Genomic DNA, 57,671 nt, shown 5'->3' on the forward strand with positions numbered 1-57,671 from the left:
ACTAGCTCTTTTTCATATTAGTTTTCTCTTTTTTTCACTTTACCGTTCCATGCTTCGAAGCCATGTTTTAAAATGAAAATATTTGTATATCCATTTTTCTTTAGACGGTAAGCACAACGACCAGCAATTGACACGCCTTCTTCATATAAATAGATTGGTTGGTCTTTACGTAATTCCATGTAACGTTCTTTAAATTGAGAATAAGGAATGTTACGCGCTCCTAAAATATGAGCTGCTTTGAATTCATCTTTTTCACGTACATCGATTAATTGTCCGTGACGTAAATCCTTTCCGAATTCTTCAGCGCTAACCACTTTAGCAGATGATTGACGCATCCAGATTAATACAAATAAGTAAATTCCGTAGGCCAATAATAGACCCATAATAATACTCCACATGAGACTAAACTCCTTCAAAAATAATTTTAATCAGACAAGAGATATTGTATCATGTTTCTTCTAATCTTTCAAAAGCACTAAAGAAGCTGCTCCAATGACTCCTGCATCGTTCCCAAGTTCTGCTAAACGTAAGTGTGTTGTTTCGCGAACTTGTGGGAATACTAATTGTTCATATTCTTTACGAACGCCTTCTAACAAGAATTCTCCTGCAGCGCTCACTCCACCACCGATAACGATGAAGGATGGATTTAACATATTCGCAACGTGTGAACATGCAATTCCTAAGTATTTTGAGAAATGACGAATCACGATTAATGCGAGTGGATCGTTTTGTTTTGCTAAATCAAATACATCTTTTGCACTCACGTCTTGTCCATCGTCAATTCTTGCTTTCAACTCTGAATCCCCAGCATATTCGTCAGCATAACGACGTGCTAAGTTCACAATACCAGTGGCACTTGCTACCGTTTCAAGACAGCCTTTTTTACCGCAAGTACATGCAAAAGGTCGTTCACTGAAATCAACGGCGATGTGTCCAAGCTCCCCGCCAGCGCCCGCTACACCATGAATCAGACGGTTTTCAGCGATAATTCCACCGCCAACACCTGTTCCAAGTGTAAAGAAGGTTACGTCTGGTTGGTCTCCACCAGCACCCATCCATTTTTCACCAAGTGCTGCTACGTTAGCATCATTGTCGATGAAGAACGGAATGTCAAGTGCTCCTTCAATTTTTTCTTTCAAAGGTTGTAATGTTTTCCAGTTTAAGTTGTAGGCACCAATAACTGTACCCTTCTCTCTGTCAACAACACCTGGAGAACCCATCCCTATACCAGCAAAGTTTTCATTTGTTAGTCCTAATAAGTCTAATCGATGACGAATTGAATCGATAATATCGTCCACAATGTGGCTTCCTTCGTCTAAAATGTTGGTAGGAATCGACCATTTTTGTTGAACTTCACCTGCTAGTGAAATAATCGCAAATTTGATGGAAGTCCCACCTAAATCAATACCAATAATTTTCTTTTCCATTGTATTCACTCCATGAAACTTGTATATGCTTACATTATAACAGCATTATCTTTTCATTCCTAGTGCAAAAAGTAAAATTGCGATGACAAAATACGCAACGATTCCCGCAATGCGTGAAGCAGGTTTCGTCAGGCGGTCCCCTCTGAAGCTAATCGCCATCATCACTAAGTACCCACCAACGAGTCCTCCTAAGTGTCCATAGTTATCGACGGCTGAATTAATAAATCCAAGGACAATATTGATAATGATCAGTCCTGCGTATTGCACGCCCATTTGCCTAAAAGAACGAATGTAGCCGTGTTTTCTTGATAAATAAACAACAGCTCCCATGAGTCCAAAGAGCGCCGTACTTGCCCCAGCTGAAATGCTAGATGAGAATGCAAAACTTGCAAGGTTCCCCATAATTCCTGATAACAGATACACCGCAAGGAATCTCCAGTGCCCAATTTCGTACTCCATCTGACGACCAATCATATATAAGAACACGCTATTAAATAAAATATGTTCCAGTCCAATATGTAAGAAAATTGGCGTTAAGAATCGATAATATTCATGTTGATGAATGATATATGGATTGAATTTCGCCCCGAAATTAACAAGAACTTGTCCATTCGTGCTACCACCTGCAAGCGTCATTACGATAAACAGCGCTGCTTGAATCGCTAAAAATAAATAAGTAAAGCTGAAACTCTCATTAAAGTTGCGCTTCATGCGTTCTAATTTCCAAGGGTTAATCTTAAACATCTCGAACCACTCCTTCACTTGTTATAATCGTTGGAATATGAATATCCGTTTCAAATACCGGCCAGTCGGCAACAGGCGTCACCTGTGTCGTATAGGCTAATGAGATGATGCGATAATCGTCTACCTTCTGTAAGGTTCTATCATAGTAGCCTCCACCAAAGCCAATACGGTCTCCTTTCGTACTATAAAGTAGTCCAGGAACAATGATTAAATCAAGGTCTTTAGCTTCAAATAGCGGATGCGTACTATCGATGACTGGTTCTAGTACCCCATATGAAGTACGTTTAAAGGTTGTTTGTTCATTCCATTCGACAAATACCAACGTCTTATCTGGCATCGTCACAGGAACAAATATTGTTTTTCCAGCGCTTCTAGCCTCTTGAACGATTAAATCTAATTGGAATTCCATTCGCATCGGCATCGTTAAGCCGACCGTCTTGGCCTCAATCCATTGCGGCATTCCTTTTAGCCATTCTACCACTCGTTTTTCTTCCGCGCGGCGTTTTCCTGGCGTCATCGCCTCTAGTTCTCTCTTTTGCTGAGCGCGTTTCAAGTTCTTCACGTCTTTTTGATACGTCTCGAAGAGTTCGGTAAATAACTTCAAGAATTCGAGTTCGACCGCTCGCATGCTTCTTTCTTGGAGAATTGGACTGCTGAGTAATGGCGCTTTTTCCATTATCGGTTCATCCGTTAAAATGATTGGCAATTCATTAGAGAGCATTTCATGATCAATTGCCCACACTTTCGCCCATTCTTTTTCTTCTAAATGTTGCAGGAAGAATTTCTCTTTAATCACTTCGAACAGATTATTTTCCATGATTTCGTACTCTGGCAATTGATTTTTCACAGGACGAATTAAGTCAGCGATATACGCTTCAGTCGCATCATGTAGTAAACATGCAAGGACGGTTCCTGTTTGGTAACCTCTGGCAATCGCTTCTTGGGCACAATTAATGCTATGTAATCCTACTGAATAAAAGAAACGAAGATGTCCGTTTCCTCGACACATCATACTTAAGGCATGAGCAATATCTTCAATGGCTACGTTGTCTGGAACCATTTCAAGCGGATTAAACACGAGCCCTGTATATGTATTCATAAATAATTTTTTGTCTTCCATATGTTCCTCCACGGTTGATGTCAGTTTATTTTATCATTGAATTCACGCGATTTAAAAGGATTTAGGTATTTCTTAATGATTCTGTTTCTTATGAATGTCTATTCTCAACAAAAAGAAAGATTCCTTCGAATCCTTACGGATATCTTCATAATAGCTGTAACGTTGCACCGGTTCGAGCCTAAGTCTCTCACCTTTAAAGCCTCAAAGGAGGTGTACGAAATGAATTCCTACACCTCCTAATTCGCATTTAATGCGTCGCACGTTACTGCTATTATAGAATCCGTAATCTTCTACGGAATCTTTTCTTTCTAAGAAGGAAAGTCAATAAAAAACACAGATCAGCAGAGATGCCAATCTGTGTTCTTATAAATCACTTTTGTTCGTATCGTTCACGATAAAGCTCAATCAACTCTTGAGCTAACAATTGAACGATTTCGGTTGAAGCCATTTGGTCCTCGGCATGCATGAACAGCAATGAAAATTCTGTTTTTTCTCCGCTGGCCTCTTTTTGAATGAGCTCTGCGTGAATTTTATGCGCCTCAACGAAGGCTTCTTCTGCTTCCACAAGTTTTGCTTTAGCATCTTCAAACAATCCTTTTTTAGCCGCTTGAATCGCTTCTACAAAACAAGATTTGGCTGCACCACTATTGGCAATCAACTGGAAACAGATGAGTTCCATTTCTTCTGTCATATTATTCTCCTATCAATGCCAAAGCTTGATCTAATACTTTAGGACCGTTCATCATTCCGTAGTCACGCATATCAATGGCATCTACTGGAATATCTCCTGCGATTTCTTTTACTGCAGGCAACTCGTAACGAATTTGTGGTCCAATGAGAATAACATCTGCTTCATGGATATTCTTTTTCGCTTCTGTAATGGATTTTGCTTCGATAGAAACTTCAATCCCACGTTCAGTCGCACTTTGTTGCATCTTTTTAACAAGCATACTCGTCGACATTCCCGCGTTACATACTAATAAAATTTGTTTCATAATCTTATCCCTTCATTTCTTGTTCAACTACTTTATCATTTACTTTGATAAATGGAATGTATAGAAGAACTCCAAGTGCAAAGATGACTAATTGAACTAGAATTGCTCTGAAGTCCCCTGCTGTTGCTAGCCATGCATTTAAGAAGACTGGTGTTGTCCAAGGAACTTGTACAAATGCTGGACTCATGAAGCCTGCAGCTGTTGCTAAGTAGCTGATTAAAATACCAAGAGCTGGAACAGCGATAAATGGAATCGCTAATGAAATGTTATAAACGATTGGATAACCGAATAATACTGGTTCATTGATATTGAAGAGTCCAGGTCCAAATGATAATTTAGCCACGTTTTTAGAAGCAGCGTTGCGGCTCACTAAGAATGTTGCCACTAATAAACATAATGTAGATCCACTACCACCCATTAACGCAAATGTTTGAACTTGAGATAAGTTGATGATGTGTGGAATCGCTTGTCCATTGTTTGCAGCAGCGATGTTTTCAGTGATGTTAATTAATAGTAATGGTTCTAGAATTGCACTGTAAATAACTGCTTGGTGAATACCAAATAGCCATAACATATTTCCTAGAGAGTAAATAATGATTACCCCAATTAAGCTTGTACCAATATGACGAATTGGTTCTTGGATGAAGACTGTAATAATTGAGATTAAGTTTGTTCCAAACATGTTGAATAATAATGCTGAAACTACCCCGAATAATGAAATAACTGTCATTACTGGAAGTAATACGCTGAATGATTTACCAACTGCTGGTGGAATGTTGTCCCCAAGATTAATTTGCAATGCTTTGACACTTGATAATTTGATGAATAGTTCTGTTGCAATAATCGCTACGATAACCCCTGCGAACATTGCGCCTGTCCCTGTGTTGTTAAATGAAAGAACACCTGAAATATTCACGGCATCTTTTGCGCCATCAGGAACAGCAGAAACTGTATTTGGCATCATAACAATTAAAGAAACTAATGATAGCATTGATGCTGCCAATGGGTTTTCAAAATCTCTGTTTTTCGCTAAGAAATAACCAACCATTACGGCAATAATAATACCTGAAATACTTAAAGTACCGTTTGCAATTGTAATTCCCCAATATTGGAATTTTGTTAATGTATCCCCTTGGAAAATCCACTTAAAGACTGTGTTGTTCAAAAGAACGATTAACCCTGCCAAAATATATAATGGCATTACTGTTGCGAATGCATCTCTGAGGGTTTTTAAATGAATTTGGTTCCCCAGTCTACCAGCAAATGCGGCAAATTTGTCAATAAATTTTGAGTTTTTCATCTGAATATCTCCTCTCTTTATTCCTCTACTTCTACTTCAAATCCGTTATTGTCACTAACGTTACGGTACCATCTTCCACTACTCTTGATAGTTCTCTTTTGCGTTTCTAAATCTACAGAAATAAATCCGTAGCGATTCTTGTAGGCATTATTCCAAGACCAGCAATCAAAAGCAGTCCATGTATGATATCCAAAACAGTTGCTACCTTCTTCAATCGCTTTATGTAGCCAAGTGAGATGTTCTTCGTAAAATTCAATACGATACACATCATCGATGACTCCATCTTCTCCAATGAAGCGACCTTCGTTTTCCACACCCATACCGTTCTCACTAATGAACCATGGGATATTGCCATATTCTTCCTTCACAATCATGGCGATATCATAAATGGCTTTCGGGAAGATTTCCCATCCACGATATGGATTCATGCGACGTTCAGGCCATTCATACTCTTTAAAGTATTGATCTGGCATCCAAGGTGTTTTGTACTCCTCTGGATTTGGCTGCGCCTGAACACGTTTTGGATGATAGTAATTCACTCCAAGAAAATCGACTGTATTTTCTTGAATGAGCTGCAATTCCTCTTCAGTATGACTCCATAACACGCCGTCCTCCTCTAGTCTTTTCACCAAGGTTTCAGGGAATGTTCCCTTCACCGCTGGATTCAAGAAGACTCTGTTAAAGAAATCATCTGTAAATTGACTTGCTGCTAAATCTTCTGGAGCATCACTTCTTGGGTAAGCAGGTGTTAAGTTTAAAATAATCCCAATCTTGCCATCCAAGCCTAATGAGTGATAGAGTTGAATCACTTTGGCACTTGCAAGATTTAGATTATAAATCACTTGAACAGCTTCTTTCCCTTTCCCTTTTAGGTTTGGATAATGGAATGCATATAAGTATCCTGCTTCCGGAATGACCATTGGCTCATTGAAAGTTGTCCAGTAATGAATCTTATCACCAAAACATTCAAATGCAGTCTTTGCAAACTTCACGAATAAGTCCACGACATGTTTACTTTCCCAGCCGCCGTATTGTTGAAGCAATTCAACTGGCAAATCGAAATGATGTAAATTCAATACAAGTTCAATATCGTTTTTCTTCGCTTCTTCAATAACAGCGTTGTAAAATTCCACAGCCTTTGGATCAGCTTCACCCGTTTCGAAGTCTTTAATCAAACGGCTCCATTGAATCGATGTACGGAATGAATTAAATCCAATCTCCTTCATCAAACGAAAATCTTCAGAATACGTATGATAAAAATCACTCGCCACATCCGGACCGACGCCATTAAAGAAAGCTTCTGGATCAGTTCTAAACCAGTAATCCATCACATTTTCATGTGCCTTATCGAATTGTCCTTCTGTCTGCGGTCCACTTGAAGCAGCACCCCACCAGAACCCTTGAGGGAAACGCAATTGTTTCTTCATAATTAACCTCCTTTCTGTAAACTCTTTCACATATAGTATATCACATTTTATTTATTTGTCTAGACAATAATTATAAATAGTATTCAAATTGTCGATTTTGCCTATTCATTCTACATTTGTTATAATATAGCTAGTTTAGAGAAAGGATGACATTCGATGAGCGTAAAGTATTTACAGATTTACCATGCGATTCGTGAAAAGATTTTAAGTAACGAATACGCCATTAACCAACAATTACCCGATGAAATCACATTAACGAAAGAATTTAATAGCAGTCGAATGACGGTCAAGAAAGCATTAGACTTACTCGTTTCCGAAGGGCTTATCTTTAGAAAACGCGGCCAAGGTACCTTTGTCCTCTCTCGCGGCACGTCTAAGCGAAAACTTATCGTTCCAGAACGCGATATTAAAGGACTCACGAAAATTTCTGAGGATACACACTCTACTGTTGAATCAAAAATCATTCATTTTAAATTAGAATTTGCTTCTGAATTCCTTGCAGAAAAATTACAAGTACCGGTGCAAAGTCCTGTTTATAATATTCACCGACTTCGCATCATCGACGGTAAACCGTATGTATTAGAGCAAACCTATATGAGTACGAGCGTCATTCCAGGAATTACTGAAGAAGTTCTATTAGACTCTATTTATCAATATATCGAAGGCAAACTAGGCTTACGAATCGCGAGTGCCACAAAAATCTTGCGTGCAGCGCCAAGTTCTGAAGATGAACAAAAATACTTACAGTTACTTCCGACAGAACCCGTCTTCGAAGTAGAACAAGTAGCCTACTTAGATAATGGCACTCCATTTGAGTACTCGATTAGCCGACACAGATACGATCTATTTGAATTCAATTCATTTGCACTAAGACATTCTTCATAGGAGGCACAACGATGACAACACCAATCTTTTTAAATGCCGTACTTCAAGAGAAAATCTGGGGTGGAACGAAATTGCATACGCTCTTTAACTTCACTCTACCTTCTGATAAGACAGGTGAAGCATGGATTATTAGCGCACATCCCAATGGGATTTCAACGATAAAAAGCCCTGCAAAATATGCAGGACTAGGGTTAGATGAACTCTATAAAGCTCATCCTGAACTCTTCAATGGGCAACAGTTAGCAAGCTTTCCTCTTCTCATTAAGTTGCTCGATGCGTCCGATGACTTATCGATTCAAGTGCATCCAGATGACGAGTATGCGCTAGAACATGAAGGCGAATATGGAAAGAATGAATGTTGGTATGTGGTTCAAGCTGAGCCAGGCGCAAAAATTGTCTATGGACATACGGCGATGACTCCTGAAGAATTTGCAGAGAAAATCGACAATGAAGCTTGGAGCGAGCTATTTACCGAAGTTCCTGTTAAAGCTGGCGACTTCTTCGATGTTCCAAGTGGTACGATTCACGCCATTGGTGGCGGTATTGTGATTCTTGAGACGCAACAAAATTCAGACACGACTTACCGCGTCTATGACTACAACCGTACCGACGATGCTGGAAATCCTCGTCCACTGCATATCCAACAAACAAAAGATGTCACAACCATTCCGCACAGTGTCCCAACAACTAACCAACACGTGATGACGACTGACAATGGAACAAGAACGACTTTTGTGGAGAACAAATTCTTTACGGTTTGGAAATACGATATCAACGGCGACTACAGCGATGCCCTCTCTTCTACTTATCACCTTGTGACGGTGTTAGACGGAAAAGGAACACTCACAGTCGACGGAATCGAGTATCCAATCCAAAAAGCAGATTCCTTTATTCTGCCTTCTGGAACACCTGAACTAGCCATTAACGGATCTGTTCAACTGATTGTGTCACAGTCAAACCAATAACCAAAAGCGAAAAAAGGTCAGTAAGGAAAACTCCTTGCTGACCTTTATTTTTATGCATTCAATTGTTTTGTAATTTCTACGATTTCGTCGATTAATCCACCGATTGTAGCAATCGTATCTTTCAGCGGTGCATCTGTAGAGACATCGACGCCTGCTGCTTTCGCAAGCTCTTCTGCGCTCTTCGTTCCGCCCATCTTCAATACTTCTACCCAAGTATTTGCGACACTTGAATCTTTTTGAATCATTTTCGCCACTTGTGTACCGATTGTTAACCCAGCTGAGTAAGTGTATGAGTAAAGTCCCATGTAATAGTGCGGTTGACGCATCCATGTTAACTCTGCACCTTCTGTAAGAACCACTTCTGGTCCCCAGAATTTCGCCAATGTTTCTTTGAATAAATGATTCAATGTATCCGCGTCTAAGCTCTTACCTGCGTCTACTAAGCGGTATACTTCGCGTTGGAAGTACGCTTCTAATAAGTGAGTCACAAAGTTATGGTAGTAAGTTTTAGCGACCATTTGAGATGAAATCCAACGCTTCATACGTAAATCATCTCCTGCTTTGTTCTTCAAGTAGAACTCAACCAATAATTCGTTTGTAGTTGATGGAGCTTCCACAAAGTACATGCTTGGACGACCATCTAGAATATTTTGGTTTTTGTACGCTAGTTGGAAGTGTCCTGCGTGTCCTAATTCATGCGCTAGTGTCATACAATCATTCATATCTTCTGTAAAGAACATTAAGATAAATGAGTTTGCCCCGTATGGTGATGAACAGAACGCACCAGTGCGTTTACCAATTGTTTCAGCGTAGTCAATCCAACGGTTATCGAAGGCTTCCTTCATAATTTTGAGGTAACCTTCGCCTAGAGGTGCTAATCCTTCTAAGATATATTGTTTAGCTTCATCATACGTTACTTTGGCTGCATAAGTTGGATCTACTTCCAGTTTCAAGTCTTCATAGCGTATTTCGTCTAATTGATAGATTTCTTTGATGAGACGTGCGAATTTACGCATATGTGGCGCTAATTCTTCCATGATGACATCGATTTGACGGTCATATAGTTCACGAGAAACTTTTTGACGGTCTAGTAAGTAGTCAAATACTGAATCAAACCCACGCAATGTTGCCATTGTTTTTTCTTTTTGAATTTGTGTGTTATACGCTGAAGCGGTGCTATGTTGATATTTGCGTAATGTGTCGCTAAATACTTTGAACGCTTCACGACGAATTGCTGTATTTGGTTCTGATTGCATACGGCCTTCAAAGCTGTTGTATGTCATCGGAATCACTTGTCCGTCTGCTTCTACGTCTGGGAAATGAATATCTTTGAATTTAATATCGTTGTACGCTTGGTAGCCAGCATCTAATGTATTTCCTAAAGCTGCTAGAGTTGCTTCCACGTCTTTTGATAATAAATGTTTTTTATCTTCTAAGAGACGTTCGATATATAAAGCATCTTCTTTATTCGCGCGTGCTTCTTCTAATACTGCATCATCCAATTGACTTAATTCAGATTCAAAGAAACTTAATTTGGCATCTAATCCCGCTAACACTGTACGTGTTTGAGCAGCACGTGTTTGCGCTTCTTTATCTCTTGTATTCGCGCTCACAGCAAGGTTGCAATACGCAGAAATTTGACCACGTTGTTCTAATAAGGCACGGTAAGTTGCTAAACCAGCATTTACTTGAGGTGCTGTTGTAATTTGCCCTTCGTATTCTTTTTGGAAAGCCTCTACTTTTCCTTTAAGGTCTTCTAACGCTTCGTTAAAAGCTTCTTCTGTTTCAAACAAATGAGTTAAGTCCCATGTTTGATTTACATCTACTTGACTTCTTTCAATCATATTCTCACTCCACTTTCTAAAGTCGTACTCCCATTGTACCACAGTTTTCATCTAATTTTCAGAAAACTTTAATTTAAATCAAAAAAAGTGTTACAGCCTTTCGACTGTAACACTGATTCATGTCTATTATTGTAACGCTCCGATTGCACGAGCGATTTCTTCATTAGAACTTCCTGGTTTAATTTCGAAAGTACCAGTCCAGATCTTATCAGCAATGTTATTTGTTGTTAAGTAATCTACGAACTCTTTAGCACTCTTAACTAATCCTGCTTTTTCTAATTTATCGGCAACATCATTTGATGATTCTCCTTCTTCAACTGTAATAGATACAGGTTTTGAAGATTGTGTAGTTGCTGCTTCAGTTGTTGAAGCTTGTGAAGTAGCTTTAGCACTTGATGTAGACGCTTTGCTACCAGATTCTTTTTCAGCTAATAAAGACTCGTAAGCGGCTTTATAGCTTGCTTCATTTGCTCCTTCAGAAACGATTGGCAAATTCACTGCATCTAATTGGCTCTTTAATGATTGTGGTACAAAAGGCCAAATCACAGTAACCAATGCTAAAATTAACGCTGCTAATAAGAAGCCCATTCCTAAAGAACGAAATTTCGTTTTACTCATGTTCTTCCTCCTTAATTTGCATCTGCTTCAAAATAATTATCGATTACCAATTGTACTGTTGAAACAGGTACGTTTAATTGTTCAGAAATTGATTCTACTGAATTACCGTGGCTGAATAATGTAATGATTTGTTGTTTCGTTACATTGTGTAAGCGACCAGATTCTTCTGCAGTTGCTTCTTCCACTGCTTCTGTTTCTTCAGCTACTGGTTCTGGTTTTTCAGCTACACGAACTTCTGCTGTTTTTGCAGCGCGAACTTCTTCATAAGTTGGTTCAACTGATGGTCCTTTGTATACAGTTGTTCCTTCTAATTCTTGAATTTTTTTCTTTAATGAATATACTTCACGGTTTAATTCTAATAAACCTTCTGCTAATTCATCGATTTCTTCTTCATTGTGGTTATCCTTTAAGAATAGTGAAATGAATAAGAAAAATACTGCTAATGCTAATAACGCGAGAACTACGACCCATACGTGCATTTTTTCACCTCATTAAATATTATTTTTTTCCTTTCATCCTATTTTAAATAATGTTAGCCAAAATATCAAGGTTCACGGCGAAGTTTATCATTTTGTTAACGAATTGAAACATTACACAAACCTCTTGAAACACAAAAAAATCTTTACCCTCCAGTCCTTATTCAGGAATAAAAGGTAAAGATTTCTATCATTATTAACCTCGCATTTCTTCCTTCACTCGTTTTTCTTTTTGACTTAAAACGAGTAAGTTTTCGCGGAGTTCTTGTTCCATTTGCGTCAATTCGTATTCGGCTTTTCTACGTTTTTGACGGCCTTCTTGTTGAATGAGAATCGTTTCTTCTAATGTTTCAATCAAGTCTTGTTGTGTCTTTTGAAGGGTTTCAAGATCGATAATACCGCGTTCATTTTCACGAGCTGTTTCAATCGTAGAAATCTTCAACATTTCAGAGTTCTTTTGAATCAATTGATTTGTCGTTTCAGACACTTGACGTTGCGCTGTCACGGCATCCTTTTGGCGAAGCAATGTCATCGCAATGGCAATTTGGTTCTTCCATAAAGGAATCGTTGTCGTAATGGAAGATTGAATTTTTTCCGCCAAGGTTTGATTCGTATTTTGAATCAAGCGAATTTGTGGTGCTTGCTGGATGGTCATTTGACGCGTCAATTTCAAGTCATGATTTCTCTTTTCAAGACGATCTAAGAATTGATGTAAGTCGTTGACGACTTGCACATCCATTTGGGCTCCGGACTCTTGCGCCTTTTGCATCGCTTCAGGAATCAGTTTTTGTTGCAACTCTTCAATCTTCAATTCCCCAGCAGCGATATAAATACTTAACGCCTCGAAGAATTCCTTATTACGTTGGTACAATTGTTCCAGTGACAAGTTGTCGTTTAATAATCCATTCTTTTCATGGTCTAATCGCACTGCAATCTTATCCACTTGAGAACCGACTTCTTGGTATTTTAATTGCATTTCGTAAATCGACTTCTTCACGCGCCCAAAGATTTTACGGAAGATGTTCGAATCTTGTGCCACAAGGTCGTTTGGGTTTGTCTCGTTGAGTCGCATCATCAACTCATTGAGCGTATCGCCGATTTCTCCTGTATCTTTATTTTGCACATGAGCCAGCATCGAATGAGAGAATTCACCAAGTTGCTTTTGCGCGCCAGCACCATAACTAATGATGGCCTGCATGTTCTTTTCATCGATTTGTTTTGCAAGAGCACGTGCTTGTTCTTGTTGTTTTTCTGGCAAAGTATCTACCAGCGCACGTTTAGCATCTAGTTGTTCTTGTGGAAAATCACTTGCCACATCTTGCAATGTCGTATTTTTTACTACGTCTTCTCCAAATGGGTTTTGAATGAGTGCATCTACCATTGATTTTTGTTCAGTCATTTTTTCTACTCCTTTATCGTACGATTCACGTAATCCATCTCTGCTTCAGATTTTTTGATTTTATCCTCTTGGAAATGTAAGTAATCCTCTTCCAGCGTTGCGCAGACGAGATCGATTTTTTCTCCTAATTCTTGTAGTGTTTGATACGTTTCGCTTCCTTTTACCGGTTGCTCACTCAATTCTTTATAGACTTTCGTCATTTCGTTTAATGACGGTACGCATGTATGAACGAACAAGTTGGCTTCTGGAAGCTTCTCAGGGTGTGCCACTAATTCTTTGAAATAATCTTTCATCGTTACTGTAGTGTTATATCGATTACTAATAATTCTTAGCTTTGTAAGACTTTGAATTGTCTCATCAATCTCTTGAATTTGTGTCTTCACCACTGACATTTTTTGTCTAAAATAATCGATTTCCTGCTTAGATAATCCGGATTGTTCATATCGTTTTTGCACCTTACTAGAGGTTTTATCTAACGGTCTCTTTGTTTTGCCAAAGATCGATTTCACTTCCATTTCTTCTGGAAATAGCATGAAGAAAAAGATACTTGCTAGTACGAGAAGTGAAAATAACAGCCTTACAGATGACCCGTAAATATGACTCATAAAGTAACGCGTTATGAATACAAACAATACTAATTTGAGAAGTCTATTCCACTGTTTCATGGTACTCCCTCCTTATAGACTTATTGTATCATTTGGCTATTTTGGGACATGGTACTTAAGGCCGATTTCTATGGGACTTGAGGCTGAATCAAATAACGCAAAAAAAGGAATTAAACAGCCTTCACTGCTTAATTCCCTTCTTGTTCATTAAAAGTTTTATTTTTTACTTTTAGCAAATATGAATGCTCCACCTGTTAAGAACACTGCTGATAGAATCAAATATAAAGTTCCCATCGAAGTACCTGTATTTGGTAATTCATCTTCTCCCGCTTTTGCTGGTGCTGCTTGTGCAACAGGCGCTGGAGATGGTTCTTTAGCTTCTTTTGCTGGTTCTTGTTCTGCTTTAGCAGCAAGAGGTGTTGCTAACACACGTGTCTCAGATGCTTCGGCATTTGTTTCAGGTGTTACAACTTTGTCTTCAACAACATTTGATTCTGCTGTTGCTACTTTGTCTTCAACGGCATTTGTTAAAACAGCTACTGGTGCAGGAACTTCACTTGTTGCTACAACTTCTGCAACTGTAGCTCGAACCTCTGCCTCGGGAGTTGGTGTTGGTTGTTCCGTTGTATCTAGAAGTGCTCTTCTTCTACGAACACGACTTCTTGGTGCTTCTGTTGAAGTTGTTGGAGCCTCTGTCACAGTTGTTGCTGTAGTCGTTGTTGGAGCCTCTGTCGTCGTTGTTGTCGTTGTCGGTTCTTCTGTCACTACTGGTGCTTCTGTTACTACAGGTGCAGAAGTTGTCACTACCGGAGCCTCTGTAACCACTGGTGCAGATGTTGTTACTACTGGTGCTTCTGTGACCACTGGTGCAGATGTTGTTACTACTGGTGCTTCTGTGACCACTGGTGCTGAAGTCGTTACTACTGGAGCCTCTGTGACTACTGGTGCTGAAGTCGTTACTACTGGAGCCTCTGTGACTACTGGTGCTGAAGTCGTTACTACTGGAGCCTCTGTGACTACTGGTGCTGAAGTTGTTACTACCGGTGCCTCTGTGACCACTGGTGCTGAAGTCGTTACTACCGGAGCTTCTGTTGTCGCTACTGTTGTCGTAGGAGCTTCAGTCGTTGTAGTTGCTACTGTAGTAGTCGGCGCTTCTGTTGTCGTAGGAGCTACTGTAGTTGTTGGTGCCTCCGTTGTCGTTGGTGCTTCAGTCGTTGTAGGAGCTACTGTAGTTGTTGGTGCCTCCGTTGTCGTTGGTGCTTCAGTCGTTGTAGGAGCTACTGTAGTTGTTGGTGCCTCCGTTGTCGTTGGAGCTTCAGTCGTTGTAGGAGCTACTGTAGTTGTTGGTGCCTCCGTTGTCGTTGGTGCTTCAGTCGTTGTAGGAGCTACTGTAGTTGTTGGTGCCTCCGTTGTCGTAGGAGCTTCAGTCGTTGTAGGAGCTACTGTAGTCGTTGGAGCTTCCGTTGTCGTTGTTGTTGTCGTTGTTGTTGTCGTCGGAGCAACGGTTGTTGTTGTCGTCGTTGTTGGCGCAACAGTTGTAGTTGTTGTAGTCGTCGTTGGCGCTTCTGTTGTTACAGGTTTTGCATTTGGTTGCCATACGCGAACATAATCGATTTGCATGTCTGAACGACTACCATCCTTATAACTATCTTTGTAAGGAATCGCGTCTGTATAGTTACGAGTACCGTTTTTCTCCCAGTCTTTCACGAATGAACCACCTACGATATGCGTTAATCGTAAAATAAATCCATTATCCTTATTGACGAATGGTGTGTTCTTTAGCAATTCACTATATTTAATAGTTTTTACGGCCTGTCCGTCATAGAAGAAAGTTGCCTTATCTCCTTCTTTTAAGACCCCATATGTGTGGAAATCTGTTTGCGTATCCCCATTATTAGGAATTTTATACGGATGTTGTTCACTATACTGACCAGTCTTACCTGGTGTCGGTTCTGTATGAACATTTGCTTGAATGAATTTCGGATCATAGCCTTTAGACTCGAAGACATCAATCTCCCCACTCTTTGGAGATCCTCCGCCTTTTGTACCAGTCATCCAGAAGGAAGCCCATGAAGATTCACTAAATGGTAGCTTGATACGTGATTCGGCATAGAAGTCACCTACAAATTCAGTCAGGACTTTCCCGTGACGGTCACGTGTTTGAATCGCACCAGAGGTAAATGGTGCTTTATAAGTAATCATTTGGCCCGTCTTTGGATCTTTATAAGTATTCTCACGGTCTACCCATTCATTCTTTTTAGTAACTGGATTCCACTTCAATTGCTTCGGCGTATAGAGTGCCGTTAAATGAAGGATTCCATCTTTTAAAGAAACATTGGCCGGGTCGTCTGTGAAATGCATTTGCGTTCTTGCTTTAGGATCGAAACTTGAAAGAGAATAATCCCATTTTGCTCTGTCGAGTTTGTTCCCATCAAACTCATCAAACCATGTTAAGTCATAGTTTGTCGGAACATCCGTTGGCAGTGTTACATTAGGAACTCTTCCTTCACCTGTTTCTGCATAGACTGTGGCGAATGGCGCTAACAGACTTGTGCTTAGGATTAGGCTTGCTCCTAATACTCTTGCTCCTGCAATCATACCTTTTTGTTTATTACGTACTTTTTGCATATTTGTTCTCCTATTTCTTCTTTAATTTTAAGAAAGGAAATTCTGAAATCCCTTTCCTACATTAGACATTATCTAAACTGGGTAAGAAAAATTCCTGACAGACTTATGAAATTAATCTATTAAAAGTATAGTTAAAATGCTAAATAAATATGATTTCGATTTAATTATAAAGAAAATATGGAGAGCAAAATTTCCTTTTATTTACAGAAACCCCTTCTTTTTAGTGGCAAAAACATTGATAGAACGCTAAAAAAAGAGGTTAACTAGAATTAGTCTAATTCACCTCTCTAATAGATCTACTTTTTGAACACAATTTGAAAAAAACTGAGCCGAATTTCTTCGACTCAGTTAAATTTTTATTATTCTGCTTCAGGAACTAATGCTTCTGGGAAGTGTTCACGCACAATTGCTGCACAACGATTACATAAAGTCGGAGCATCTTCTAATGTTCCTACTTCAATCTTCACAGCACGGCAACGTTCACAAGTTTCACCTTTGGCATGTTCAACAACGACTTTCACGCCTTCGCCTTCAACTGCATTTGCAGGAGCTTCAACGCCTTCTTGAGCCACTTCTAATTCACTGACGATGAATAATTGAGCTACATTTGTGTTTAAGCCTTCTAACAAAGTACGAACTTCATTAGATGGATATAGCGTTACTTTCGCTTCGAAGTTCTTACCGATTAATTTCTCATTACGAGCTTCTTCTAAAGCTTTCAAAGCAGTGTTACGAACTTTGAAGAATTCAGCCCATTGTGCTAATACTTCTTCTGTATTTTCGTAGCTTTCTACTGTTGGGAATTCGGCTAATTGAACATAAGCTTCTTCTTCCTTCAAGTATTTCCAAACTTCTTCACTCGTATGAACTAAGATTGGGCTTAGTAATTTCGTTAATTTCACTAGGATATCGTAAATAACTGTTTGCATTGCACGACGTTCATAGTTATCTTCATATTCGATATACACAACGTCTTTTGCAAAGTCTAAGTAGAATTGTGATAAATCAACTGTACAGAAGTTCATCACTGTTTGATAAATTGTTGAGAATTCATAGTTTTCATATGCTTCTTCAATTGTCTTCACAACATCATTGAAACGAATCATCATATATTGGTCAACACTTCTTAGGTCTTTAAATGCTACGGCATGTTTAGATGGTTCGAAGTCTGTAGTATTCGCTAACATAAAGCGCATTGTGTTACGGATCTTACGGTATGCTTCAGATACTTGGTTTAAGATTTCAGTACTGATACGTACGTCTGATTCGTAGTCCACAGAAGATACCCATAGACGGATAATATCTGCCCCTTTTGTTTGCATTTCTTTTGCAGGTGAGATGACGTTTCCTAGGGATTTACTCATCTTCTTGCCTTCTCCGTCCATTACGAACCCTTGAGAAAGAACTGCTTTATAAGGCGCTTGTTTATGAACCGCTACACTTGTTGTTAAACTTGAGTTGAACCATCCACGGTATTGGTCTGATCCTTCTAAGTATAAATCAGCTGGGAATGTTAATTCTGGACGAATACTTAATACACCAGCATGTGAGCTACCTGAGTCGAACCATACGTCCATGATGTCCATTTCTTTTGTAAATGTGCCAGTTGGACTGCTTGGATGTGTGAATCCTTCTGGTAATAGGTCTTTTGCTTCACGCTCGAACCATACATCAGAACCGAATTCTTCCACTAATTTCGCAACGTGCTCAATTGTTTCTGGAGTGATAATTGGTTCTCCGTTTTCACCGTAGAATACAGGAAGTGGAACACCCCATACACGTTGACGAGAGATGACCCAGTCGCCACGGTCACGAACCATATTGTAAATACGTACTTGACCTGATGGGTGGTACCATTTCACATCATTTTCAATCACATCTAAGATATCTTGACGGAAAGCATCAATAGACGCAAACCATTGTGGAGTTGCACGGAAGATAACAGGTTTCTTCGTTCTCCAGTCATGTGGGTAACTATGCACGAAATAGCTTAAGTGTAATAAAGCACCTTTTTCAGTTAATAAGTCTGTAATCACTTTATTTGCTTTTGCATAGAACATTCCTTCAAAACCAGGAGCTTCTGCAGTGTAATGCCCTTGGTTATCTACTGGTGATAATACATCTAAGTTGTATTTACGTGAATAGTAGAAGTCGTCTTCCCCGTGTCCAGGAGCTGAGTGAACTAAACCAGTACCGGCATCAAGAGTTACATAGTCTCCAAGCATTACTAGAGATTCACGTTCGTAGAATGGATGCCATGCTGTCGCATATTCCAATTCAGTTCCACGGAATTCTTTTAAGACTTCAACAGATTCCCAACCTAGTGTTTCAGCAAGTGAGTTCACTAATTCTTTAGCTACGACGAAGTTTCCTTTATCAGTTTTCACTTCTACATATTCATAGTCAGGATGCACGAAGATCCCTAAGTTTGCTGGAAGTGTCCAAGGAGTAGTTGTCCAGATGACAAATGAAGCATCCTCTGATACAACACCTTTTCCGTCTTTCACTCTGAACGCCACATAGATTGATGGGCTTTCTACGTCTTTATATTCAATTTCAGCTTCCGCCAGTGAAGATTCACTTGATGGAGACCAGTAAATTGGTTTTAATCCTTTGTAAATATAGCCATTTTCAGCCATTTTACCGAATACACGAATTTGTTCTGCTTCGAATTTTGGTTGAAGTGTTAAGTATGGTTTGTCCCATGTACCTGTAACTCCTAAACGTTTGAATTCAGCACGTTGGTTGTCCACTTGACGTAATGCGTATTCCGCACATAATTTACGGAATTCAGCGATTGATAATTTCTTACGGTCAACCCCTTCAGCGTTTGCTAAAGCTTGTTCGATTGGAAGTCCGTGTGTATCCCATCCTGGTACGAATGGTGCACGGAATCCGCTCATTGATTTACTACGAACGATAAAGTCCTTCGAAATCTTGTTTAAGGCATGCCCCATGTGAACCGCACCGTTTGCATATGGCGGGCCATCGTGAAGCACGAATGTTGGTTTGCCTTCATTCTTTTTCTGACGTTGTCCATAAACGTCTGCTTCTTCCCATTCTTTTTGGTAATCCAGTTCTTTTGTTGGTAAGTTCCCACGCATTGGGAATTCTGTTTTCCCAATTTGCAATGTTTCCTTCATCTTCATTGAATTTCCTCCTTTGTTTGACTGTTTTTTTCATCTTTTGACCGTTGCGCATAAAAAAAGCCCCTGCCAAGTTGCAGGGGCGAAATCATATCCGCGGTACCACCCAAATTTACAAACAAATATTTTGTTTGCCTTGGTAAATTGTTAACGCCATTTAAGCGACTCTTCTTAATCTATCGTGTATTTCAGAAAAGTTTCTAAGAGATGATTCTTGCTATAAACAGGGACTGCCAATCTTCCACCAATAATTGGCTCTCTACAAAGTATATTTATACAATTTGTTCTCTTCATCGAATAGATAAATTTTACGCTATTTGAAACGATTTTGCAAGATTTAAATTAGTTTATAAATTAAAAGAAGTAATGTTTTATTTAACAAACACCTGAAATAACTTGACAGAACCAAAAGATCCTCGGTATTTCTACCGAGGATCTTTATCGAAGACAATATAAAATTGATATTCTCTAACGCTCATCAGAGCAATTATTTTCTGATTACATGCTAATACACTTTTCAAACAAAGTCAAGAACTTTGTCTAAAAATAATATTTGATTTAGAAAAAACTAACATATTCCAGTCTTGTTTTTTCGGATTCCCCATTTTATTTAAAAGTTTATTATTTAATGTATTGTTTTTATTTTTATATCTTTTATTATTTCTATATAAGATTCCATTAATAACTTTCTTTAACGGCTTTGTAGATTCGAAGAAATTTACAATCTTCAATATATCATATAATGAGAGTACAGATTGAGGCGAACCTGTTTCACTTGGTGTTAATCCAAATCTATTAACAAGAAATGTACTAATCTTAATCTTTTTTGGTGATGTATATCTATAAATCAAATAACCATGCGCACAAGCGTTTCTAATATCCTTAATAAAATCTAACATATTTAAAAAAGCATTTCTATAGAACAAATCTAAATCAAAATCACTCATTACATTTCTTAAATCATCATCTTTTAAATAATGTAGTAAATAAATGATTTGACCAAACGTCATAGTTTCAATTGCAACCCAGAACGGAACGGCCACATGGGGATTGCCATTAAACCTAGTTACTCCAGGTTTTGGTATATATCGATTATCGCTATAAAAAGAAGCATCGATATGATCATTATTATTAATTAATTTTCTTAAATAATGGCTATCAAAGAGTTTAAAATCATCAAAATTTGAAAATATCTTATGATTTTGATATAGCTGAAACGGATAATTCTGAGAATACCGACTCGATTGAGGATCTATGTAATTATCTTTAATAGTATAATCCATCGTATCCTCAATTCTCCTGCAATTATTTTGAGTAAAATGATAAGCAATTGAATTTTTTAATTTTGATTCTATTTTATCAGTAATTTCTAATATGGTCTTAGCTAGTTTCTTATTAAACTCATAAATTGCCAAAAAATCATCTAATGATGCATTTTCATATTTTTTAGGTGAAACACTAGATAAAAACAATCCCTCAATACCATTAAACAGATTAAAATAATTGATTCTTCTTAAAGCATCATCTAAATGTTTTTCATCAAAAGAAAGGCCCCTATTTCGTAATTTATTTTTTAACTCTTCTCGACTCTCACTAATTTTAATCCCCATAAAACACACCACCACTTTTTTGTTTCATCTAAATTATACCATAATCGCAGCACTTAAAAAAATATAATTTTAATTTTTATTTGTTATTAATAGTCACTTTATCAAATAATATTAACCAAATTTTATCTAAAAGAGAAAACCGGCTCACATTGTGAACCGGTTTGAGGGCAGACTACTTTTTCAAATGGTTTGGACCGGTTAGGAGTGTCCAATGCATTCGATATTTTCGTTCATTCCTAGTCTCTTTTACCTTTTTTAGGAACAGCTAGGCCTAATCCACCAAGAGCTGCAAGAATTCCTCCAATGATTCCTGGAGTTACATCTTCTACCCCTGTATTTGGTAATGTTTCTTTTGCTTCACCTGCTGCAGGCGCTGGTGCTGGTTTATTTTCTCCTTGGGCTGCACTTGGAGCTGCTGCTACTTGTGTAGTAGGTGCTGCTGGAGTTGCAGGTGTTGTTGGTGTTGCAGGTGTTGCTGGAGTAGTTGGCGTTACTGGTGTTTCACTAGCAACAACTTTGAATGTAACTGCGTATAAACTGAAGTGTTTAACGTTAAGTGTAACGACTTTGTTTTCTCCGTTAGAGAATTCAACTTTTTCTTTCACTTCTTTTGTATCGCTTGTTACGAAGTATGCACCATCTACTTCTTTATCAACTGGGAATGTTACTTTAGCATCCCCTTCAACACGAACTGCTTTACCATCTTTGTCAACGAAAGTAATTTCATAACCTTGATATTCTTTTCCTTCAAGACCTTTAATTGTTTCGTCCACTTTTTCAACTTTAAGCATCTTGATGTTCTTATCAAGAAGTTTAGTTGGTACTTCAACGACTACTGGAGTATCTCCATTTTCGTCTTCAAATCTCGCAATACCTTTTTCCTTATCAACCGTTACCTTCACACCATCTGTTTCGTATAGAGGTAATTCTACAGCTGGTTGGTCTGGTGTTGGTTTCTCTGGATCTGGAGTTGGTTTCTCTGGATCTGGAGTTGGCTTCTCTGGATCTGGAGTTGGTTTCTCTGGATCTGGAGTTGGTTTCTCTGGGTCTGGAGTTGGTTTCTCTGGATTTGGAGTTGGCTTCTCTGGATCTGGAGTTGGCTTCTCTGGATCTGGAGTTGGTTTCTCTGGATCTGGAGTTGGCTTCTCTGGATCTGGAGTTGGTTTCTCTGGATCTGGAGTTGGTTTCTCTGGATCTGGAGTTGGTTTCTCTGGATCTGGTGTTGGTTTCTCTGGATCTGGAGTTGGCTTCTCTGGATCTGGAGTTGGTTTCTCTGGATCTGGAGTTGGTTTCTCTGGATCTGGAGTTGGATCTGGATCCGGTTGAACTTCAGTTTCCTTAATTTCTTTCAAGCCTTCTACCAATTTACTAATTGCATTTGGTGTTAATAAGTTGCTTTCTGCAAGACCATTCTTGTATGCTTCAACCGCTGCTAAGTATTCTTTAGCATCTTTACGGTCAATCTTACGAACACGTTCTACTTCAGCGTTATATGCTGCTTCGTCTAATGGTTTATCATCTTCTACTGGAAGAACGAAGCGTAATTCTGCTGCTGAAATATGACCATAGTCACCGTATGTTTCATTACCTGTGAAAATAGCTTTCTTCACTTTGATTGGAGCATCGAAGTTAATGACTTTTGTCTTCGCGTTATTTGCCCAACCAGTAAAGTTGAAGTGATGTTCTTGGTCGTTTTCATCAAATACTGTTAGGCTACCGCTCATGACACGTCCGTTTGGTCCTGAAGGACGAGGAACATATTCAAAGCGAGTTGCTTCCATTGGTTTATGGAATCGAACAGTTAATGGTTTACCTAAGCTGTCTACTCCATAAGGTGTATGCCATAGTGAGTTTGTGCTGCCATCAAATGCATACCAAGGATTATCTTGTTCTTCAAATGAAGCTTCAACATCTTGAATATCATCCCAGTCTGGAGCGCTACGTTTCACTTCAAGAGCTTCTTTTGCTGCGTTCACACGTTCTACAAGAGCTTTGGCATCATCTACACTAATGTTTTCGTCTGCTTCTAATAAAGCTGCTACAGCGTCTTTATATGCATTCAACGAATCTTGTTTGTAGTTGCCGTTTACAATTGGAGTGTTCTTATCGAACGCTTCATCCACAAGCATCTTACCTGTTAACTTGATTTCTTCAATTTCAAGATTATCTAACATGAAGTCTTTATAACCTTTGAAGTTAATTTCGTTATTGTTTGAATCTCCTTTAGTATCTGCACCACGCGCATTTGAGTAAATACCGATCCAAGTATTTCCACCTTTTTCACCAGTAACATAGTAGCTTACTTTCTTAGGAGTTGATGAATTTTCCCAAGTGTTTTCTAAGTCGTATTTCGTTAATTTACTACGACGAGTATTTTCGCCATTACCGATTACGAATGAGTATGCTCCATTTGAACCTGCTTCATAATCAAAGGTTACTTTATAAGTCTTGCCTTCTTCGAAGCGGAAGTTTTGTGGAATTGTTTGGTAAACGAGTTTGTCATATCCTGATAAACCGTTTGTCTTCAATGACCAGTTGCCTTCGATTACGTCGTTGACTTTCTTACCGTTCCAGCCACGTTGTGTATACGGTTTGTGTTTTTCAGATAAGTGAGTACGGTTATCTTGTACGCCTTCAACATCCCCTACTACGAATGGGAAGATACCTTGAGGCACTTCTTCAAAGTCTTGTTTGAATTTACCATTTTCTGTGTCGTGTTTTTTGTTGTACATTACAGATTGGTTTTCAAATACACGAATTTCATCGAAGTAAGTTGCTGCTGTATCTGCATCACGTCCAAGTTCTAATGTCACGTTAGAAACATCTTCGCCTGTTGTGAAGTATACATACATGTTTTGGAAGTAACTTGTATTATCCACTGTCGCATTCTTCTTAAGTGTGTTATGCGCATGTGCTTGTACATAGTTCTTCGCAATTGATTTGTTTGTGTAGTTAGAAATTACTTTGTCGCCTACACGGATTGTGATATCTGCACGTGCATCGCTTCGGTTATCCACGCCCACATAAACAGCATATCTTGTATTTGGTTTCAAGTCTGTTAATCGTTGTTTCAATGTCACACGTTCAGTGTTTCCTTGAATACGTAACATTTCGTTAGCTCCTTGAGATTTCACGATTTCAGCATGAGCGCTGTCACCAGTTTTTTCCCAATGATCTAATGTTCCACTGTTGAAACCTTGGTCATAGATATGTAGCCCTTCACTCCATACCATTGTCTTCTTGCCTTGAGCAGCTTTGTAAAGTACATATGGTTGGTTCGCATCGCCAGTAATTTGAATCTTACGGTCTGCGCCGACTGTTAATTCTACAACATCTTTCTTACCTTGGTCTGTTAGACGGTAAAGGTATACTTTATCTCCAGTCCAATCTTCTGGAAGAGTCCATTCAGTTGTTCCACCTTCAGTCGTGTAGAAGTACATCTTTTCTTTGTCACCTGTTAAAGCTTTACCGTTTTCATCCCAGTTCCATGGTACTAAGTAGCTTCCGCCATTTTCGATCACACGGCCGTTTAATGTTGTGACACGTTTGCGGTAGTCTGGGCTGTTAGGGTCGTTTGATTGACGAACAATTTTTACTTCGTCCCCATTGTCATTTGTTAAATCAACTTCCATTTCTGGAGTCCACTTGTAGTTTTGACCATTATCGCTCATTGCGACTGGGTTTCCGTTCACCCATTTAGATACTTTGTAGTGTTGGAAGTACTTCGTCATAATGTTGTTTTCGAAGAGGTTACGAATATATCCTTCGTAGTCGCTTCGACCTTGCCATCCTTCGAAGTCTTTCATGTTATATCCACCTAGTAATGGATAGTTAGCAGCACCACCGTAGCTTGGATAGTCACCCACCCATGAGTCTTTTTGGTGGTTACGGATGAATCGAGTGATATTTGAGTTAATCCCTTTCAATGTATATCCACCGTAAGTTAAGTCAGCAGCCCAGTGTTGGAATGTTGAGTCATATTCCGCACCGAAGCCCCACTCGATAGCCATACGCCAACCTTGAGCGTTTAATTCTTTAGCTAGTACGTGAGTTGGCCAAGCAGTGTTGTCCCCTGATTGTCCGTTACCCCAAACGTCCACATAGATGAAGTCTAAGTCGCCGCCAAGTTTTTCTCTTAATTCTTTCCAACGATCTAAACGTCCATGTGATAAGTCATATTCTGCATCAATGTTGATACCTTGGTCTAACCAGTTCCAACCGTACATATATGTTCCGTCAGAGTTTCTACGTAAAATCGCTTCGCTGAAGTATTTAGATTCAGGATATGTTTCAGAAGCATTGACGTGAATACCGATTTTAGCACCATATTCTTTTGCTCTAGCTAATAATTTCTTGAAGTCTTCAACGCCACCGATTCTCTTACCGATATCTGCATAGTTTAAGTGACCTGAGTCGTGACCTTCACTACCATATCCTTTAAGTAGGATTGATTGTCCTAATCCGTCTGTGTGTAAGTTAATCTTCTTAATACCATCTAATGTCATTAAGAATGGGTTTTGCGCTTGAGATGCGAAGTTCATCGCAATACGATACGCTACTAAATCTGGAACAGATTCTGCTCCTTTTGGATTGTTCATGATATTACGATATGCGATCGCACCATCTTGCCAGTCCACAACATTATCTTTGTTTAAGTCTTTTGTAATGACTACTTTAGAACTTGGTAAGTCTAATGTGTATTCAGGGAATACTAAGTTCTTATAAGCACGTTGGTACCAGTAAGGTGAGCTTTGGATACCAATGTAGTTGACTCCATCAACTCTTTGTAGTGCAGTAGTTATACGTGCAAAGTCATTTCCTTGGTAAGTAAATTGCGAGTTACTCCAAACGGATGCTGCTAATTCATTTGAAGAAACAAATCCATACATGAAGCCATATGCGTAATCATTCATCTTGCCTGTCTTCAAGTCTAAATGATAGTCTCCTGCTCTATGTGTGTTTGTAGACATTTGAGCCCCGTCGAATTTCGCATTTTGTTTATTAGAACCAACAGAAACAAGTGTGTTTCCTGGGAATTCAATTGTTTGGATTAATTTGCGAACATTGTCGATTGGTTTACCCATTTCAACATTGTTTTTGTTCACTACTTTTGTCACATCGAAATGCATTTCGTTGCCGACTAATTGTAATTTCACAGTGATTTCAGCGTTGATGAATTCATCATCGTTTCTCACTGTCATTACATATTCTGCAGTAGTGTCATCAATTTTACGGTATTGAACTTCTGGAGTGACTAACACACCGTTGATTGACATTTTATCTAATTTTTGAACTTGACCTGTTAACGTTTTTCCATCTAATTCATATTCTTTAACACGTGGAAACGCCGTGTCGATGATTGCTTTTAATTGTTCAGATTGTAAAGTTTCGTAATGAACATCTTGATCATTACGACGGAAACCATCATCTACAGCAGGAGTTTCTTCTTCTGGCTTAATGTTTTCTTGGTTATCCGCTTTGATCGATACAGATGTTAATTCTTTATAATATGATCCCGCTTTAAGGTAAACTTTATTAACATCAGCTAAAGCGTTCTTGACAGCTTCTGGAACGACTTCTGTACTAAATAAAGCTTGTCCATTATTTGTAGCGTTTAATTGACCATCTTTCTTGTAAACGATAGATAGATGATTTTCTTCACCAATATTAGGTGCTTCTACACGAGTCTTACTATACCAAGTGTTTACATTTGGTCCTTTATATTGCCAGAACCAACCGCCCTTGTCATACCCAACAAAGATATTGTTGTCATTATCTTTATATTTTAGATATACCCCAAAGCGAGTTTCTGCAGGAGCTGAATTTGCTTTGAACGTTAAGTCAACGCTTACATTTCCTTCCGCATCCGCTTGTAATCCAGCTTTTTCGAATAAAGCTTCGTTTGCTCCATTGTCGTTAGCTGTTGTTGAAGTTAATTTGTTGTAGCGTACTCCGCCTTCTTCAACGACTTCAACATTCCCTTTCACACGGCTTACTGAGTCCCACTCTTTTTTCACTTCGGCTGTTGCTTCACGAGTTTCACCAGTCGCTTCACGAGTTTCACCTGTTGCTGCTTCTGCTGGTTTTTCCTCAGCTGGTTTAGCTTCAGCAGGTTTAGCTTCAGCAGGTTTAGCTTCAGCTGGTTTAGCTTCAGCTGGTTTAGCCTCTTCTTTTTCGGTTGCTGCTTCAGTAGCTTTTTCTTCTACTTTATCAGTTGCCTCCGTGTTTGCAGCTTCACTAGAAACTGCTTCTTTTTCTTCTTTTGGCGCTACTTCAGTTGCGTCAGCACCAGATTCTACTGCTGGTTTCTCTTCAGCAGTGGCTGCCTCACTAGCCGGCGTGTTTTCTACGGCCGTCGCTACTACCTCTGTTGCAGCAGCTTCAGTTGCAGAAACTGGTTGAAGTGTGCCAAAAAAGAAAGCCCCGATGATAACTGAACATGTACCAACAGTGAGCTTTCTAATAGAGAAGCGCTGTCTCTTCTCCATATTTTGACGATTATACATAATACCCCTCCTTAATATTATAAAAACGTTTCCATAATTAATTTTAGCACTTCACAGATAAGTCGACTTAGACTTTTTTGCTCTTTACTAGTACTATTTTGCTATATTTAAAACGCTTTCATAATTTCTTCAAGGAATTAACAAAATTAAATCAAAAAGGCTCCTAGCAACCATTGCTAGGAGTCCTCTTTTCGTTATTTTTGTCCCATATCTTTCACTTTCATAATACGAGTGATACTTGCTCTCTCGTTTTCTTCCAGCTTCATTTCGATAAAGTAAATCGTTTCTTCTAATTGTGGAATCAATCGATATTCAAGGGCGTTTACACGACGTCTTGTTTTCTCAATTTCATCTGCTAGCAGTTGACAAGTTTTTTCAATCTCCGTCAATTCTAGCAATTCATTTAATACATTTGAGATTTGTTCTACAGAATCATCAATCTCACTGTTGGAGTTTAAGTAACCATATTTAAAGTCACTTTCCTCTGTTTCATCCTTCACAGTGAAATGCATTTCTGGAACGTAAACACTCATAATGTTCTTTTCTTGAAGATCCAAGGATACGCTTTGTGGTGGAATCGCCACAAGCTCTTCGATAAACGCTTCTTCCAACGTTGCTTTAGCCAGAACGAAGCTCTTCATCCCTGCCACAAGACGACCTTCAACCGCCTCACGCAACGCATTGTTTTTACGAATTAATTCGATGAACTGACGCATTAACTCATCTTGTTTATCCTTTAGGAGTTTATGCCCCCTTTTTGACACGACAAGACGATGCTTTAATTTCGTCAACTCCATACGGGTTGGTTTGACATTCAATCGTGTCAAATGAATCACTCCCCTTCCGGAAGGTATTCATCTAATAACTCATCCTTAATACGTTTCAATTCCGTACGCGGTAAGATGGATAGTAATTCCCATCCTAAATCAAGTGTTTCTTGAATTGAACGGTTCTTGTAGAAGCCTTGTCCCACATATTCACGTTCGAAACGTTCAGTGAATTCTACATATTTCTTATCTGTTTTTGATAATGCAGATTCCCCTAATACAACTGCAAGTTCTTTGGCTTGTTTACCAGTTGCATAAGCCGCGAATAATTGGTTCATCGTTGGCGCGTGGTCCTTACGAGTCTTTCCTTCACCTGAACCTTTATCTTTTAGACGAGATAATGAAGGCAATACGTTAATTGGAGGTTGAATCCCTTGTTTATCAAGAGCACGGTCCAAAATAATCTGTCCTTCTGTAATATATCCTGTTAAGTCAGGGATTGGGTGAGTAATATCATCTTCAGGCATTGAAAGGATTGGAATTTGAGTTACAGATCCTGGTTTCCCAACGATACGTCCTGCACGTTCGTAGATTGTAGAAAGGTTTGTATATAAGTAACCTGGATATCCACGACGTCCTGGAACTTCACGACGAGCCGCTGAAATTTCACGAAGCGCTTCACAGTAGTTTGTCATGTCTGTCATGATAACAAGTACGTGCATTCCTTTTTCAAACGCTAAGTACTCAGCTGTTGTTAATGCGATTTTTGGAGTCGCAATACGTTCGATGGCTGGGTCGCTCGCTAAGTTAAGGAACATTACTGAACGGTCAATCGCTCCTGTTTTACGGAAGTCTTCCATGAAGTATTCCGCTTCGTCGAAGGTAATCCCCATTGCAGCAAATACTACCGCGAATTTTTCATCGCTATTTAATACAGTCGCTTGACGCGCGATTTGGGCCGCTAACTCTTTGTGAGGAAGCCCTGAACCAGAGAATACTGGTAATTTTTGTCCACGAACAAGTGTGTTCAAGTGGTCAATGGCAGAAATCCCTGTTTGTATAAATTCATCCGGATAGTCACGAGAAACTGGGTTAATCGCTTGTCCGTTTACGTCTAAAGTCGCTTCTGGAAGGATTTCAGGACCATTATCCATCACGTTCCCCATTCCATCAAAAATACGACCAATCATGTCTTCAGATACGTTTAATGATAATGGTTTACCACGGAAACGTACTTTTGTATCACGAATGTTAATGCCGCTTGGTCCTTCAAAAATCTGAACCATCGCTTTATCTTCGTTTACTTCTAGTACTTGTCCATGACGTAATTCACCATTTTGTAATTGGATTTCAACCAACTCATCATATTTAACGCCTTCGACTTGTTCAACCATCATTAAAGGGCCAACAACTTCACTAATCGTACGATACTCTTTAAGCATGTGTCATCCCTCCACGTTGAATTGTTTTTTCGATATCTGCTTTGATTTGAGCTTTAATTTCTTCAAAGCGTGCAATCTCAGCTTCTGGAATATATTTAGAACGAGCAATACGGTCACGTACTTCTTCTGTTCCATCCATAATTTCCGCATAGTAAGAACCAAGTTTCATCGCATTACGCGCTTCTTTTTCGAACGTTAAGATGAGCTCTAACATACGATATTGTTTTTCACGTGATGTAAATGTATCGACATCGTCAAACGCGTTTTGTTGTAAGAAGTCTTCACGAAGAGATTTCGCGATTGTCATTGTTAAACGGTCACGTTCAGATAATGATTCAAGACCAACTAAACGAACGATTTCTTCTAAGCTTGCTTCTTCTTGTAATGTGTTCATTGCATGTTGAACAAATTCAGACCAGTTCGAATGCACATTCTCATCCATGTATTTACCCACTTCTGGGTCATACAATGAGTAAGACGTTAACCAGTTCATAGATGGGAAGTGACGTTTTTGCGCCAATGTTGCATCTAATCCCCAGAATACTTTGGCTACACGTAATGTATTTTGTGTTACTGGTTCGGATGTATCTCCCCCTGGAGGTGATACGGCACCGATGGCTGTAATAGTCCCTTCACGACCTTCGCTTCCTAATGTTTCAACACGTCCTGCACGTTCGTAGTATTCTGCGATACGGCTTCCTAAGTAAGCTGGGTAACCTTCGTCCCCTGGCATTTCTTCTAGACGTCCAGACATTTCACGAAGCGCTTCTGCCCAACGTGATGTTGAGTCTGCCATGATGGCTACGTTATATCCCATATCACGGAAGTATTCCGCAATCGTGATTCCTGTATAAATAGACGCTTCACGAGCCGCTACTGGCATGTTAGAAGTGTTTGCGATTAAGATCGTACGTTCCATGATGGATTCGCCAGTTGCTGGGTCAATCAATTCAGGAAATTCGTTCAATACGTCTGTCATTTCGTTTCCACGTTCACCACAACCTACGTACACTACGATATCCACGTCAGCCCATTTCGCAATTTGGTGTTGCACCACTGTTTTACCAGCTCCGAATGGTCCTGGTACAGCTGCTGCTCCCCCTTTTGTTACTGGGAAGAAAGTATCGATAACACGTTGCCCTGTTAACATTGGAACTTCAGTGTTTTTCTTTACTTTATATGGACGCCCACGACGTACTGGCCAACGTTGAATTAAGTTGAAATCACGTACGCCTGATTCTGTTTCAACTTGGTACACTGTATCTTCAATTTTGAAGTTCCCAGCTTCCACTTTTACTAATTTACCTTTAACACCGTAAGGCACCATGATTTTATGTTGTACAACTTTTGTTTCTTGTACATAACCAATAATGTCTCCGGCTTCGACTTCTTGACCAACTGATGCAGTAGGAATGAATTCCCACTCTTTTTCACGGTCAAGTGCATCCACGTTTGTTCCGCGGACTAAGAAGTCACTTTGTGATACTTCTTTAAATTTATTGAGGGGACGTTGAATCCCATCAAACATTTGAGATACAATCCCTGGCGCCAATTCAACAGATAATGCTTCCCCTGTTGTTTCGACGGGTTCTCCTGGTCCAATTCCTGAAGTTTCTTCATATACTTGAATGGATGCAATATCTTTACGCATTTCGATGATTTCACCGATAAGGCCTAGATGACCTACACGACAAATATCTTGAATATTCGCATCTTCCATTCCTTCAGCAGTCACAAGAGGACCTGATACTTTTACGATTCTTCCGATCTTCACTGAGGTACCTCCCTTAGTTTCGTGTATTGGTTGGTTATAAGATGTTTTGTCCAACCGCTTTTTCAACATTTTCTTGAATTCTTGATTTTCCAATTCCTAAAGACCCTTTATGGTTCGGAATGAGAATGATGGCTGGTGAAATTTCCGCATCATAACGACGAATCGTTTCCGGAATCTGACTAGCAATTGCTTCCGTTACATAAATGATGCCGACTTCCTCTTCACTAAGTTCATCAATCATCTTGCGTGCCGTTTGCGCTTCGTGGCAAGGGAACACGTTAAATCCTAAAATTTTAAAAGGAAGGATGGAATCTTTGTCGCCAACTACGGCAATTTTATGAGACATAAACTGGTCGCATCCTTTCTCTTAATTGTTCTTCTGTAAACTCATTGTCCACACCGACCAGTAATAGACGGAGGTTTTTAACTTCCATCTCAAGCGCATGAATATACGCTAGACTTGGCAATGGTCCAAATGGTTCAAAAGTCGCTTCTTCTAGAATCTGATGAATCAATTCTTCTTTTAATAATTCCAATGCAAAGACTGGATGTTCTTCCTGTTCTAAAATCGCAACAAACTTATCATAGTATGGAACATGACGATAAAGGTCAACAAGAGCCTCTGTGCCCTTTTCAAGCACTTCGTCGATTAATAAAGTCTTATCTACAGTACCTTCGCTAGACAACACACCAATTAAGAATGAGCGTGATTGTTTTTGCTTAGTGGCACGAATTAAAGTCGTGATATTTTCCATATCAATCATAATGTTCACGATTTGATGGATGACCTCTTGATTCATTATACGGTCGATGAGTCGAAGATGTTTGAAATAGTAGCGATCCATAAATACATCGGCTGCTTCTAGGCGACCAAAGTTTTCAAAATCGGCATACGCTTCACGAACCCCTTCAATCATGATATCTGGTACATCAAGTGAATCTTGAGTTTCGACTAATTGATTTAATGTATCGAAAGAATAACGTCCTAACGGTATACATAAATGTTTTAAGTCTTTTCCAGAGAACTTCGATTTTAGAAGAACTTTTAAATTATGGTAAGTGTAACGAATCGAGAATACATCAAGGAGTGATGCATCCGGAATGAGTTCTAATACCTCATCATAGTTGCGCTTCAAATGGGCATCTAGGACTGGGTCGAACTGTCTTGATTCGAGAACTTCTTGTACATCTACCTCATAACTTGTCTTTTGCAAGGCTTCTAATGCTTGTTGTAAGGATTTAGATACGAGAATCCCATTCAATTGTTCCTTGGACAGTAATTGCTGTTCAAGAATACGAACGGTCGTATTCACTCCTGAATAGGCTAAATCATTCATTCCATCCCTCCTTACCCAATGAATGCTTTTCTAGCTAAGATAGGTGAATATTCTTCTTTTAAATCTTCAATTAATGCTTCGAATAAATAGTTATATTCGATACCTTCTTGTTTCAACACAAATCCTGCTTTCTTTGGAAGTGTTGCTTCGTCGATGTGGACAAAGGCAAATTGCGAAGTTAATGCATGTTTGTCTTCATCGCTCAAACGAGAAACAGTTTCCTCTCCAAAAGTAAGTGTTGTTTGTTGTTGTTTTGGTAATTTGCGAATAGCTGACTCGATAAAGAGACGTAATGTTTCCCCGCTCCAGGTAGACATTACTTGTAGAACGTCCTCAAATACACTTTCAAGAAGTTCACGTTTGACGCGCAAGACTTCTTTTTTACTTGCGTTCAAAATAGTCTGTTGCTCTTTTTCGTATTGTGATTTTGCTTCTTGTTTTAATGCAGTTTTCTTCGCCATTTCTTGTTGCGAATATTGTGCATTCATTTGATTGATGCGTTCTTCTTGTTCTTTAGTAGCAACCTCAATTCGCTGCTTTGATTCTTTTTCTAAATCCGCTAGAATAAGTTGTTTTAGTTGCTCTAAATCTTTCAAGAATACCCCTCCTCTTAACCTTTGTTAATGATAATTAAGATAGAAGCAAGTAATCCTAAGATTGCGTAAGTTTCAACCATTGCGGCAAAGATAATCCCTTTAGTAGATTCTTCAGGTTTTTTCGCTAAGATTTGTACACCTGCTGCTGCTACTTTACCTTGGGCAATCCCTGAGAATAAACCAGTGAATGCGATTGGTAAAGCTGCCATGAATAAGTATAAACCAGCTGCTAAAGTCATTGAAGCTGACATGTTAATCATGATGAAGAAGGCAACGATGAATCCGTAGATCCCTTGTGTACCAGGTAATAGTTGTAAGATTAATGCTTGAACGAATTTTTCAGGTTGTTCTTTAATTAAGGCAGCTGCTGCTTCACCGGCAATCCCTACCCCTTTTGATGATCCAATCCCTGAGAAGATAATGGCAATTGCCATCCCTAGAGCAGCAAAGATTTGCCCTCCACCATTTTCAGCGAAAAATGTTAACCAGTTTGTCATAATTATATTTCCTCCATTTATTCTGATTTCTGTTGTTTAATATCAACGTATTTTTCATATGTTTTGAACGGTTTTAATGCGTGTCCGCCGCCGTCGTAGAATTTACCAAAGAATTCAACGAACTGTAGACGTAAGCCGTGAACGTAAGCTCCAAGGAATGAAAGGAAAATATTCAACCCTTGTAAGGCTACGATTAAGAAGATACCTGCTGTGAAACGTGCAACTGGTGGAAGGAATCCTACCAACATATTGAACGCACTCGCGATACTTCCCCCTGATACTGCTAGAGCCATTAAACGTGTGTAACTCACGACGTCTGCTACGTATCCACTAATTCCGTACAAGTTATATAGACCGCTCGCCAAACCGCCCCACTTGTTCTCACTTGATAAGACAGTTACGACTACAATCGCAACGGCTGCAATAATCGCAATCGATGAACCGATTGTCGCAATCCAAGAAATATTGAGTACCATTGAGCCTAAGACATAAAGAATGATTCCCGTAATAATCGCTAACCATCCTAGATGACTCGTATAGGCATCAACATAAGCTTTTTTCTTTAGATTTGAGTAAGCCCCAAGTGATAAGCCGACCATAATTTGAATAACCCCGAAGATAATCGATAAGATCATAATCGTAATGAGGTCTTTTGAAAGTGATAGTGGCTGGAATGGTAAATCCGCACCGAATGCTGATCCAAAAATAATCCCCCAGATCATTACTGGGTAGCTTAGTAAGTGGAAGAACTTCAAGTTGCGGTTCATTCCTTTATCAAAATGGAAGAACTTCAACATGATGAATGTTCCCAACCAGAGAAGCGCTCCGTAGCCTAAGTCCGCTGCCATCATCCCGAAGAAGACGAGATAGAATGGTGCTGTATAAGGCGTTGGGTCTAATTCTCCGTATTTTGGTAATCCATACATTTCTGTTAGATTTTCGAATGGTTGTAAGAAGGCATTGTTTTCTAAAACAGTTGGCACTTCTTCGTATTCTTCTTCAGCAATCTCTAGTGGTAAGAAGACATGTTCGCCTTCTCCTAACTTCTCTTTGAGTTGAACTTCAACGTCTTCGACTGCTTTTGTAGTTAACCACCCTTGAAGCACGAATACATGTTGACCATTCACCAATCCATTTTTGGCTTGTTCTTTTTGTAATTCGTTATAGGTCACTTCCGCAGAAAGCTGTAACTTGCGAAGAAGGTCTTTTTCTTCTTGTAAGTCGTCTAACACTTTCTTCTTAGCATCCACAACTGCTTGTTGCGCTCTTAGATTTTTTTCCAACTCAACAGAAGGAGCTTCTTCAAACGCGTACCATACAATACTGAAGTGTGCTTTCGCTAACTCTTCTTTGGCAGCTTGTTGTGCTTTTCGTGGATATGTCACCAATACTCCGATTTCTTCACGTGTGTGATACACTTCGTGAACGGAAATCAATTCGCTCTCTTTTAATCCGTCCAAGTACGCATTATCCGTCGCTTGAGGAATCGTCCCCATTTTCGTTTTCGTATATGGATGTTTAAAGATATCTTTCGGATAGAAATCAAGGGCGCTCCACTTACGAAGCAAGGCCTCTTTCTCACGAAGCTCTTTTAATTCGTCATCCTTTTTACGAAGCGTGTTACGAATACTTTCAACATGTTCCACTAACCCATCAGTGTCCCAGTTTTGTACTTCTTTTTGTAATTCAGAAAGTGCAAATTGCTCTCTTGGCGTTTTTAACTTTTGAATTAATGACGGTTGCTTTTGATTTTTTTCGACAAAAGTAATAGCCGCATGAATCCCTTCAAATTTCTGTTGAAGAGCGTTAATCCCATCTGCATCGGCTTCTTGTAAAGCGATGGAATTTTCGGTAAATAGTTCTTTCGCCTGTTCTAGCGAGGTTACTTCTAAAGATTGTAATTCTTGAATAGCATCCAATAGGTCATTTTGTTTGTCCGTTGGGGCAATCAACATCACCTTATTCATTTTAGCTATTGCCATATCTCTTCAACACCTCCTTCACAGTATCCTGAACTAAATCCTGTTTCAGATGATTGAAACGTTCTTTCAGCGCAGCAATTTCTGCTAATTCGTCTTCTTTCACTTTCGCTTCGAACTCTGCTTTCTTTTGTTGATTTTTTTCTTTCAACTCAGCTTTGTAGACTTCTAACGAATGTTCCATATTCGATTTAGCTTCGTTCACTCGTTGATCTGTCGCAGCATTCGTTTGGGATAATTGTTCATCGAACTTTTCCTTCAACGCTTTTGCTTCAGACTCAATGGCCAAAACAGAATTTAGAATCTCTTGACTCATGTGACACCTCCAATCCATTCGCTTTCACGAATAGTAAAATGCTTTTCTTTACTATTATAAACTTTATTTTGCTTTCATTCAAACGTTAATTTCCCATAATTTCGGGCAAACTCAAACTTTATAAATAGGAAGAAACACAACTTTTTTAGAAAAATTTTTTCTTTTCTATTGCTTTTTAGAACATTTGTTCGTATAATAAATATGCAAACAAACGTTCGGGGGTATCGAAAATGGAACAACGCAAATCAACATTTACATCATTTATCAAACCATTAATCAATAAACTACAAGTCTCTCAAGAGGAATATGAAGAAAGAGATGTGTTCTTTAAACCAACTGTTATGCCACTGATTGACGTGGTTGAACAAATTCACCACAGTTTCTACTTCAAGAAATCAATCGTACTCCACTTCGAGAAATACGATAACGCTGGGAATTTAATTACATTCACGAAGAACGGTACAATCAAGAGCCCTATTCAAATGAATAATCACTTTGTGTTCTTAGAACAAGGATCAAACATCACTCACATCTTGAATGTGGAACAAATCGTCGCTTGCATGGAATTAGATTAATCCGCAATTACCAAATATGGTAATTACCATATTTGGTAATGTTTTTTTAACTATCAAATTGAGCTAAGGCTAAAAAGTCCAAATATGGACATGTCCATATTTGGACTTTTTCGATTAAGGCAATATAAAAAATGCACTCACAAATGCTATTGTGAGTGCATTTTTCAATCTAATTAACAACTATAAGATTGGTGCAAACAATCTTGCGAATTTCTGTTTAAATCTCTTCCAGCGATCTTGTTTTTCGAAGTATTTTTCATTTGCGATGGTACAGTTTTTCAAGTCATTGACGAATTCCTCTTCGACTTTTTTAGCGAACTGTTCGTTATAAACAAAGGCGTTCACTTCGAAGTTTAAGCGGAAACTTCTCATATCGAAATTCGAAGTCCCAACGGTTGCCATTTCACCATCGACGACCATTATCTTGGCATGAAGGAATCCTTTTTGATACACGTAAATCTTCACGCCTGATTTCAATAATTGGCTTGAATAGTATTCTGTCGCACGGTAGACGACTGGATGGTCCGGCTTACATGGAATCATGATGCGCACGTCCACTCCAGACATCGCGGCAATTGACAGCGCCTCTTGAATACTCTCATCCGGGATAAAGTATGGAGTTTGAATCCACACTGATTTCTTCGCCATTAAAATCATCTTCACAAGGCCAAACTTGATTTTCTGAACATCGCTATCTGGACCAGTTGAGACGATTTGCATCGTATTTTCTCCCTTGGTTTCAGTTAACGGAAAATACTCAGGAATAAATTCACGTCTTTTTTCCTCTTTAACCGCGGCATTCCAATCGACTAAGAATCGCGATTGCAATGAATAGACCGCATCTCCGGCAATACGAATATGCGTATCACGCCAAGCGCCAAGCGGGCCTTTGCCTAAATATTCATCGCCAACATTAAAACCGCCAACATAACCGATTTTACCGTCAATGACCGCAATCTTACGGTGGTTACGGTAGTTAATACGCCAGTTGATAAACCCAAGTGTGTACCCGAAGAATGCAACAGACTGACCGCCTGCTTCATGCAGCTTATTCCAGAAAGAATTGCGTGTCATACGTGACCCTAGGGCATCATAAATGACAAGCACTTCGACCCCTTGTTGGGCTTTATCGATCAAGAGTTGCATGATTTCTTCGCCAATTTCATCTTGGTTGAAGATGTAATAAAGTAAGTGAATATGATGTTTGGCGTTTTTAATATCTTCTTTTAGACGGTCAAACTTCTCTTGTCCGTCCACAAAAATCTCTACATCATTATTCTCGGTAATAATCGCATCATCGGCTTCCAGGAAGAAGGATGCTAATTCTTCTTGGTACGGGTTCTTAAAGCGAAATTTCGCAGGACCGATTTTCTCCTTCGTATAGGCCAAGTCTCGTTGCTGCTGCTCGACTAATTCTTGCAGGCCGACTGTTTCTTGGGCGCGCAAATTAAAGATGCGTTTTTTACGAATACGTCTACCAAAGAAGAAGTAGATGATAAATCCGATGACCGGTAACATCACAAGGACAATCAACCATCCCCATGTCGCAGCAATTTCACGAGGCTCACGAAACACCGTGATAATTGCGGCAATGGTATTGAGTAAAATGATGATATAAAGAATCGAACTAATAAATGCCATTGGCTCTCCTCTCAAAATTGAAAGAAAAAAGACCGCGACGAATCAGGGTCTTTCTCTTTTTTACTATTAATCGTTTAATAAATGTGATTGTTCGCGACGTGATAAGAAACGTGTTCCTTTTGGAATATATAGCGAACGTTTCACGTAAATTGGTGTTACTAAAAGTACAAGTGTCACTACTAATGTCACTACAAAGTTCATGCCAAAGCCGAAGAAACCTTGTGCTAAGGCTACTTTATCAGCTGAGAATAGAGACGGTGCACCGATGGCAGTACCAATCGCATGGAACCCATAGCTCACAAAAGTTGCGATAAAGCTTGCTGTCACAACGTTTAATGTTGTTGATGATGTACGCGCATTGAAGGCTGTACGAACGGTGTTACGTGCAAAGAATCCTGCAACACCTACGAATCCGTATGCCATTACAGAATCGTGGAAAGGAACCATAAAGTATCCTGCTCCACTTGGATGAAGAAACATATGGATGACACCGAACAACACGCTCGCAATGCATCCCCACACTAAACCGCGACGTAATGCCACGAAGATTAATGGGATAATCGCAAGGTCTACGACAAATGGAAGTGCCTCTTGTGGGATAAACGATAATATCGCACTTACCACAACGGCTCCAAGTACTTCAAGTAAGATTTTAACTGCTTTTGAATTCATTCTAATCTCCTTAAATTCAATTATTTCTTATAGTTAGAAGCTTCCATAATCATCGGTAAGATGACTGGGCGACGTTTTGTTTTATCGAATAAGTAACGACTTAACGCATCTCTGACTTCTTGTTTTAGGCGTGGCCATTCGAAATCATCACTTGCTAAGTTTTCTTCGACAACATCTGTCACAATCTTTTGTGCTTCTGTTAAGAGTTCTTCACTCGTCTTCATATATACGAATCCGCGTGAAATAATTTGTGGTCCGCTAAGGATTTTTCCTAGACGTCTTGAAATCGTCACAACTGCAACGAACACCCCGTCCTCAGAAAGAATCTTACGGTCTTTTAGAACGATATTTCCGATATCTCCAACACCGATTCCGTCTACTAAGACATTTCCTGCTGGAACTTGTCCTGTAACGCTCATGCGGCCGTTTTCGATTTCCACGACATCCCCTTTACCAGGAATGAAGATGTTTTTATATGGAATGCCTAATTCATTGGCAAGTTCTGCATGCGCTAAAAGGCTGCGATACTCCCCTTGAACTGGGATGAAGAATGTTGGTTGAAGTAAGTTCATCATCAACTTCAAGTCGTTTGGAGTTGCGTGACCACTTGATTTCTTGCTGTTAGCCATTTCGAACACTTCCGCATCCGCACGGTAGATTAAGTCTTTCGTACGAGCGATTTGTGTTTCCATTGCTACAGATGGAGTTGTTGCGATATACACTAAGTCGCCTTCGTGTAAGTTCACTTGACGGTGACGTCCAAGCGCCATTTTTTGCAAGGCTTTAATTGGCTCTCCGGCATTTCCAGTTTCAAGGATGACTAATTCATCATCGGCTAATTTCTTCATTTGATTGAAGTTTACGATTAACTCTTTATCTGGAACCGTTAATTTATTTAAGCTTAATGCGATATTGACGATTTCTTCAAGCTCAGATCCTGTTAGGAAAATCTTGCGGCCTGACTCGTAAGCAGCATTAATGACTTGTTGAATACGTAAAATATTACTTGCAACGCAGGCAACGATAATACGGCCTTCTGCATTCATAAATGTCTCTAACATCGTTTCGGCTACTTTACGGTCGCTGACGTTTTCGACTGTGCTTTCTGCGTCACTTGAATCGCTAAGAAGCGCTAATACATAATCTTCACCGACATCGGCGATACGTCCAAAGTTTGTTTGATATTCCACTGCAGCACTTTGATCGAACTTGAAGTCCCCAGTGTACACAATATTTCCTTCGCTAGTTTTAATCACAATCGCTAATGAATCTGGAATTGTGTGTGTAGTTTTAAAGAACTTCACAGTTGCTGTTGGAAAATCAATCTCTGTATTTTCTGTCACTTCATGATAGTCGTCAAATCCTTTAACAACGTTTGAAGACTCTACATAGTATTTTGCAAGAGCAATCGTTAATTTTGAACCGAATACCGGCGCGTCGATATTTTGTAAGAAATAAGGCAAGGCTCCTACTGCATCGGCATGTCCGTGCGTTAAGAAGACCCCTGCAATACGGTCTCTATTTTCTTCTAAGTATGTGAAATCAGGAATGACTACATCAATCCCTAATAGTTCATCTTCTGGATAGACAAGACCGCAATCTAAGACGAAGATCTCTTCTTCCACTTCAACGGCATATAAGCTCTTACCGTTTTCTCTCACACCACCAAGTGCGATGATTTTAATTGAACTCATGGTTTACCTCTCATTTTCTATTATTTAAATTGATTCCTCTGGGCAGATTTCTCCACCCTATATACTCTATAAGAATATCATATTTGTCCCTTTTTTGCGAATATCAAAGAATCTAAGAAGTGCTCTATTGTTGTACTTTTGAAGAAAGAAAAAAGCCCCTGCAAAATGCAGAGGCTAGAATTGAAAGATTATTCTTTATCTTCTTTTGGTAATAATGCTTTACGTGATAAGTTGATACGTCCTTGCCCGTCGATTTCGATGACTTTAACAGTCACTTTGTCGCCTAAAGCAAGTACATCTTCTACTTTACCAACGCGTTCGTGTGCTAATTCAGAAATGTGAACTAATCCATCTTTTCCTTTAGCGATTTCTACGAATGCACCGAATTTTTCGATACGACGTACAGTTCCTTCGTACACTTGACCTACTTCGATTTCACGTGTTAAATCTTCGATGATTTCTTTAGCACGTTGGATCATAGCAGCATCTGTAGAAGCGATAGATACGTGACCTTCTTGGTCGATATCGATTTTAACACCTGTTTCGTCGATGATAGAGTTGATTGTTTCCCCACCGCGTCCGATAACCACTTTAATCTTATCAGGGTGGATAGAAATCATTTCAATCTTAGGTGCATATGGGCTTAACTCTTTACGAGGTTCAGCAATTGTTGATGTTAATTCTTCAAGAATTTCAAAACGTGCTTTCTTCGCTTGTGTTAGGGCTTCACGTAAGATTTGTTCTGTAATTCCTTGAATCTTAATATCCATTTGAAGAGCTGTAATTCCGTCTTTCGTTCCGGCTACTTTAAAGTCCATGTCTCCTAAGTGGTCTTCTAACCCTTGGATATCTGTTAAGACTGTGTAGTTTGTACCATCTGAAATAAGACCCATTGCGATACCTGCTACTGGCGCTTTAATTGGCACACCGGCAGCCATCAATGCTAATGTTCCCGCACAAATACTTGCTTGAGAAGAAGAACCGTTTGATTCTAATACTTCTGATACAAGACGGATTGTGTAAGGGAAGTCTTCTGGACTTGGAATCACTTGTTTCAATGCACGTTCCCCTAGCGCACCGTGACCAATTTCACGACGACCTGGGCTACCAGCACGACCAACTGAACCTACAGAGAATTGTGGGAAGTTGTAGTGGTGAATGAATCGTTTCCCTTCTTCGATTCCTAAACCATCAATCACTTGGTATTCTCCAAGAGGTGCAAGTGTTGCTGAAGTTAATGCTTGAGTTTGTCCACGAGTGAATAAACCTGAACCATGAACACGAGGTAATAAGTCGATTTCTGAAGATAATGGACGGATTTCGTCAATCTTACGACCATCAGGACGTACTTTTTCTTCAGTGATTAAACGACGTACTTCGTCTTTTTCTAAGTTATCAACTAATTGAGAAACTTGTTTTAGAAGTCCTGCTTTTTCGTCATTTTCTTCTAATACCGCTTCGAAGTGCTCGATAGCTGTTTCTTTTACTTTTTCGATGTTTGCTTCACGCGCTAATTTTTCTTCTGTTTGAATAGCGTGAACCATCGCTTCGCTGAATAAATCTTTTACTTGTGCTTCGATAGCTGGGTCGAATGAAAGTAAAGTTACTTCCATTTTTTCTTTACCAACTTCGCGAACGATTTCTTCTTGGAAAGCCACTAATTTTTTAATTTCTTCGTGACCGAATAATAATGCACCAAGCATATCTTCTTCGTTCACTTCTTTAGCTGAACTTTCTACCATGTTGATGGCAGTTGCAGTACCAGCTACAGATAATTCGATATCTGAGTTTTCTTTTTGTTCTGTAGTTGGGTTAATTACGTATTCACCGTTTACACGACCTACGTCTACCCCAGCGATTGGTCCATCAAATGGAATATCTGAAATACATAATGCTAATGAAGAACCAAACATTGCTGCCATTTCTGGTGGGCAGTTAGGATCTACTGACATTACAGTATTTGTGATTTGTACTTCGTTACGGAACCCTTCCGCAAACATTGGACGGATTGGACGGTCGATTAAACGCGCTGTAAGAGTAGCATGTTCACTTGGACGGCCTTCACGTTTGATGAAGCCTCCAGGGATTTTACCTGCTGCATACATTTTTTCTTCGTAGTTCACTGTTAACGGGAAGAAATCTGTATCTTTTGCTTGTTTTGTACCAACAGCCGCTGTTAACACAACAGTATCACCGTAACGTACTAATACAGCACCATTGGCTTGTTTTGCTAATTGGCCGATTTCAACTGTTAATTGACGTCCGCCCCAGTTGTAGCTAAAAACTTTCTTTTCTGACATAACTAATCTCCTTTTCTCTTATTTGCGTATCTTCCAGACCTACTTTTAGAAATAAAAACGTTCGACGGGTTCAACCGCTTTTATTTCTAAAGTAAGATGACTCTAGAAGATACAAAGTTTGTCATACAGAGTCATTTTATCATATCTGCCCATTAAGTACTATTCTTTTGCGAAAAAATAAGACGTGTGGAAGAACTCCACACGTCAATCTATGTTTCATTTTATAAAGTCACAACATTTCCTTGTTCGAAAATAGTGAACTCTTTTGTTTCAAGGTTTGCTTCTAAGCGTGCTTCTGTAGTACCTGAAGCGTCCTTACGTGTAATTACGATTGTGTTCTCAGTTGGCGTTTCTACTTCAAAAGAACCTTCTAAATCAAACGCTTTTGATGTGTTTCTGAAGCGTAATAAGTTGATTAGTTTTTTCACGACTGGACGCTCTACTTCACGGTCGATTTCTTCTAATGTGTAGTAGTGACGGTTGATGTTACGACCTTCTTTTGAAGATTCTAATAACTCGATGTCATTTTCCCCAGCAAGTAATCCAACATAATACACTTGCGGAATACCAGGTGCAAAGCATTGTAATACACGTGATAATAAGTAACTTGCATCATCATTTCCTAAGGCACTGTAGTAAGTACTGTTGATTTGATAGATATCTAAGTTATTGTATTTTTCACTTGAGTAGATACGTTTTACGTTGGCACCTACTTCATATAATTTGTTTGAAGTGTAATCTAACTCTTCATCAGTTAATAAGTCTCTAGCATCCACGACACCGATTCCGTCATGCGTATCAAGTGTTGTAAATTGCTTCATTGGACTCATTGAAAGCCAGTTTGCTAAACGATTTGATTTCCCTGAGTATAGTGAATATAAGACTACCATTGGCAATGCAAAGTCATAAACGAAGTAATCATGATCAGCAATCTTCATTTGAATTGAATAATGCTCATGAATTTCAGGAAGCAATTCTACTTGGTATTTCGCTGCCACGTCACGTACTTCATTTAATAAATCCCAAATATCTGGTTCTACGAAGAAGTCGTTTGTATCGAGTTTTTTAATCGCATAAGCAAATGCGTCTAAACGAATTAATGAGCAACCATGGCTTGCCATGTCTTTAATCGTTTCACGAATAAACTCTTTCACGATTTCTTTACGAACATCAAGGTCGATTTGCTCTTCCCCGAATGTGTTCCATACTTCTTCTGTTGTTCCATCGGCAAAGTGAACCGTTTGGAATGGTGCTTTATCTTTACGTTTATAAATTAAGTCAATATCCGCTTGGTTTGGACGTCCTTCTGGGAAAAACTCATGAATACGAATAAACATATCTTTGTAAGGTGAGTTCTCGTGATTTTCTTTAAAATCTTGGAAGAACTTAGACTCACGAGAAATATGGTTAATCATGAAGTCAAACATTAAATAATATTGTTCCCCTAGAGCATCCACATCTTCCCAAGTTCCAAGTGATGGGTCTACGCGTGTGTAGTCACTTGGAGCAAATCCTCTATCCCCTGTTGATGGGAAAAATGGTAATAAATGGACCCCACCAATGGCACCCTGGAAATATTTATCCAAAACGCCTTTTAAGTCCTTCATATTGCTTCCCATGCTGTCTGAGTAAGTGATCAGCATTGCTTCGTTTTTAATTTGCATGGAATTCACCGTGTCCCTTCATTCAATCGATTTATTTTAATTTCCAAATGTCACGGTTGTAGTCTTCGATTGTACGGTCACTTGAGAAGAAGCCAGCCATTGCGATGTTTGTCACCACTTTAGCATTCCATTCGTCTCTGTTCTCGAAATCGCGATACATACGTTCTTTTGTTTCAATGTAATCTTCTAAGTCTAATAATGTCATGAACCAGTCTTTTGTTGTTAATTCTTGGTATAGACGTTCTAGACGTTCTTGGTTTCCAACTTCTAGTAAAGCGTCACTCTTCACGAATTCCACTAATGGACGGATTGCATCTCTCTTCGCAAATTCACTAGCGTTGTAATCGCCTTTTTCATAGTGCGCAATGACTTCATCACTCTTTTCACCGAAGATATAGATGTTGTCGTCACCCACAAGTTCGTGGATTTCCACGTTCGCACCATCTTCAGTACCAAGAGTTAATGCACCGTTTAGCATGAATTTCATATTTCCTGTTCCGCTGGCTTCTTTTGAAGCAAGAGAAATTTGTTCAGAAATATTACATGCTGGAATTAAGTGTGTTGCCGCTGTTACGTTGTAGTTTTCAACCATTACGACTTGTAAGTATGGGCTAACTTCTGGGTCATTGGCGATTAATTCAGATAATGAAAGAATTAAATGAATCACGTCTTGTGCAATGACATACGCAGGAGCAGCCTTACCACCAAAGATAATTGTAATTGGTCTAGCTGGAATGTTTCCGCTCTTGATATCTAAGTATTTATGAATCACATATAAAGCGTTCATTTGTTGACGTTTGTATTCGTGCATACGTTTGATTTGAATATCAAAAATAGAATTTTCATTCACTGTGATACCTTGTTTTTCTTGTAGGTAAACACTTAAACGTTTTTTGTTATCAATTTTAATCTTGTCTAATTTTTCGCGAACAATCGCATCATGACGGAAAGCTTTCAACGCTTCTAATTTAGTAGCATCCTTTCTCCACTCAGTTCCGATTGTTTCATCTAATAATTTAGCAAGTTCTGGGTTGGCATGCATTAACCAACGACGGAAAGTAATCCCGTTTGTTTTGTTATTGAATTTCTCTGGATAAATTTCATAGAAATTCTTCAATTCACTTTCTTTTAAGATATCCGTATGCAGTGCCGCAACACCGTTTACGCTATATCCGTAGTGAATATCCATATGCGCCATGTGAACACGGTCATGTTCGTCGATGATCGCTACTGATGGATCTTCATATTTTGCTTTCACGCGAGCGTCTAATTCTTTAATAATCGGCACTAAATGTGGCACTACTTTTTCTAAGTATGCTAAAGGCCATTTTTCTAATGCTTCTGATAAGATTGTGTGGTTTGTGTAAGCTGTCATTGCAGATACGATTTCCACTGCTTCATCGAATTCAATTCCACGTTCCTCAAGTAAACGAATCAATTCAGGAATCACCATTGATGGGTGCGTATCGTTAATTTGAACAGTTGCGTACTCTGCTAAGTCGTGTAAGTTACTTCCTTTAGCAAGTGCTTCGTCGATTAATAATTGAGCACCGTTACTTACCATGAAGTATTGTTGGTAAATACGTAATAATTCACCTTGCTCATCGCTATCATCTGGATATAAGAATAATGTTAAGTTTTTAGCGATTTGTGTTTTATCAAATGAGATTGAATCACTTGAAACTAAAGACTCATCGATTGAATCAACATCGAATAAGTGTAATTTGTTTTTAGTAGATTGTTCATATCCTAATACATCAATATCAAACATTTTTGATGTTAATGTAAAGTCTGCAAAAGGTACTTTATAAGAAGTTTCGGTTGGAACTAACCAGCTTTCAGGTGTTAACCAAACGTTTGGCACTGCATCTTGTTGGTTGTTTTTGAATTTTTGTTCGAATAAACCATAGTGGTAGTTCAAACCAACGCCGTCTCCTGTTAAACCAAGAGTTGCGATAGAATCAAGGAAACATGCTGCTAGACGACCTAGACCACCATTTCCTAAAGATGGTTCTAATTCGATTTCTTCGATTTCAGCTAATGAATGTCCAGCTGCTTCTAATTCTTCTTTGACTTCATCGTAAAGGCCTAAGTTAATTAAGTTGTTTGATAATAATTTACCGATTAAGAATTCAGCAGAAATGTAATACACTTTTTTCTTACCATTATTTTGTGGTAAGGCTGCGCTTTTTTCTTTTGTAAATTGTAATAAGGCTAAGTAAACTTCTTCTTTTGAGCAGTCTTTTAATGACTTGCCTAAGTTTCCTTCTACATATTGTTTAAAGTCTTTCATTGTTCTCTCCTTTTTGGTGTGCGCGAGGTTATTTTTCTTCCTCGACTAACTCCTCTTCAACTTCAACTTCCACTTCTTCGTGATGTGGATTTGCACGATCGTACAATTCAGTAATCCCTAATAAGAATTCTTCTACAGATTCCGTTAACTGCTCTTCTTTCATTCTCCATACCCAGTTTCCGCCTAGTGTACTTGGAATGTTCATACGAGCTGTTTCATCTAATTGTAATAAATCCTGAATTGTCGCAACGGTCATACGGCTAACTGAACCATATAGTCCGCGAAGTAACGCAAAGCTAATTGGCTCTTCGTCGCGGCGGTTCAAGTAACGATTACAGAATTCTCGAGTTTCTTCTGTAGCCGACTTATACCACCCTAATACTGTATCATTATCGTGCGTTCCTGTATAGGCAACCGCATTGACTGGATAATGATGAGGTAAATCTCCACTCTTAGGATCTTCACCCATAAACCCGAATTCCAAGATTTTCATCCCTGGGAATCCAGTAGCTTCACGAAGGTTGATGACATCTTCGTCCATGAAACCTAAGTCTTCTGCGATAATTGGCAATTCCCCAATTTGCTCTTTAATCGCTTTAAATAAATCATACCCAGGACCTTTAACCCATTTCCCGATTGTTGCGTTTTCTGCTTCTGCTGGGATTTCCCAATATGCTGAGAACCCTCTGAAGTGGTCGATACGAACGACATCAAACAATTCAAAGCTTGCTTTTAGTCGTTTGCTCCACCAAGTGTATCCATCTTCTTTCATAGCTTCCCAATCATAAATTGGATTTCCCCATAATTGACCTAGCGGAGAAAAATCATCCGCAGGACATCCAGCTACACAAAGTGGATTACCTTCTTCATCTGTTTTGAAGTAATGTGGTGTTGCCCACATTTCTACGCTATCTGCTGCCACATAAATTGGCATATCACCAATAATTTGAATGAAGTTGTCATTGGCATATTTTTTAAGAGCATGCCATTGTTCATCAAATAAGAATTGAGTTACACGGTGATATTCTAACTTATCCGCAAGGCGTGTGCGGTACTCGGCTAACGCAGCTGGTTGACGACGTTTGATAGCTTCGTCGCTCCACGCTGTCCATGGTTTCATATCGAAAAATTCTTTAATGGCCATGTATTCTGCAAATGGTTCTAACCATTCTGCTTTTTCCTCTACGAATTTCTCGTATGCAGGAGTTTTACCTTTTGCAAGGAAAGCCGCTACTGCCTTTTCTAAAACTGGACGACGTTTTTCATACAATAATGCGTAGTCAACTGTCGTTTCATCTTCGCCCCAATTTGTAAGGACGTCTTCTTTATTAATTAAACCTTCTTCTATTAAAATATCGAAGTCAATAAAGTTCGTATTTCCCGCAAACGCAGAAAATGATTGATATGGAGAATCTCCATAACTTGTTGTTCCTAATGGAAGAATTTGCCAATAGGTTTGTTTTGTACGAACAAGAAAATCTACAAAATCATATGCTGATTTTCCGAAAGAACCAATACCATATTTACCTGGTAGTGATGAGATATGCATTAACACACCTGATTCTCTTTTGCTCATTCATAAATCCCTCTTTTCTATATAATAGATATTTCTACTAGTCATTGAATGCGCAAACATTGCGCAACCGTTTGCTTTAATATTAGAATATTTTGTTTAATAACTCAAGTAATATTTTTCAACTTTTTTATTCTGTTTGGATATAACAGCGTTTTTATCGTGTTTTTAGCACTATTTAAATATTAATAACCTAAGAAAATCGCTTTAAATCCGCATTTTTAAGAAGTAAAAATTTTTTTGATAAAAATACTTGCAAACGTTTCATGAAAGCGGTATACTGGATTCAGTTAAGAAATCGTTTGCGTAATCTATAACGAATTTTAAGGAGGAAAATATTATGGCAAACAAATGGTTTACAAAATCATTAGCTCTTGGTTTAGCTGGTTTAGCATTAGCTGGATGTGGAGCAAAACAAGACTCTTCTAACGGAGGAAGCTCTGAGAGCAAAAAAGAATTCACTTTATATAGTAACAAGAGTGAAATTCAAGAAGCTTTAACAGCTTACGCTAAAGAATGGGGAGATAAAAACGGAGTAACAGTTAACATCAAAACATGTTCTGGTTCATGTAAAATCTCTGACCAATTAAAAACAGAATTCACAGCTGGTACAGCTCCTGACGTATTCGTAATCGAAGGTCAAGCTGGTTACGACATGTGGAAAGACAGCATCCAACCATTAAAAGGTGACTGGATTGACAAAACTGAATTCGAATTCAAACAAGGAAACGACGTATACGGATTCCCAGTATCTGTAGAAGGATACGGATTAGCTTACAACAAAGACATCTTAACTAAAGCTGGTATCGACCCATCTACTCTAACTTCATTTGAAGCTGTTCAAAAAGCAATGGACACATTAGAAAGCAAAAAATCTGAGTTAGGATTAACTACTGTTGTTGCTACTGCAACTAAAGAAGGCGAAACTTGGATCATGGGTATCCACGACTTCGGTGCTTACTTAAGTTCTGGTCTTCCAAACGGCGACCGTTCAGTAACTGAACAAGTTCTTAAAGGCGAAATGGACAAAACTCGTTTAGACAACTACGCTAACTGGGTTGAATTATTATTCAATCACACAGAGAAAAAACTCTTAACAGTTGGTACACAAGAAGATATGGACTCAGCGTTCGCTTCAGGTAAAGCTGCTTTCCTACACCAAGGTAACTGGAAAGACCCTAACCTAAAACAATTAAACGCTAACTTCGAAATGGGATTCATCCCTTATCAAACTCTTGGTAAAGATAAAAACGCTGACGGATTATTCATCGGTGCTCCATCTTACTACGTAGTTAACAAAGACACTAAAGCTTTAGAATACATCAACAAATTCTTCAACGACTTAGCTGATACTAAAGAAGGTCAAGACTACATCGTAAACAAAGCTAACATGATTTCTCCATTCTCTAACACAACTGAGAAACCATCAGCTCCATTATCTCGTTTCTTAGCTGAATGGATTAGCGCGAAGAAACCTGTTTACTCATTTGATAACCCATACTTCATGCCTGATAACTTCTTAATGAACAAATTAGGACCAATCTATGGACAATATGCTCAAGGTCAAATCGACAAAGCTAAATTCGAAGAATTGATTACTAATCAAATCAAAGAAGTGCCTAGCTTACTTAAAAAATAATCATTAATATTGTTTGCATGGGGCCCACAGCCACTTTTAGTGACTGTGGGTTATGTGCTACAATAGAACCAAACTGGTGACTACTCTCACCGCTTAATTTTAATAAAGGAGGAACTCTTATATGTCTAAGAATAAGAAAGCTTTAAGCAGAGAAGCTCGTGCAAAACGCAATTTTTACCGCTTAGTGTTACCTGCATTTATCATCTTTGCAATTGTTATTATCGTGCCTTTCTTCTTAGGGTTCTACTATTCGCTAACTGACTGGAAGAGCGTTACACAAACAAACTTACAATTTGTGGGACTTAAAAACTTTACAGACAGTTTAGCAGACACACGTTTCCAATACTCTTTAATGATCACTGTTATCTTCGCATTATTTAACGTAATCGTGATTAACATTGTATCATTCGGCTTAGCCCTACTTGTTTCAAGTAAAATTAAGCTTAAAGACATCTTCCGTGCTGGATTCTTCATTCCAAACTTAATCGGGGGTCTTGTACTAGGTTACATTTGGCAATTCATTTATAACTCAGTATTCCCTGCTTTAGGTCAAATGATCGGAAGCGACTTTTTAATCAATAACCTATTCCTTGGAGATGTGAAATTAGCCGTTACTGCGTTAATTATCACAAACACATGGCAATATGCAGGTTATATCATGATGATTTACTTTGCAGCCCTACAAAACGTACCTTCAAGTCTTGTAGAATCTGCTTCACTTGACGGTGCAAATGCATGGCAACGTCTACGTCACATTATCATCCCAATGGTAATGCCAGCGTTCACTGTATCGCTCTTCTTGACGATTACAAACTCATTCAAGATTTTCGATGTGAACTTCTCATTAACAGGTGGTGGACCTTCACTACTATGGCATGATAAAGCCATCCAAAGTACAGAGTTCATCACAATGAACATCTACAACACTGCTTCAGGGGACAACTTAATGGCTCAAGGTCAAGCTCGTGCCGTTATCTTATTCTTCATCTTAGTAGTCATCAGCTTGATTCAAACATCTATCACTAAACGAAAGGAGATTGACTTATAATGAAAAAACAAAAATTCGGAATCTTACTTCTCGAAATTTTAGGATTTCTCTTATTCTTACTTTTCTTGAGTCCAATCGTTCTTTTAGTGATCAACTCTGCGAAAAGTTCTGCTGATATCTTAGCTGACCCTCTTGCACTTCCTGCAAGTTTCGGACAACTTTGGACAAACATTGTTACGATTTGGAAAAACCCATCGATTAACTATCCTTCATCATTCTTAGCATCAACGATTATTACTGTGATTTCATTATTTACAATCACTCTATTCTCTGCTCTTGCTGCATGGGGATTAGTTCGTTACCGTTCTAAAGCTTCATTAGTGATCTTCTTCATCTTCGTAGCTTCAATGGTAATTCCTTTCCAAGTTGTAATGTATCCTTTAGTAACTTGGTTCAAAATCTTAAGTGATGCCATTACAATGCCAATCTTCGGATTCAGCTTATTACGTTCTTATCCAGGGATTATCCTAGCGTACACTGGTTTTGGTATGTCACTTTCAGTATTCATGTTCCATGGATTCATTAAAGGTGTTCCTTTAGAAATCGAAGAAGCTGCTGAATTAGACGGATGTAACAAAATGCAAACATTCTTCTATGTAGTTCTTCCAATCCTAAAACCAATCTACGTTACAATCTTAATCTTGAACGGTATTTGGATTTGGAACGACTTCCTATTACCACTTCTATTACTTGGTAAAGGAAATGCGATTCAAACATTACCAATCGCGGTTTCAAACTTCGCCGGTTCATTTACAAAACAATGGGATATGATTTTAACTTCAACATTACTCATTATGTTACCTGTTATTATCCTATTCATTCTTGCTCAAAAACATATCATGAAAGGTATGGTTGACGGAGCAATTAAATCTTAGAACCATTTTGGCACTGGATATGAAATTAGCTATGTTCATATCCAGTGTTTTCATTTATAAACAACTTTTACGAAGAAAGGAGGAATACAGATGGCATCCACGATTAAAGACGTGGCTAAACTCGCAGGGGTCTCCCCTTCAACTGTGACGCGCGTATTGCAAGATAAATCAAGCATCAGCGACGCAACTAAAAAGAAAGTGCGTCAGGCGATGGAAACATTGAACTATCATCCAAACGTCAATGCACGAAGCTTAGCAAGTAAGAAAACGAATGTCATTGGCGTAGTTCTTCCAGAAGACTCTGATGCATTCTACCAAAACTCATTCTTCCCGGAAGTTATTCGAGGGATTGCTCAAATTGCAGCAGATCATCAGTACTCGATTCAATTATGTACAGGGCAAGATAACCATCAGCGTTTAGCAATTTTAAAAGATACCATTTTAGGTCGTCGAGTTGACGGTTTAATCTTCCTATACGGGGAATTAGAAGACCCTCTTGTGAACTTTGCGATTGAACAAGAATTTCCAGCGGTGATTATCGGTAAGACACTTTCCCCTCTCATTTCATTTGTCGACAATAACAATGAAAAAGCGGGATTTGATGCTACTGAATATATCATTAATAAAGGGGCTAAATCGATTGCGTTTATCGGGGGTCGCGACCAACTTTTCGTATCCAGAGAACGTCTCGAGGGTTATAAAAAAGCTTTACGGGAATACAATCTCAAAGTTGATGAAAAACTCATTGCTCAAGTAGATGAATTTACGATTGAACGTGGATACGAGACGATTAAAGAGCTTTTGGAAGCTGGAACGATTGATGGCCTCGTAACAGCTGACTCCCTCTTTGCAGAAGGAGCTTTGCGTTATTTAAACGAGAAACACATTCAAATGCCAAGTATCACTTTTGACTCTGTACGAACTTCTGTTCAAATAGAAGCTTATGTAGACGTGCATACGCTCGAATTAGGACGTTCTGCGTTTAAAATCTTACGTAATGTCATTAAGTCAAATAATAGTAAGAATATGATGTGTTATCGTCAAATCGTTTCACACTCGATTAAAGAACTATAATTCAAATAAAAGAAGGCACAAGACTCGTCCATTGGATCTTATGCCTTCTTTTATTCTACTTTTGTGTTCAATATACTTTATATACGATATCGTTTAAACGTTATAATCTTTTAAAGCAACAAAAACTCCCAAGCACGAATGCCTGGGAGTTCTCAATTGGCTTAAAATTAACGACGTAATCCTAAACGGTTGATTAATTCACGGTAACGTTGAACATCTTTGTTACGTAAGTATGCTAATAAATTACGACGGTGACCAACTTTTTTCATTAATCCACGGTTTGAGTGGAAGTCTTTTTTATGAACACGGATGTGGTCATTTAAGTGGTTGATTTCGTAAGTTAATACAGCGATTTGTACTTCTGGTGAACCAGTGTCTCCTTCGTGTAATGCATACTCTTTGATGATTTCGTTTTTCTTTTCTTTAGAAATTGCCATTTCTAAACACCTCTTTCTTTTAATTTATGCCTTGTACTGAGTAAAGCGTTGGTGATTCGCAAAACTCTGTAAAAGGTCTGTGCTTTAAGCACTTCATTAATGTACCTTATTTTGAGTAAAAATGCAAGTGTTCTTACTGAATTTGTTTATGTTCTACTCGGTCAAAGTATACGTGATTTGGTTGTAATGGTTGATCTCCCATTAACTCTGTGACCGTTACTAATTCGTATCCTTCCCCTTGAAGATACTCAATGATAGTTGGTAAGGCTTCTACCGACTCTTCATGAATATCATGCATTAATAAGATTCCGCCGTTATGAGCCGTTTCTTTAACGCGCTCAATCGTTTTGGCTGCATCTCTATATTTCCAGTCATATGAATCAATTGACCAGTTTACAATGGCAATACCTGCTTGTTCGGCTACCATCTTGTCAAAAGCTCCATATGGTGGACGAAGACTCATTGGTCTTAGACCTCCTGTTGCTTTTGCGATTAAATCTGAAGTGGTATGCACTTCTTTATAGACTTCATCAGCTGTTTTCTTCGTTAATTGAGGATGGCTGTAACTGTGATCTCCAAGTTCATGGCCTTCTGCTACAACTTGTTGCACGAGAGCTTCATTGCCCTCTATGTGGCTTCCTACGATATAGAACGTTGCATGAGCGTTATATTTCTTCAAGATTTCTAACACTTTTGGTGTCGTTTCTGCACGTGGGCCATCGTCAAAGGATAGTGCAATTCTCTTCTTCCCTAGTTTATCTTTTACAGTCGCTAGGTACGCTTCGTAATTGTCTTTTTCTGTTTCAGGAATCATGTTTTCGTTCATGTATGCAAATAATTCAGTAAATGGAATGGTCCATTCTGCATCTTGATCACTTGCATCTTTATATTTCACACGAACTCCATTTTGGATAATCGAAGCATCTAACTTCTTCCAGTTTCCATCCATAAATTGCGCAGTCACTTTAGCAGTTTGCTCGTCTGATAAACCATTTGCTTTTGCTTCATCTAAAGCCTTCTTCACGAAGAAGTTAGACACTGCGAGTTCATTGTTAAATAATTTAGCAATCTCGAATGGTTGTAATGTATCCGCAAATACTAATTGGTGTGAGAGCTCTTTAAATTCTAACTGTTCAAAACCACTCTCTTTTTGTTGATAAACAGACACATAGTAGTGAATATCGTTTACGTTTGAGATGATTTTTGTTTGGTACGCCTTGAAGAAGATAAGTGTCTTCTTAGTAGCTCCCGCGTACTTTTCAAGAACTTCTTGTTTCAACGCGTCCATTTCAGTCGCAATGGCTTCAATCGGATTACCAGAAGCATCTGTTGGGATTAACTCCTGCACTTCCATATTGCCTTTTGTTTCATCTTTCACGGTTAAATTCTCGTTATATTTCTTCGCATCTTCTTGTTCGACTTGAATAATACGTTTGAATTCTTCTTCATTGAACTGATCTGCCATAATGCGGTGAATTGTTAATAATTCAAAAATCAAAATAAGAAACGTTAAAATCCCAATGACCCAGAAAATCGTTTTATTCATTTTTTTCTTAGGTCTTTTCTTCTTAGGCTTTTTCCCACCAAAGAGTTCTTTTTCTTCCAGTTCCTCAAGAGCTTCCTCTTCGACTACTTCTGTTTCTTCGAAGTCTTCTGGAGCTTGCGTATATTTATTTTCCTTTTTTGAGTGCTCATCTTTGCCACTTTTGGCTCTTCGTTGAATGACCTTCTCCATACTCCTATACCCCTTAATCGAATACTATTTTTGTTTCTTTTGACACTCTGGGCACACTCCGTACACTTCCATACGGTGTCCTCTTACTTTAAATCCTGTCAGCTGTTCTGCAGCTTTTTCAACGTCTTCGAGTACTGGGTAATAAAGGTCCACCACTTTCCCACACACGTCGCATACGGCGTGATAATGTTGTCCTAAATCAAAGTCATAACGACTCGCGCTATCCCCATACGTCAATTCTTTTACGACGCCTTCTTTAATAAATAGATTTAAGTTATTGTAAACAGTTGCCACACTCACTTGTGGATCCTCTTTTGTCAACGCCTTGAAGATTTCTTCGGCCGTTGGATGCGTGTGTACACTTGCTAAAAACTCAAGCATCGCAACACGTTGAGGTGTAATTCTTACCCCTTTTTTGCGAAGTTGACCAACAACTTCCTTCAATTCTTCTTTATGCATACTATTACCTGATTTCTATGTACTAAGTTTTATTTTGTCATTCATTATTTTCTCAAATTTCCGGTTAAATTGCAAGTGTTTGAGTTAATAATTTTGTAACATTGTAACATTTTTGTAACAAAAGAAGACCCGCTCCTATTCGAGACGAGTCTTCTTGCCATTTTTATTTTTTGAGAAGTTTATTATATTGCATTCCTTCACGAAGAGCACTAGTGTCAGTACCCAACGTTTCTGCAATCGTATAGGCAAATTCAAAGGTTGCAGCTGGTCCACATCCCGTAATGAGTTTTCCATCTGTTTCCACGAGCTGTCCTGTATACGTTCCTTGGTTGATGTCTTTTTCTACACCAGGGTAGCAAGTATATTTCTTGCCCTTGAGTAATCCTGCACGGTGCAGTGCAATTGGAGCTGCACAAATCGCTGCGATAATTTTTCCTTTTTTAGAATACTCTTTTAGTTTCTTAATAAGAAATTCATCATCTCGTAAATGAGTGGCTCCTGGAAGACCACCTGGTAGTACGAGCGCATCGATATCCGCCCAGTAGAATGTATCGAGTACATCATCCATTTTTACAGGAATATGATGACTTCCAGTAATCACTTCACTGCCCAGTCCTACTGTGTGCACTGTGTGTCCTGCTCTTCTTAAAATATCAACCGTTGCAAGGCCTTCGATTTCTTCAAATCCTTGCGCGAAAAATACAACGACATTTGCCATTATTTTGGCCTCCTCTTATTTTTTGAATAAGCCCATTACGCCACGTGTAATCACACGACCAACTTCACGACCCACACTTGACATAACGTTCTTAGTGAAGCGGTCCATTGCTGAATCTCCGCGTTTTGTAGCGGCTTGACGTGCTTGACGCTCTAATTCTTTTTGTTCACGTTCGCGTTCTTTTTCTTCTAATTTTGCTTGTCTTTCAGCTTCTTTTTGTGCAAGTGCTTCTTGCTTTTCAGCTTCTTTACGATCTAATTCAGCTTGTTTTTCAGCTTCTTTTTGCGCAAGTTCAGCTTCTTTTTCTTGTTTGAATTGTTCATCTAACGCTGCTAATTGTTCATGAGCAGATTCACGGTCAAACATTTCTGCATATTTATCGTAGAATGCTGATTGATTGATGAGTTGTTGACGAACAAGCGGATCGCCTGCTTCTAATTTACTCTTAGGAGGGTAAATTGATACTACTTCTGCAAAGCTTGGGGAACCATCTTCTTGAAGTGTTGAAACAACTGCATCCCCTACTTTAAGGTTTGTAATTACTGTTACTAAATCTTGTCCATCTTCTTGACGGAACGTTTCTGCTACAGCTTTTACGTTCTTTTGTTCAGCTGGAGTGAACGCACGTAATCCGTGTTGCACGCGGTTCCCTAATTGGCTCGCGATAGCATTTGGAATATCAGTTGGGTTTTGTGTTACGAAGAAAATACTAATTCCTTTAGAACGGATTAAACGAACGATTAATTCGATTTTCTCTTGAACTGCAGCATTGCTTTGGCCGAATAATACGTGAGCTTCATCGAAGAAGAAGACTAATTTTGGTTTATCTAAGTCCCCAACTTCTGGTAAGTTTTCGTATAATTCTGATAAG

At 38.9% G+C, this 57,671-nt stretch carries 45 protein-coding genes and 1 other annotated feature (1 of these 46 running past the window's edge); of the genes, 7 read left to right on the forward strand and 38 right to left on the reverse strand.

The genetic code is table 11. The features are described from left to right. Window positions 1-17: 17 nt before the first annotated feature. The 8 genes from O3798_RS00965 to O3798_RS01000 all read right to left on the reverse strand — a co-directional run bounded on the left by O3798_RS00965 (window position 18) and on the right by O3798_RS01000 (window position 7,013). Entirely contained in the window at window positions 18-398 is a 381-nt protein-coding gene (locus O3798_RS00965; RefSeq protein WP_371462568.1) for a rhodanese-like domain-containing protein, read from the reverse strand. Window positions 399-458: 60 nt separating this feature from the next. Then, window positions 459-1,427: an ROK family glucokinase gene (locus O3798_RS00970; protein WP_371462570.1), complete on the reverse strand. Its 969-nt coding sequence runs from the start codon at window positions 1,425-1,427 to the stop codon at window positions 459-461. Window positions 1,428-1,472: 45 nt separating this feature from the next. Further along, on the reverse strand, window positions 1,473-2,171 hold the full coding sequence (locus O3798_RS00975) for a rhomboid family intramembrane serine protease (protein WP_371445913.1): 699 nt from the start codon (window positions 2,169-2,171) through the stop codon (window positions 1,473-1,475). Beyond that, on the reverse strand, window positions 2,164-3,291 hold the full coding sequence (locus tag O3798_RS00980) for a 5-formyltetrahydrofolate cyclo-ligase (protein WP_371462572.1): 1,128 nt from the start codon (window positions 3,289-3,291) through the stop codon (window positions 2,164-2,166). The genes O3798_RS00975 and O3798_RS00980 overlap by 8 nt, the downstream gene beginning before the upstream one ends. A 370-nt stretch (window positions 3,292-3,661) precedes the next feature. After that, window positions 3,662-3,982 (reverse strand): PTS lactose/cellobiose transporter subunit IIA, encoded by a 321-nt coding sequence (locus O3798_RS00985; RefSeq protein WP_371462574.1) that lies wholly within the window; start codon window positions 3,980-3,982, stop codon window positions 3,662-3,664. A 1-nt stretch (window position 3,983) separates the two neighbouring features. Next, entirely contained in the window at window positions 3,984-4,286 is a 303-nt protein-coding gene (locus tag O3798_RS00990; RefSeq protein WP_048710215.1) for a PTS sugar transporter subunit IIB, read from the reverse strand. Between the two features lie 4 nt (window positions 4,287-4,290). Further along, complete coding sequence (locus O3798_RS00995) at window positions 4,291-5,586, reverse strand: PTS sugar transporter subunit IIC (protein WP_371462576.1); 1,296 nt, start codon at window positions 5,584-5,586, stop codon at window positions 4,291-4,293. Between the two features lie 17 nt (window positions 5,587-5,603). Further along, a complete protein-coding gene (locus O3798_RS01000; protein ID WP_371462578.1) occupies window positions 5,604-7,013 on the reverse strand; it encodes a glycoside hydrolase family 1 protein in 1,410 nt (469 codons plus the stop codon). Window positions 7,014-7,169: 156 nt separating this feature from the next. On the opposite strand from O3798_RS01000, the gene O3798_RS01005 reads away from it, so the two are divergent. Both O3798_RS01005 and O3798_RS01010 read left to right on the forward strand, forming a co-directional pair. Then, the gene (locus tag O3798_RS01005; RefSeq protein ID WP_371445920.1) at window positions 7,170-7,898 is read left to right on the forward strand and encodes a GntR family transcriptional regulator; all 729 of its coding nucleotides are present in this window, start codon (window positions 7,170-7,172) and stop codon (window positions 7,896-7,898) included. A gap of 11 nt (window positions 7,899-7,909) precedes the next feature. After that, window positions 7,910-8,863 carry a type I phosphomannose isomerase catalytic subunit gene (locus tag O3798_RS01010; RefSeq protein ID WP_371462580.1) on the forward strand — a complete coding sequence of 318 codons (954 nt, stop codon included), beginning with the start codon at window positions 7,910-7,912 and terminating at the stop codon, window positions 8,861-8,863. Between the two features lie 50 nt (window positions 8,864-8,913). Here O3798_RS01010 and pepF read toward each other — a convergent pair whose 3' ends face one another. The 18 genes from pepF to O3798_RS01100 all read right to left on the reverse strand — a co-directional run bounded on the left by pepF (window position 8,914) and on the right by O3798_RS01100 (window position 36,403). Next, window positions 8,914-10,707: an oligoendopeptidase F gene (gene pepF, locus O3798_RS01015; RefSeq protein ID WP_371462582.1), complete on the reverse strand. Its 1,794-nt coding sequence runs from the start codon at window positions 10,705-10,707 to the stop codon at window positions 8,914-8,916. 126 nt (window positions 10,708-10,833) lie between these two features. After that, on the reverse strand, window positions 10,834-11,325 hold the full coding sequence (locus O3798_RS01020) for a hypothetical protein (RefSeq protein ID WP_371445925.1): 492 nt from the start codon (window positions 11,323-11,325) through the stop codon (window positions 10,834-10,836). Between the two features lie 11 nt (window positions 11,326-11,336). Next, the gene (locus tag O3798_RS01025; RefSeq protein WP_371462584.1) at window positions 11,337-11,804 is read right to left on the reverse strand and encodes a helix-turn-helix domain-containing protein; all 468 of its coding nucleotides are present in this window, start codon (window positions 11,802-11,804) and stop codon (window positions 11,337-11,339) included. Window positions 11,805-11,997: 193 nt separating this feature from the next. Further along, window positions 11,998-13,200, reverse strand: coding sequence for a toxic anion resistance protein (locus O3798_RS01030; RefSeq protein WP_371462586.1), 1,203 nt, complete (start codon window positions 13,198-13,200; stop codon window positions 11,998-12,000). Window positions 13,201-13,205: 5 nt separating this feature from the next. Next, the gene (locus tag O3798_RS01035) at window positions 13,206-13,865 is read right to left on the reverse strand and encodes a 5-bromo-4-chloroindolyl phosphate hydrolysis family protein (protein ID WP_371462588.1); all 660 of its coding nucleotides are present in this window, start codon (window positions 13,863-13,865) and stop codon (window positions 13,206-13,208) included. A 156-nt stretch (window positions 13,866-14,021) separates the two neighbouring features. Continuing rightward, window positions 14,022-16,433 carry a family 16 glycosylhydrolase gene (locus O3798_RS01040; RefSeq protein ID WP_371462590.1) on the reverse strand — a complete coding sequence of 804 codons (2,412 nt, stop codon included), beginning with the start codon at window positions 16,431-16,433 and terminating at the stop codon, window positions 14,022-14,024. A gap of 359 nt (window positions 16,434-16,792) precedes the next feature. Beyond that, window positions 16,793-19,582: an isoleucine--tRNA ligase gene (gene ileS, locus O3798_RS01045; RefSeq protein WP_371462592.1), complete on the reverse strand. Its 2,790-nt coding sequence runs from the start codon at window positions 19,580-19,582 to the stop codon at window positions 16,793-16,795. Between the two features lie 72 nt (window positions 19,583-19,654). Next, window positions 19,655-19,882: a binding site (T-box leader), on the reverse strand. A 224-nt stretch (window positions 19,883-20,106) separates the two neighbouring features. Beyond that, window positions 20,107-21,189, reverse strand: a complete 1,083-nt coding sequence (locus tag O3798_RS01050) for an Abi family protein (protein WP_371462594.1) — start codon at window positions 21,187-21,189, stop codon at window positions 20,107-20,109. A 236-nt stretch (window positions 21,190-21,425) separates the two neighbouring features. Beyond that, a complete protein-coding gene (locus O3798_RS01055) occupies window positions 21,426-27,695 on the reverse strand; it encodes a SpGH101 family endo-alpha-N-acetylgalactosaminidase (protein WP_371462598.1) in 6,270 nt (2,089 codons plus the stop codon). Window positions 27,696-27,889: 194 nt separating this feature from the next. After that, on the reverse strand, window positions 27,890-28,522 hold the full coding sequence (locus O3798_RS01060; protein ID WP_371462602.1) for a V-type ATP synthase subunit D: 633 nt from the start codon (window positions 28,520-28,522) through the stop codon (window positions 27,890-27,892). A 5-nt stretch (window positions 28,523-28,527) separates the two neighbouring features. After that, window positions 28,528-29,904 carry a V-type ATP synthase subunit B gene (locus O3798_RS01065; protein WP_371462604.1) on the reverse strand — a complete coding sequence of 459 codons (1,377 nt, stop codon included), beginning with the start codon at window positions 29,902-29,904 and terminating at the stop codon, window positions 28,528-28,530. Next, a complete protein-coding gene (locus O3798_RS01070; RefSeq protein ID WP_371462606.1) occupies window positions 29,897-31,678 on the reverse strand; it encodes a V-type ATP synthase subunit A in 1,782 nt (593 codons plus the stop codon). Before O3798_RS01070 ends, O3798_RS01065 begins: the two co-directional genes overlap by 8 nt. Window positions 31,679-31,712: 34 nt before the next feature. After that, on the reverse strand, window positions 31,713-32,024 hold the full coding sequence (locus O3798_RS01075) for a V-type ATP synthase subunit F (protein ID WP_371462608.1): 312 nt from the start codon (window positions 32,022-32,024) through the stop codon (window positions 31,713-31,715). Further along, window positions 32,014-33,015 carry a V-type ATPase subunit gene (locus O3798_RS01080; RefSeq protein WP_371462610.1) on the reverse strand — a complete coding sequence of 334 codons (1,002 nt, stop codon included), beginning with the start codon at window positions 33,013-33,015 and terminating at the stop codon, window positions 32,014-32,016. The genes O3798_RS01075 and O3798_RS01080 overlap by 11 nt, the downstream gene beginning before the upstream one ends. Window positions 33,016-33,026: 11 nt before the next feature. Further along, complete coding sequence (locus O3798_RS01085) at window positions 33,027-33,611, reverse strand: hypothetical protein (RefSeq protein ID WP_371462612.1); 585 nt, start codon at window positions 33,609-33,611, stop codon at window positions 33,027-33,029. A 14-nt stretch (window positions 33,612-33,625) separates the two neighbouring features. Further along, the gene (locus tag O3798_RS01090) at window positions 33,626-34,108 is read right to left on the reverse strand and encodes a V-type ATP synthase subunit K (protein ID WP_005605008.1); all 483 of its coding nucleotides are present in this window, start codon (window positions 34,106-34,108) and stop codon (window positions 33,626-33,628) included. A gap of 17 nt (window positions 34,109-34,125) precedes the next feature. Further along, a complete protein-coding gene (locus O3798_RS01095) occupies window positions 34,126-36,090 on the reverse strand; it encodes a V-type ATP synthase subunit I (protein ID WP_371462614.1) in 1,965 nt (654 codons plus the stop codon). Further along, entirely contained in the window at window positions 36,077-36,403 is a 327-nt protein-coding gene (locus O3798_RS01100; RefSeq protein WP_048783878.1) for a hypothetical protein, read from the reverse strand. Before O3798_RS01100 ends, O3798_RS01095 begins: the two co-directional genes overlap by 14 nt. 230 nt (window positions 36,404-36,633) lie before the next feature. On the opposite strand from O3798_RS01100, the gene O3798_RS01105 reads away from it, so the two are divergent. Further along, window positions 36,634-36,978, forward strand: a complete 345-nt coding sequence (locus O3798_RS01105; protein ID WP_371462616.1) for a hypothetical protein — start codon at window positions 36,634-36,636, stop codon at window positions 36,976-36,978. A 180-nt stretch (window positions 36,979-37,158) separates the two neighbouring features. Here the strand turns inward: O3798_RS01105 and cls are convergent, their stop codons facing one another. From cls to malQ, 7 genes are all read right to left on the reverse strand, one after another. Continuing rightward, window positions 37,159-38,619 carry a cardiolipin synthase gene (gene cls, locus O3798_RS01110; RefSeq protein WP_371462617.1) on the reverse strand — a complete coding sequence of 487 codons (1,461 nt, stop codon included), beginning with the start codon at window positions 38,617-38,619 and terminating at the stop codon, window positions 37,159-37,161. Between the two features lie 66 nt (window positions 38,620-38,685). Then, the gene (locus tag O3798_RS01115; protein WP_371462619.1) at window positions 38,686-39,291 is read right to left on the reverse strand and encodes an energy-coupled thiamine transporter ThiT; all 606 of its coding nucleotides are present in this window, start codon (window positions 39,289-39,291) and stop codon (window positions 38,686-38,688) included. 20 nt (window positions 39,292-39,311) lie between these two features. Next, window positions 39,312-40,985, reverse strand: coding sequence for a ribonuclease J (locus tag O3798_RS01120; RefSeq protein ID WP_048783871.1), 1,674 nt, complete (start codon window positions 40,983-40,985; stop codon window positions 39,312-39,314). A gap of 188 nt (window positions 40,986-41,173) precedes the next feature. Beyond that, entirely contained in the window at window positions 41,174-43,285 is a 2,112-nt protein-coding gene (gene pnp / locus O3798_RS01125; RefSeq protein ID WP_048710775.1) for a polyribonucleotide nucleotidyltransferase, read from the reverse strand. A 221-nt stretch (window positions 43,286-43,506) separates the two neighbouring features. Further along, window positions 43,507-44,949 carry a sucrose phosphorylase gene (gene gtfA, locus O3798_RS01130; RefSeq protein WP_371462621.1) on the reverse strand — a complete coding sequence of 481 codons (1,443 nt, stop codon included), beginning with the start codon at window positions 44,947-44,949 and terminating at the stop codon, window positions 43,507-43,509. Window positions 44,950-44,980: 31 nt separating this feature from the next. Then, entirely contained in the window at window positions 44,981-47,242 is a 2,262-nt protein-coding gene (glgP, locus tag O3798_RS01135) for a glycogen/starch/alpha-glucan family phosphorylase (RefSeq protein WP_371462622.1), read from the reverse strand. A 28-nt stretch (window positions 47,243-47,270) separates the two neighbouring features. After that, window positions 47,271-48,818, reverse strand: a complete 1,548-nt coding sequence (gene malQ / locus O3798_RS01140) for a 4-alpha-glucanotransferase (RefSeq protein WP_371462624.1) — start codon at window positions 48,816-48,818, stop codon at window positions 47,271-47,273. A 337-nt stretch (window positions 48,819-49,155) separates the two neighbouring features. Between malQ and O3798_RS01145 the strand changes: the two genes are divergently transcribed. The 4 genes from O3798_RS01145 (at window position 49,156) to O3798_RS01160 (ending at window position 53,451) form a co-directional block, all read left to right on the forward strand. Then, the gene (locus O3798_RS01145; protein WP_371462625.1) at window positions 49,156-50,454 is read left to right on the forward strand and encodes an ABC transporter substrate-binding protein; all 1,299 of its coding nucleotides are present in this window, start codon (window positions 49,156-49,158) and stop codon (window positions 50,452-50,454) included. Window positions 50,455-50,575: 121 nt separating this feature from the next. After that, a complete protein-coding gene (locus O3798_RS01150) occupies window positions 50,576-51,502 on the forward strand; it encodes a carbohydrate ABC transporter permease (protein WP_371462627.1) in 927 nt (308 codons plus the stop codon). Next, window positions 51,502-52,377 (forward strand): carbohydrate ABC transporter permease, encoded by an 876-nt coding sequence (locus tag O3798_RS01155; protein WP_371462629.1) that lies wholly within the window; start codon window positions 51,502-51,504, stop codon window positions 52,375-52,377. The genes O3798_RS01150 and O3798_RS01155 overlap by 1 nt, the downstream gene beginning before the upstream one ends. A gap of 90 nt (window positions 52,378-52,467) precedes the next feature. Further along, window positions 52,468-53,451 carry a LacI family DNA-binding transcriptional regulator gene (locus O3798_RS01160; protein ID WP_371462631.1) on the forward strand — a complete coding sequence of 328 codons (984 nt, stop codon included), beginning with the start codon at window positions 52,468-52,470 and terminating at the stop codon, window positions 53,449-53,451. Between the two features lie 167 nt (window positions 53,452-53,618). On the opposite strand, the gene rpsO is transcribed toward O3798_RS01160, so the two are convergent. The 5 genes from rpsO to O3798_RS01185 all read right to left on the reverse strand — a co-directional run. Next, window positions 53,619-53,888, reverse strand: a complete 270-nt coding sequence (gene rpsO / locus O3798_RS01165) for a 30S ribosomal protein S15 (protein WP_005606669.1) — start codon at window positions 53,886-53,888, stop codon at window positions 53,619-53,621. A gap of 133 nt (window positions 53,889-54,021) precedes the next feature. After that, window positions 54,022-55,623 (reverse strand): polysaccharide deacetylase family protein, encoded by a 1,602-nt coding sequence (locus O3798_RS01170; protein ID WP_371462633.1) that lies wholly within the window; start codon window positions 55,621-55,623, stop codon window positions 54,022-54,024. A 24-nt stretch (window positions 55,624-55,647) separates the two neighbouring features. Further along, window positions 55,648-56,082: a Fur family transcriptional regulator gene (locus tag O3798_RS01175; protein ID WP_048712511.1), complete on the reverse strand. Its 435-nt coding sequence runs from the start codon at window positions 56,080-56,082 to the stop codon at window positions 55,648-55,650. 163 nt (window positions 56,083-56,245) lie between these two features. Beyond that, window positions 56,246-56,800: a DJ-1 family glyoxalase III gene (locus tag O3798_RS01180; protein WP_371462635.1), complete on the reverse strand. Its 555-nt coding sequence runs from the start codon at window positions 56,798-56,800 to the stop codon at window positions 56,246-56,248. A 15-nt stretch (window positions 56,801-56,815) separates the two neighbouring features. Next, on the reverse strand, window positions 56,816-57,671 hold the 3' portion of the coding sequence (locus O3798_RS01185) for a helicase HerA-like domain-containing protein (RefSeq protein WP_371462637.1). The gene runs 722 nt beyond the window's last position; the window shows 856 of its 1,578 coding nt (coding positions 723-1,578); its start codon lies beyond the right edge, outside the window; it ends in the stop codon at window positions 56,816-56,818.

The sequence above is a fragment of the Granulicatella sp. 20925_1_45 genome, assembly GCF_041433555.1.
In the GTDB taxonomy this organism is placed as follows: domain Bacteria; phylum Bacillota; class Bacilli; order Lactobacillales; family Aerococcaceae; genus Granulicatella.

Coding starts and splice junctions, on each gene's coding strand:
- O3798_RS00965 (WP_371462568.1), bottom strand. CDS start 398: ATGTGGAGTATTATTATGGGTCTATTATTGGCCTACGGAATTTACTTA.
- O3798_RS00970 (WP_371462570.1), bottom strand. CDS start 1,427: ATGGAAAAGAAAATTATTGGTATTGATTTAGGTGGGACTTCCATCAAA.
- O3798_RS00975 (WP_371445913.1), bottom strand. CDS start 2,171: ATGTTTAAGATTAACCCTTGGAAATTAGAACGCATGAAGCGCAACTTT.
- O3798_RS00980 (WP_371462572.1), bottom strand. CDS start 3,291: ATGGAAGACAAAAAATTATTTATGAATACATATACAGGGCTCGTGTTT.
- O3798_RS00985 (WP_371462574.1), bottom strand. CDS start 3,982: ATGACAGAAGAAATGGAACTCATCTGTTTCCAGTTGATTGCCAATAGT.
- O3798_RS00990 (WP_048710215.1), bottom strand. CDS start 4,286: ATGAAACAAATTTTATTAGTATGTAACGCGGGAATGTCGACGAGTATG.
- O3798_RS00995 (WP_371462576.1), bottom strand. CDS start 5,586: ATGAAAAACTCAAAATTTATTGACAAATTTGCCGCATTTGCTGGTAGA.
- O3798_RS01000 (WP_371462578.1), bottom strand. CDS start 7,013: ATGAAGAAACAATTGCGTTTCCCTCAAGGGTTCTGGTGGGGTGCTGCT.
- O3798_RS01005 (WP_371445920.1), top strand. CDS start 7,170: ATGAGCGTAAAGTATTTACAGATTTACCATGCGATTCGTGAAAAGATT.
- O3798_RS01010 (WP_371462580.1), top strand. CDS start 7,910: ATGACAACACCAATCTTTTTAAATGCCGTACTTCAAGAGAAAATCTGG.
- pepF (WP_371462582.1), bottom strand. CDS start 10,707: ATGATTGAAAGAAGTCAAGTAGATGTAAATCAAACATGGGACTTAACT.
- O3798_RS01020 (WP_371445925.1), bottom strand. CDS start 11,325: ATGAGTAAAACGAAATTTCGTTCTTTAGGAATGGGCTTCTTATTAGCA.
- O3798_RS01025 (WP_371462584.1), bottom strand. CDS start 11,804: ATGCACGTATGGGTCGTAGTTCTCGCGTTATTAGCATTAGCAGTATTT.
- O3798_RS01030 (WP_371462586.1), bottom strand. CDS start 13,200: ATGACTGAACAAAAATCAATGGTAGATGCACTCATTCAAAACCCATTT.
- O3798_RS01035 (WP_371462588.1), bottom strand. CDS start 13,865: ATGAAACAGTGGAATAGACTTCTCAAATTAGTATTGTTTGTATTCATA.
- O3798_RS01040 (WP_371462590.1), bottom strand. CDS start 16,433: ATGCAAAAAGTACGTAATAAACAAAAAGGTATGATTGCAGGAGCAAGA.
- ileS (WP_371462592.1), bottom strand. CDS start 19,582: ATGAAGATGAAGGAAACATTGCAAATTGGGAAAACAGAATTCCCAATG.
- O3798_RS01050 (WP_371462594.1), bottom strand. CDS start 21,189: ATGGGGATTAAAATTAGTGAGAGTCGAGAAGAGTTAAAAAATAAATTA.
- O3798_RS01055 (WP_371462598.1), bottom strand. CDS start 27,695: ATGTATAATCGTCAAAATATGGAGAAGAGACAGCGCTTCTCTATTAGA.
- O3798_RS01065 (WP_371462604.1), bottom strand. CDS start 29,904: ATGCTTAAAGAGTATCGTACGATTAGTGAAGTTGTTGGCCCTTTAATG.
- O3798_RS01075 (WP_371462608.1), bottom strand. CDS start 32,024: ATGTCTCATAAAATTGCCGTAGTTGGCGACAAAGATTCCATCCTTCCT.
- O3798_RS01080 (WP_371462610.1), bottom strand. CDS start 33,015: ATGAATGATTTAGCCTATTCAGGAGTGAATACGACCGTTCGTATTCTT.
- O3798_RS01090 (WP_005605008.1), bottom strand. CDS start 34,108: ATGACAAACTGGTTAACATTTTTCGCTGAAAATGGTGGAGGGCAAATC.
- O3798_RS01095 (WP_371462614.1), bottom strand. CDS start 36,090: ATGGCAATAGCTAAAATGAATAAGGTGATGTTGATTGCCCCAACGGAC.
- O3798_RS01100 (WP_048783878.1), bottom strand. CDS start 36,403: ATGAGTCAAGAGATTCTAAATTCTGTTTTGGCCATTGAGTCTGAAGCA.
- O3798_RS01105 (WP_371462616.1), top strand. CDS start 36,634: ATGGAACAACGCAAATCAACATTTACATCATTTATCAAACCATTAATC.
- cls (WP_371462617.1), bottom strand. CDS start 38,619: ATGGCATTTATTAGTTCGATTCTTTATATCATCATTTTACTCAATACC.
- O3798_RS01115 (WP_371462619.1), bottom strand. CDS start 39,291: ATGAATTCAAAAGCAGTTAAAATCTTACTTGAAGTACTTGGAGCCGTT.
- O3798_RS01120 (WP_048783871.1), bottom strand. CDS start 40,985: ATGAGTTCAATTAAAATCATCGCACTTGGTGGTGTGAGAGAAAACGGT.
- pnp (WP_048710775.1), bottom strand. CDS start 43,285: ATGTCAGAAAAGAAAGTTTTTAGCTACAACTGGGGCGGACGTCAATTA.
- gtfA (WP_371462621.1), bottom strand. CDS start 44,949: ATGCAAATTAAAAACGAAGCAATGCTGATCACTTACTCAGACAGCATG.
- glgP (WP_371462622.1), bottom strand. CDS start 47,242: ATGAAAGACTTTAAACAATATGTAGAAGGAAACTTAGGCAAGTCATTA.
- malQ (WP_371462624.1), bottom strand. CDS start 48,818: ATGAGCAAAAGAGAATCAGGTGTGTTAATGCATATCTCATCACTACCA.
- O3798_RS01145 (WP_371462625.1), top strand. CDS start 49,156: ATGGCAAACAAATGGTTTACAAAATCATTAGCTCTTGGTTTAGCTGGT.
- O3798_RS01150 (WP_371462627.1), top strand. CDS start 50,576: ATGTCTAAGAATAAGAAAGCTTTAAGCAGAGAAGCTCGTGCAAAACGC.
- O3798_RS01155 (WP_371462629.1), top strand. CDS start 51,502: ATGAAAAAACAAAAATTCGGAATCTTACTTCTCGAAATTTTAGGATTT.
- O3798_RS01160 (WP_371462631.1), top strand. CDS start 52,468: ATGGCATCCACGATTAAAGACGTGGCTAAACTCGCAGGGGTCTCCCCT.
- rpsO (WP_005606669.1), bottom strand. CDS start 53,888: ATGGCAATTTCTAAAGAAAAGAAAAACGAAATCATCAAAGAGTATGCA.
- O3798_RS01170 (WP_371462633.1), bottom strand. CDS start 55,623: ATGGAGAAGGTCATTCAACGAAGAGCCAAAAGTGGCAAAGATGAGCAC.
- O3798_RS01175 (WP_048712511.1), bottom strand. CDS start 56,082: ATGCATAAAGAAGAATTGAAGGAAGTTGTTGGTCAACTTCGCAAAAAA.
- O3798_RS01180 (WP_371462635.1), bottom strand. CDS start 56,800: ATGGCAAATGTCGTTGTATTTTTCGCGCAAGGATTTGAAGAAATCGAA.